Origin of the sequence: Cryobacterium sp. TMT1-19 (genome assembly GCF_004403055.1) — a bacterium.
Classification (GTDB): Bacteria; Actinomycetota; Actinomycetes; order Actinomycetales; family Microbacteriaceae; genus Cryobacterium; species Cryobacterium sandaracinum.
In genome coordinates, this window is sequence record NZ_SOHB01000033.1 from 57,149 (window position 1) to 112,835 (window position 55,687).

At 65.6% G+C, this 55,687-nt stretch carries 55 protein-coding genes, 1 tRNA gene, 1 other RNA gene and 2 pseudogenes (1 of these 59 only partly in view); 36 read left to right on the top strand and 23 right to left on the bottom strand.

Annotated features, from left to right (window positions below; genetic code table 11):
- Window positions 1-35 precede the first annotated feature (35 nt).
- The 10 genes and pseudogenes from E3T40_RS08910 to E3T40_RS08950 all read left to right on the top strand — a co-directional run bounded on the left by E3T40_RS08910 (window position 36) and on the right by E3T40_RS08950 (window position 4,199).
- Window positions 36-503 (top strand): peroxiredoxin, encoded by a 468-nt coding sequence (locus tag E3T40_RS08910; RefSeq protein WP_134543166.1) that lies wholly within the window; start codon window positions 36-38, stop codon window positions 501-503.
- Between the two features lie 71 nt (window positions 504-574).
- A tRNA-Val gene (locus tag E3T40_RS08915) sits at window positions 575-647 on the top strand.
- An 88-nt stretch (window positions 648-735) separates the two neighbouring features.
- On the top strand, window positions 736-1,188 hold the full coding sequence (locus E3T40_RS08920) for an S-ribosylhomocysteine lyase (RefSeq protein ID WP_104171090.1): 453 nt from the start codon (window positions 736-738) through the stop codon (window positions 1,186-1,188).
- Complete coding sequence (mtnN, locus tag E3T40_RS08925; RefSeq protein WP_104194407.1) at window positions 1,185-1,910, top strand: 5'-methylthioadenosine/S-adenosylhomocysteine nucleosidase; 726 nt, start codon at window positions 1,185-1,187, stop codon at window positions 1,908-1,910. The genes E3T40_RS08920 and mtnN overlap by 4 nt, the downstream gene beginning before the upstream one ends.
- 254 nt (window positions 1,911-2,164) lie before the next feature.
- A complete protein-coding gene (locus tag E3T40_RS08930; RefSeq protein WP_134543167.1) occupies window positions 2,165-2,443 on the top strand; it encodes a hypothetical protein in 279 nt (92 codons plus the stop codon).
- A pseudogene (locus tag E3T40_RS17590) lies at window positions 2,437-2,553 on the top strand (hypothetical protein); the annotation flags it as partial. The gene E3T40_RS08930 and the pseudogene E3T40_RS17590, both read left to right, overlap by 7 nt.
- Window positions 2,554-2,656: 103 nt before the next feature.
- Window positions 2,657-2,800, top strand: a complete 144-nt coding sequence (locus tag E3T40_RS08935) for an ANTAR domain-containing protein (protein ID WP_134543168.1) — start codon at window positions 2,657-2,659, stop codon at window positions 2,798-2,800.
- Between the two features lie 79 nt (window positions 2,801-2,879).
- Entirely contained in the window at window positions 2,880-3,218 is a 339-nt protein-coding gene (locus tag E3T40_RS08940; RefSeq protein WP_104171093.1) for a hypothetical protein, read from the top strand.
- Window positions 3,219-3,321: 103 nt separating this feature from the next.
- Window positions 3,322-3,840 carry a universal stress protein gene (locus E3T40_RS08945; protein ID WP_134543169.1) on the top strand — a complete coding sequence of 173 codons (519 nt, stop codon included), beginning with the start codon at window positions 3,322-3,324 and terminating at the stop codon, window positions 3,838-3,840.
- Complete coding sequence (locus tag E3T40_RS08950) at window positions 3,837-4,199, top strand: universal stress protein (protein WP_166786610.1); 363 nt, start codon at window positions 3,837-3,839, stop codon at window positions 4,197-4,199. The genes E3T40_RS08945 and E3T40_RS08950 overlap by 4 nt, the downstream gene beginning before the upstream one ends.
- A gap of 43 nt (window positions 4,200-4,242) precedes the next feature.
- On the opposite strand, the gene E3T40_RS08955 is transcribed toward E3T40_RS08950, so the two are convergent.
- Complete coding sequence (locus E3T40_RS08955; protein ID WP_134543171.1) at window positions 4,243-5,010, bottom strand: universal stress protein; 768 nt, start codon at window positions 5,008-5,010, stop codon at window positions 4,243-4,245.
- On the bottom strand, window positions 5,007-5,921 hold the full coding sequence (locus tag E3T40_RS08960; protein WP_134543172.1) for a universal stress protein: 915 nt from the start codon (window positions 5,919-5,921) through the stop codon (window positions 5,007-5,009). Before E3T40_RS08960 ends, E3T40_RS08955 begins: the two co-directional genes overlap by 4 nt.
- A 141-nt stretch (window positions 5,922-6,062) precedes the next feature.
- Here E3T40_RS08960 and E3T40_RS08965 point away from each other — a divergent pair, with 141 nt between their 5' ends.
- The 8 genes from E3T40_RS08965 to rnpB all read left to right on the top strand — a co-directional run bounded on the left by E3T40_RS08965 (window position 6,063) and on the right by rnpB (window position 11,286).
- Window positions 6,063-7,298, top strand: coding sequence for a sensor histidine kinase (locus E3T40_RS08965; RefSeq protein WP_134543173.1), 1,236 nt, complete (start codon window positions 6,063-6,065; stop codon window positions 7,296-7,298).
- On the top strand, window positions 7,295-7,978 hold the full coding sequence (locus E3T40_RS08970) for a response regulator transcription factor (RefSeq protein WP_104101926.1): 684 nt from the start codon (window positions 7,295-7,297) through the stop codon (window positions 7,976-7,978). The genes E3T40_RS08965 and E3T40_RS08970 overlap by 4 nt, the downstream gene beginning before the upstream one ends.
- A complete protein-coding gene (locus tag E3T40_RS08975; RefSeq protein WP_134543174.1) occupies window positions 7,975-8,478 on the top strand; it encodes a DUF427 domain-containing protein in 504 nt (167 codons plus the stop codon). The genes E3T40_RS08970 and E3T40_RS08975 overlap by 4 nt, the downstream gene beginning before the upstream one ends.
- Window positions 8,479-8,613: 135 nt before the next feature.
- Entirely contained in the window at window positions 8,614-9,009 is a 396-nt protein-coding gene (locus E3T40_RS17055; RefSeq protein WP_241981724.1) for a hypothetical protein, read from the top strand.
- On the top strand, window positions 8,985-9,233 hold the full coding sequence (locus tag E3T40_RS17060) for an EamA family transporter (protein WP_241981725.1): 249 nt from the start codon (window positions 8,985-8,987) through the stop codon (window positions 9,231-9,233). Before E3T40_RS17055 ends, E3T40_RS17060 begins: the two co-directional genes overlap by 25 nt.
- Window positions 9,234-9,237: 4 nt before the next feature.
- Window positions 9,238-10,059 carry a Nif3-like dinuclear metal center hexameric protein gene (locus E3T40_RS08985; RefSeq protein WP_104171098.1) on the top strand — a complete coding sequence of 274 codons (822 nt, stop codon included), beginning with the start codon at window positions 9,238-9,240 and terminating at the stop codon, window positions 10,057-10,059.
- A gap of 68 nt (window positions 10,060-10,127) precedes the next feature.
- Complete coding sequence (locus tag E3T40_RS08990; RefSeq protein WP_104171099.1) at window positions 10,128-10,865, top strand: zinc ribbon domain-containing protein; 738 nt, start codon at window positions 10,128-10,130, stop codon at window positions 10,863-10,865.
- Between the two features lie 44 nt (window positions 10,866-10,909).
- An RNA gene (gene rnpB, locus E3T40_RS08995) (RNase P RNA component class A) lies at window positions 10,910-11,286 on the top strand.
- 51 nt (window positions 11,287-11,337) lie between these two features.
- On the opposite strand, the gene ppgK is transcribed toward rnpB, so the two are convergent.
- Both ppgK and map read right to left on the bottom strand, forming a co-directional pair.
- Window positions 11,338-12,102, bottom strand: coding sequence for a polyphosphate--glucose phosphotransferase (gene ppgK / locus E3T40_RS09000; RefSeq protein WP_104171100.1), 765 nt, complete (start codon window positions 12,100-12,102; stop codon window positions 11,338-11,340).
- Between the two features lie 19 nt (window positions 12,103-12,121).
- Window positions 12,122-12,988: a type I methionyl aminopeptidase gene (gene map, locus E3T40_RS09005; protein ID WP_104171101.1), complete on the bottom strand. Its 867-nt coding sequence runs from the start codon at window positions 12,986-12,988 to the stop codon at window positions 12,122-12,124.
- A gap of 12 nt (window positions 12,989-13,000) precedes the next feature.
- On the opposite strand from map, the gene E3T40_RS09010 reads away from it, so the two are divergent.
- Window positions 13,001-13,189: an SPOR domain-containing protein gene (locus E3T40_RS09010; protein ID WP_104171102.1), complete on the top strand. Its 189-nt coding sequence runs from the start codon at window positions 13,001-13,003 to the stop codon at window positions 13,187-13,189.
- An 18-nt stretch (window positions 13,190-13,207) separates the two neighbouring features.
- Here the strand turns inward: E3T40_RS09010 and panB are convergent, their stop codons facing one another.
- The gene (gene panB, locus E3T40_RS09015; RefSeq protein ID WP_104171103.1) at window positions 13,208-14,080 is read right to left on the bottom strand and encodes a 3-methyl-2-oxobutanoate hydroxymethyltransferase; all 873 of its coding nucleotides are present in this window, start codon (window positions 14,078-14,080) and stop codon (window positions 13,208-13,210) included.
- Window positions 14,081-14,181: 101 nt separating this feature from the next.
- Here panB and E3T40_RS09020 point away from each other — a divergent pair, with 101 nt between their 5' ends.
- Complete coding sequence (locus E3T40_RS09020) at window positions 14,182-15,519, top strand: glutamine synthetase family protein (RefSeq protein ID WP_104101951.1); 1,338 nt, start codon at window positions 14,182-14,184, stop codon at window positions 15,517-15,519.
- A 20-nt stretch (window positions 15,520-15,539) separates the two neighbouring features.
- Window positions 15,540-18,575, top strand: coding sequence for a bifunctional [glutamine synthetase] adenylyltransferase/[glutamine synthetase]-adenylyl-L-tyrosine phosphorylase (locus tag E3T40_RS09025; protein ID WP_134543175.1), 3,036 nt, complete (start codon window positions 15,540-15,542; stop codon window positions 18,573-18,575).
- Between the two features lie 79 nt (window positions 18,576-18,654).
- Here the strand turns inward: E3T40_RS09025 and glnA are convergent, their stop codons facing one another.
- Window positions 18,655-20,079: a type I glutamate--ammonia ligase gene (gene glnA / locus E3T40_RS09030; RefSeq protein WP_104101957.1), complete on the bottom strand. Its 1,425-nt coding sequence runs from the start codon at window positions 20,077-20,079 to the stop codon at window positions 18,655-18,657.
- A gap of 144 nt (window positions 20,080-20,223) precedes the next feature.
- On the opposite strand from glnA, the gene E3T40_RS09035 reads away from it, so the two are divergent.
- A complete protein-coding gene (locus tag E3T40_RS09035) occupies window positions 20,224-20,664 on the top strand; it encodes an RDD family protein (protein WP_104101960.1) in 441 nt (146 codons plus the stop codon).
- 22 nt (window positions 20,665-20,686) lie between these two features.
- On the opposite strand, the gene E3T40_RS09040 is transcribed toward E3T40_RS09035, so the two are convergent.
- From E3T40_RS09040 to lipB, 3 genes are read right to left on the bottom strand one after another with little or no spacing between them, the layout of a single operon-like run.
- Complete coding sequence (locus E3T40_RS09040; protein ID WP_104101963.1) at window positions 20,687-21,397, bottom strand: DUF4191 domain-containing protein; 711 nt, start codon at window positions 21,395-21,397, stop codon at window positions 20,687-20,689.
- Window positions 21,398-21,445: 48 nt separating this feature from the next.
- The gene (gene lipA, locus E3T40_RS09045) at window positions 21,446-22,435 is read right to left on the bottom strand and encodes a lipoyl synthase (RefSeq protein ID WP_104101966.1); all 990 of its coding nucleotides are present in this window, start codon (window positions 22,433-22,435) and stop codon (window positions 21,446-21,448) included.
- Entirely contained in the window at window positions 22,432-23,067 is a 636-nt protein-coding gene (gene lipB / locus E3T40_RS09050; protein ID WP_134543176.1) for a lipoyl(octanoyl) transferase LipB, read from the bottom strand. The genes lipA and lipB overlap by 4 nt, the downstream gene beginning before the upstream one ends.
- A gap of 109 nt (window positions 23,068-23,176) precedes the next feature.
- Here lipB and E3T40_RS09055 point away from each other — a divergent pair, with 109 nt between their 5' ends.
- On the top strand, window positions 23,177-24,751 hold the full coding sequence (locus E3T40_RS09055) for a protein kinase (RefSeq protein WP_166786611.1): 1,575 nt from the start codon (window positions 23,177-23,179) through the stop codon (window positions 24,749-24,751).
- A gap of 29 nt (window positions 24,752-24,780) precedes the next feature.
- Here E3T40_RS09055 and E3T40_RS09060 read toward each other — a convergent pair whose 3' ends face one another.
- From E3T40_RS09060 to E3T40_RS09070, 3 genes are all read right to left on the bottom strand, one after another.
- The gene (locus E3T40_RS09060; RefSeq protein ID WP_134543178.1) at window positions 24,781-26,304 is read right to left on the bottom strand and encodes a 2-oxo acid dehydrogenase subunit E2; all 1,524 of its coding nucleotides are present in this window, start codon (window positions 26,302-26,304) and stop codon (window positions 24,781-24,783) included.
- Between the two features lie 70 nt (window positions 26,305-26,374).
- Window positions 26,375-27,745 (bottom strand): dihydrolipoyl dehydrogenase, encoded by a 1,371-nt coding sequence (lpdA, locus tag E3T40_RS09065; protein ID WP_104171110.1) that lies wholly within the window; start codon window positions 27,743-27,745, stop codon window positions 26,375-26,377.
- A gap of 99 nt (window positions 27,746-27,844) precedes the next feature.
- Entirely contained in the window at window positions 27,845-29,332 is a 1,488-nt protein-coding gene (locus tag E3T40_RS09070) for a leucyl aminopeptidase (protein WP_104193666.1), read from the bottom strand.
- Window positions 29,333-29,428: 96 nt separating this feature from the next.
- On the opposite strand from E3T40_RS09070, the gene E3T40_RS09075 reads away from it, so the two are divergent.
- The 5 genes from E3T40_RS09075 (at window position 29,429) to E3T40_RS09095 (ending at window position 35,282) form a co-directional block, all read left to right on the top strand.
- Window positions 29,429-30,352 (top strand): proteasome assembly chaperone family protein, encoded by a 924-nt coding sequence (locus E3T40_RS09075; protein ID WP_134543179.1) that lies wholly within the window; start codon window positions 29,429-29,431, stop codon window positions 30,350-30,352.
- Window positions 30,353-30,406: 54 nt separating this feature from the next.
- Window positions 30,407-31,741: a nitrate/nitrite transporter gene (locus E3T40_RS09080; protein WP_104193664.1), complete on the top strand. Its 1,335-nt coding sequence runs from the start codon at window positions 30,407-30,409 to the stop codon at window positions 31,739-31,741.
- A gap of 231 nt (window positions 31,742-31,972) precedes the next feature.
- The gene (locus E3T40_RS09085; protein ID WP_104193663.1) at window positions 31,973-33,280 is read left to right on the top strand and encodes an RNA polymerase sigma factor; all 1,308 of its coding nucleotides are present in this window, start codon (window positions 31,973-31,975) and stop codon (window positions 33,278-33,280) included.
- A 53-nt stretch (window positions 33,281-33,333) separates the two neighbouring features.
- Window positions 33,334-34,557 (top strand): MurT ligase domain-containing protein, encoded by a 1,224-nt coding sequence (locus E3T40_RS09090; protein WP_104171115.1) that lies wholly within the window; start codon window positions 33,334-33,336, stop codon window positions 34,555-34,557.
- Window positions 34,554-35,282: a type 1 glutamine amidotransferase gene (locus E3T40_RS09095; protein ID WP_104171116.1), complete on the top strand. Its 729-nt coding sequence runs from the start codon at window positions 34,554-34,556 to the stop codon at window positions 35,280-35,282. The genes E3T40_RS09090 and E3T40_RS09095 overlap by 4 nt, the downstream gene beginning before the upstream one ends.
- A 55-nt stretch (window positions 35,283-35,337) precedes the next feature.
- Here the strand turns inward: E3T40_RS09095 and E3T40_RS09100 are convergent, their stop codons facing one another.
- The gene (locus E3T40_RS09100; protein WP_104171117.1) at window positions 35,338-35,574 is read right to left on the bottom strand and encodes a hypothetical protein; all 237 of its coding nucleotides are present in this window, start codon (window positions 35,572-35,574) and stop codon (window positions 35,338-35,340) included.
- A 172-nt stretch (window positions 35,575-35,746) separates the two neighbouring features.
- Here E3T40_RS09100 and E3T40_RS09105 point away from each other — a divergent pair, with 172 nt between their 5' ends.
- A complete protein-coding gene (locus tag E3T40_RS09105; RefSeq protein WP_104171118.1) occupies window positions 35,747-37,828 on the top strand; it encodes a type IIA DNA topoisomerase subunit B in 2,082 nt (693 codons plus the stop codon).
- Between the two features lie 18 nt (window positions 37,829-37,846).
- Here the strand turns inward: E3T40_RS09105 and E3T40_RS09110 are convergent, their stop codons facing one another.
- Together E3T40_RS09110 and E3T40_RS09115 are read right to left on the bottom strand one after the other, a co-directional pair.
- Window positions 37,847-38,545 carry an SDR family oxidoreductase gene (locus E3T40_RS09110; protein WP_134543180.1) on the bottom strand — a complete coding sequence of 233 codons (699 nt, stop codon included), beginning with the start codon at window positions 38,543-38,545 and terminating at the stop codon, window positions 37,847-37,849.
- 54 nt (window positions 38,546-38,599) lie between these two features.
- On the bottom strand, window positions 38,600-41,083 hold the full coding sequence (locus E3T40_RS09115) for a DNA topoisomerase (ATP-hydrolyzing) subunit A (protein WP_134543181.1): 2,484 nt from the start codon (window positions 41,081-41,083) through the stop codon (window positions 38,600-38,602).
- 91 nt (window positions 41,084-41,174) lie between these two features.
- Between E3T40_RS09115 and E3T40_RS09120 the strand changes: the two genes are divergently transcribed.
- Complete coding sequence (locus E3T40_RS09120) at window positions 41,175-42,320, top strand: alkaline phosphatase family protein (protein ID WP_198411968.1); 1,146 nt, start codon at window positions 41,175-41,177, stop codon at window positions 42,318-42,320.
- Window positions 42,321-42,340: 20 nt separating this feature from the next.
- Here E3T40_RS09120 and E3T40_RS09125 read toward each other — a convergent pair whose 3' ends face one another.
- On the bottom strand, window positions 42,341-42,937 hold the full coding sequence (locus E3T40_RS09125; RefSeq protein WP_241981726.1) for a DUF3043 domain-containing protein: 597 nt from the start codon (window positions 42,935-42,937) through the stop codon (window positions 42,341-42,343).
- Between the two features lie 37 nt (window positions 42,938-42,974).
- Between E3T40_RS09125 and E3T40_RS09130 the strand changes: the two genes are divergently transcribed.
- From E3T40_RS09130 to E3T40_RS09150, 5 genes are all read left to right on the top strand, one after another.
- Window positions 42,975-44,396 carry a dipeptidase gene (locus E3T40_RS09130; protein ID WP_104171122.1) on the top strand — a complete coding sequence of 474 codons (1,422 nt, stop codon included), beginning with the start codon at window positions 42,975-42,977 and terminating at the stop codon, window positions 44,394-44,396.
- Between the two features lie 137 nt (window positions 44,397-44,533).
- Window positions 44,534-44,890: an iron-sulfur cluster assembly accessory protein gene (locus E3T40_RS09135; protein WP_104171123.1), complete on the top strand. Its 357-nt coding sequence runs from the start codon at window positions 44,534-44,536 to the stop codon at window positions 44,888-44,890.
- Between the two features lie 178 nt (window positions 44,891-45,068).
- The gene (gene coxB / locus E3T40_RS09140) at window positions 45,069-45,956 is read left to right on the top strand and encodes a cytochrome c oxidase subunit II (RefSeq protein ID WP_134543182.1); all 888 of its coding nucleotides are present in this window, start codon (window positions 45,069-45,071) and stop codon (window positions 45,954-45,956) included.
- Window positions 45,957-45,959: 3 nt separating this feature from the next.
- Complete coding sequence (gene ctaD / locus E3T40_RS09145) at window positions 45,960-47,702, top strand: cytochrome c oxidase subunit I (RefSeq protein WP_104102025.1); 1,743 nt, start codon at window positions 45,960-45,962, stop codon at window positions 47,700-47,702.
- Window positions 47,703-48,125: a cytochrome c oxidase subunit 4 gene (locus E3T40_RS09150; protein WP_104171126.1), complete on the top strand. Its 423-nt coding sequence runs from the start codon at window positions 47,703-47,705 to the stop codon at window positions 48,123-48,125.
- A gap of 281 nt (window positions 48,126-48,406) precedes the next feature.
- Here E3T40_RS09150 and E3T40_RS09155 read toward each other — a convergent pair whose 3' ends face one another.
- Genes E3T40_RS09155 through E3T40_RS09175 form a run of 5 tightly spaced genes read right to left on the bottom strand, consistent with a single transcriptional unit; the run spans window position 48,407 to window position 53,417 of the window.
- Complete coding sequence (locus E3T40_RS09155) at window positions 48,407-49,237, bottom strand: methyltransferase domain-containing protein (protein WP_134543183.1); 831 nt, start codon at window positions 49,235-49,237, stop codon at window positions 48,407-48,409.
- A gap of 30 nt (window positions 49,238-49,267) precedes the next feature.
- The gene (locus E3T40_RS09160; protein WP_198411969.1) at window positions 49,268-50,887 is read right to left on the bottom strand and encodes a ubiquinol-cytochrome c reductase cytochrome b subunit; all 1,620 of its coding nucleotides are present in this window, start codon (window positions 50,885-50,887) and stop codon (window positions 49,268-49,270) included.
- Complete coding sequence (locus E3T40_RS09165; protein ID WP_104193636.1) at window positions 50,884-51,957, bottom strand: ubiquinol-cytochrome c reductase iron-sulfur subunit; 1,074 nt, start codon at window positions 51,955-51,957, stop codon at window positions 50,884-50,886. The genes E3T40_RS09160 and E3T40_RS09165 overlap by 4 nt, the downstream gene beginning before the upstream one ends.
- 55 nt (window positions 51,958-52,012) lie before the next feature.
- Window positions 52,013-52,825, bottom strand: a complete 813-nt coding sequence (locus E3T40_RS09170; protein WP_104171129.1) for a c-type cytochrome — start codon at window positions 52,823-52,825, stop codon at window positions 52,013-52,015.
- A gap of 22 nt (window positions 52,826-52,847) precedes the next feature.
- Window positions 52,848-53,417, bottom strand: coding sequence for a heme-copper oxidase subunit III (locus E3T40_RS09175; protein WP_241977815.1), 570 nt, complete (start codon window positions 53,415-53,417; stop codon window positions 52,848-52,850).
- A gap of 204 nt (window positions 53,418-53,621) precedes the next feature.
- On the opposite strand from E3T40_RS09175, the gene trpD reads away from it, so the two are divergent.
- Window positions 53,622-54,674, top strand: a complete 1,053-nt coding sequence (trpD, locus tag E3T40_RS09180) for an anthranilate phosphoribosyltransferase (protein ID WP_134543184.1) — start codon at window positions 53,622-53,624, stop codon at window positions 54,672-54,674.
- A gap of 80 nt (window positions 54,675-54,754) precedes the next feature.
- On the opposite strand, the gene E3T40_RS17065 is transcribed toward trpD, so the two are convergent.
- Both E3T40_RS17065 and E3T40_RS17070 read right to left on the bottom strand, forming a co-directional pair.
- Window positions 54,755-55,438, bottom strand: a complete 684-nt coding sequence (locus E3T40_RS17065) for an FGGY-family carbohydrate kinase (protein ID WP_241981727.1) — start codon at window positions 55,436-55,438, stop codon at window positions 54,755-54,757.
- Window positions 55,402-55,687 (bottom strand): annotated as a pseudogene (locus E3T40_RS17070) (FGGY family carbohydrate kinase) (it continues 533 nt past the right edge of the window). The gene E3T40_RS17065 and the pseudogene E3T40_RS17070 overlap by 37 nt, the downstream one beginning before the upstream one ends.

Here is a 55,687-nt window from a genome sequence, read left to right on the forward strand (position 1 = left end):
CATCGTTCCCGTGGGCGCACGAAAGGAAGCGCTCCATGGCGTTGGAAAATGACACCCAGGCTCCTGATTTCGAGCTCTTCAACCAGTTCGGCGAGCGGGTGCAGCTCAGCGAGTTCCGCGGGAAGAAGTCGGTCGCCCTGGTCTTCTTCCCCCTGGCGTTCTCCGGAATCTGCAGTGGCGAGCTGTGCGAGCTGCGGGACAACCTGTCGTTGTTCGTCGCCAATGAAGTGGAACTGCTCGGCATCTCGGTCGATTCCCGTCACGCCCTGCGTGCCTGGGGGGAACAGGAACGGTACACCTTCGACCTCCTGGCCGACTTCTGGCCGCACGGTGCGGTCGCTAAGGAATACGGGGTGTTCCTCGAGCAAAAGGGCTTTGCGAACCGGGCCACGTTCTTGATCGACCTTGAGGGGATCATCCGGGCCAGCTTCATCACCGCGCCGGGCGAGCCCCGGTCGCTGGAGGCCTACCGGGCTGCGATCGGCGAACTCCAGCCGGCTTGAACCCGGCCGCGGTCCACCCGGCGCGCAGAATCTGTATGATGGACCACGGCCTTCACCGGCCGTTGCGTCAGGGGCCTTTAGCTCAGTTGGTAGAGCGCCACGTTTACACCGTGGATGTCATCGGTTCGAGCCCGGTAGGGCCCACACATAACCCCCTGATCACGTCCGTTGCGAACGAGCCCCAGCCGAGTGCCACGACAGTTTCCAGGGAGAACACGTGAATCAGCCACGCATGAACGTCGAATCGTTCAACCTCGATCACCGTACGGTTGTCGCACCCTACGTGCGCCTGGCCGATACCAAGATGCTGCCGCAGGGGGACACCATCGTGAAGTACGACGTGCGCTTCACCCAGCCCAACGTCCTTCACCTGGAGATGCCGGCAGTGCACTCGATCGAGCACCTCTTCGCCGAGCACTCCCGCAACCATTCCACCCGAGTCATCGACTTCTCGCCGATGGGCTGTCAAACCGGTTTCTACCTCATTCTGCAGGGGCAGCCGGAGTACGCCGAGGTCCTCGAGTTGATCGAGGCCACCATGACCGACATCCTCGGCGCCACCGAGGTGCCCGCCGCCAACGAGGTTCAGTGCGGGTGGGGAGCCAACCACTCGTTGGCAGCCGCCCAGGACGCCGTGAAGGTCTTCCTGGCCGCCCGCGGCGCCTGGGCCACCGTCACCGCATGACGACCGTCGACGCGATCATTCTGGTCGCGATGGAGGAGGAGGCCGCTCCGTTCCTGGCGGCGGCCACCGCTTCCGCGCCGCCGGTCGCCATCGGCAGGGCCCGCCGGCACCGCCTCACCCTGGCCGGGCGTGAAGTGCTGCTCGTGCAGAGCGGCATCGGGCTGGTCAACGCGGCCGGTGGGACGACATCCGCACTCCTCTTTGTGCGCGCCGAGGACCCCGAGGCGTCGCCGCTGGTGATCAGCGCGGGTTCGGCCGGCGGGGTGGGTGCCCAGGTGCGGGTGGGCGAGGTGGTCATCGGGAGCGAATACCTCAACAGCGACGCTGACGCACGCGTCTTCGGGTACGCGCTCGGCCAGGTGCCCGGCATGCCGGCTCGCTACGAGGGCGCGACTGAGGCGCTGCGCGGCGCCGAGTCGGCTGCCCGGATGCCCGACGGATCGGCGCTGGTCGTGCGCCGCGGGCTGCTGGTCTCCAACGACGCCTTCGTAAGCATGGAGCGCGCAGAGAGCCTCCGCGTGCTGTTCCCCGGGGTTCTCGCCACCGACATGGAATCCGTGGGCGCTGCTCAAACCTGCTTCGCTTATGGCGTACCGTTCGTGGCGGTCCGCGGCATCTCCGACCTGTGCGGACCGATTGACGATCACCTCACCCACATCGACGACGCGGCCGACCGCTCGGCCGCGGTCGTACTGGAGATGCTGCGCAGGTTCGCCGACTGACTCGGCCTACGCCCCATCCGGCCGTCACCGATCCTCGGTGCGTGCAAAGGTCGGACGCAGGTTCTTTAATCGCTCTGCGGAGCCGGGTTCCGCGCGACACGCTGGAAACGGCGTGACTGAGAAAGTCGCTGCCCGCCGCGGAATAATCGTTGCTTTCCCGCGGAGCCGAGTGGTCGTGAAGGCACCGTTCACACTCACGCGCGAGCGACTTCGATGCGAGTAATTTCGACCCGAGTAACGGATGCCAGGGGGGGGTGAACGTCGTCATGTCCCGGTCTGACCGTCAATCGTTCGGCCTCGCCGTCGAGGAGTTGCCCAACGCGCACCTGAACAGCACGCACCTGTGTTCGTCGTTCCTGCGGGTGCTGCCCGTCACCGGCGTGGCGATCTCCACCCTCGGCGCACCGTTCGGCACCGAAACCGTGTTCGCGTTCCCGATGGTCGTCGGAACGTTGGACGTCGGAGCGGTTGACCTGTACTCCCGCCGCCCCCGCACCCTGACCGGACTTGAGATCGCGACGCCACGATGCTGATCGTGATCGCCGCCCGGCAGGTGCCTCGGCGCGTCCTGCTCGAGCATACGGTGAAGCCGGACCCTGACGCCGACGAGGGCTACTCGCGTCGCTTCGTGCACCAGGCGACGGGGATGGTACTGGCCCAGTTGAACGTGGGAGCCTCGGATGCCCTCCTGATCCTCCAGGGCTACGCGTTCTCCCACGCGCGCACGGTCCGCGAGGTAGCGGACGATGTTGTGGCGCGAAGAATTCGCTCTCACCCACACCGTCGACATGGAAGAGGCCTTCGCGATCCTGCGTCAATATGCCCGCGACAACGGCCAGCGGCTGGTCGAGGTTGCCGAACAGGTTGTGAACCGAACCCTCGACCTATAAACCCCGCACGGTCTAGAATCGGAATATGCCCCAGACCCTGGCTGCACATGTCCATTTCGTGAACAATCAGGGGTCTACCATGAAGCGTCTATTTCACCCCGGCGGATCGGTCATCACGGGCGATGACCTTGCGGATGCCGTCATGCACTATGCCGAGGCGTTGAGTCTCCGTCCCCAGGTCGATGTCGTCGACATCCCGATCGTCAAAGAGACCGGCCTGCTTGGTCGCATCCAGATCCTGATCGGCGGATCCGGCCAATTGGTCTGCGTTACTGCCGGTTCCGCACGGTCAGAGCTGCTGGAGCCGGAGACGGTGGACACTCTCCGCCATAAGGCCCTGGTCGGCACGGCCTCGGGCCGAGCCTCGTGGACGGGCGACGGCCTGGATTCGCCACAGTTCGACGAGTTCGACTACTGACGTCCTGACCGACGCCGGGACTTTCGGCCCTGTTCTGTCGGATCGTCGCGCGACATCGTAGACCCCGTTCTGCCCGCTGTGCCGGGGAGCGGAGGAGGTCGTCATGGACAACCGTGTTGTAGTGGGGGTCAGCGGTCGGCCGGCGGCTCGGGCTGCGCTGCAGTGGGCGATCGACTATGCGCGTCCCCGGCGCCTGGAGATCGAGTTGGTGCACGTCGTCGACGCGACCTTCGGCACGACCACGGTCGGGTTTCTGCACTCGGCCCGCGAGCAGGCCGAACTGTTGCTCGCCCGTGAGGGCGAGGAGACCCGCAGTGTCGCTCCTGACTTGACTTTTCGCACGACGGTCCTCGAGGGCTCGCCCACCGGGGCCCTCACCGACTGGGCAGTCGGCGCGCAACTCCTCGTTGTGGACTCGCACGCCCTGGGCCGGTTTCGGGACTATGTCTTCAGCACCCAAGCCGCGCAGGTCGCGGCTTACGCCGGCGGTTCCGTCGTCGTCGTGCCCGAGCGGGAGGAACAGCGCGGCACCGGCGTCGTCGTCGGGGTGGACGGTTCCGAGGCATCCCTCGCCGCCGTGACATTCGCCTCGGATCAGGCGGACCGCCTGGCGAGCGGTTGACGGCGCTGTACTGCTGGAGCGCACCGGCCCCTTGGACCGAAGAGCGCGCCATGATCGACTGGCCGATGGTGCCCGATGAGGGGGACCGCGTGGTCCTCGCCGAAGCGGTGGCGGGACTGGCCGAACGCTATCCGGACCTGGTGCTTGACCTGCGGCTGGACCTCGGGTTGCCGGCGGACGCACTCGTGTCGGCGGCGACCGGTGCGCGGCTTCTCGTTGTGGGCAGCCACGGTCGTCACGGGTTCGCTCGCTTCTGGCTGGGTTCGGTCAGTCATGTGATCGTTTTGACCATGCCCTGCCCAGTCGCCGTGATCAGGGTCGCCGCCACCGAGACCGGACCGGTCAGCGAACCCGTCTAAATGATTCACAACGCTCGAATCGGAGCGTGCGAATCGGAAAGTGTCAGTCGGACCGTGCGATCAGCACAGGCACGCTGATTTTCATCAGGACGTCGTGGATGACTGAATCGATCACCGACTGGGTCACGGGCCTCGGATGTGAAACTCCGAGCACAGTATGGCAGCTTCGCTGCCGACATCGAGCAGAGCCTCGGCCGGCGGCCGGTGCACCAGCCGGGGATTCACGAACACACCGGGGGTCGCGGCAGTCGCGAGCTCCGGGCTCCGCACGCAAAGTCGACGGCGCATGCACGAGGATGAGTTCGTGGCCAAGGCGGCGCGCCTCCTGGGCGCCGCGAATGACGGCCGAGGTGGATCCCTCGAAACGGTCGACACCCACGACGACTCCACTTCGGCTGTCTGTGGTTGATTCCGGCACCACGGCGACGGTGCAGCCGGCCGCCGCGGCGATCTGAACGCTGCGCGAGCCGAGCACGTGTCCGCTCAGGGAGCCGGTCTTGTGGGTTCCGACGACCAAAACATCGTCGGATGTCGGCACCGCGGCGAGCGTCCAGGCGGGAGACCCGTGCAGGACGAGCGCGCCGATGTCCAGCCCGGGATGCGTCTTCGCCGCGGTGATCTCCTGCGTGAGCAGACTGCTCGCCCGGCGCTCGGCCTCCCGCGCGTAGTCGGGACCCAGCAGCCCCCACTCATCGTCGACGACGTGCACCAGGACCACGGGCGACCCGTCCGCTTCCGCCCGAGCCAGACCCCAGCGGAAGGCGGACCGGCTCGGATCCGATCCGTCGAATCCGATGTAGGAGGTGTTCACCGCTTCTTCACACCTTCCGTGGAGTCCGGTCGGGACTCGGCGCGTTCACCGGCCGGGCGGGGGACCACAGCGACCGGGCACGGCAGGTTCATCAGCACGTCGTGGCTGACCGAACCGAGAAAGAGGCTGCCGACGGCACCCCGGCCGTGTGTGCCGACGACGACGAGGGACGCCGTTTGGGAGGCGTTCACGAGCACGGATGCCGCGGTGCCCTGTTCCAGAACCTCGGCGATATGCAGCGCCGGATGCGCGTCGCGAACCCTCCTCGTTGCCCCCGACAGGATGCGCGCGTGGGCGTCCCGTATCTCCTCGTAGGGCAGGACGGCACCGTATTCGACGGCCACGGTCGCGGGAATGTTCCAGGCATGGACGATATCGAGAGGGAATTTGTAACGCTCGGCTTCGCGGGCCGCGAAGTCAACGGCGACCAGAGCCGTGACGTCGTTCTCCATGCCCACGACGATGTGGCCGCCACGTGCCTGCCAGTTGACGGGGACGACGACGGCGGGGCATCGGGCGTGGGCCGCGAGGCGAAGGGGAAGGGTGCCGAAGACCGTCCCGGCGAGAACACCGGTCTTGTTCGTGCCGATGACCAGAAGGTCGGCGGTCGCCGACGCCCGCGCCAGCTCATCGACCGGGACGCCATGTCGGATGTAGCTCGTCTTCCGGCAGGAGGGTGCCACCTGTTCGACCCGTCGAAGGGCTTCCGCGAGCGCGCGCTCGTAGGCAGGCTGACTGGAATAGTCCGATCCCTCAGCGGGGTACCAGCCCAGCTCCACCACCGTGGTGAGTTCGAGTTGCACGGGCGTGCCCTGCATCCGTTCGAGCGTCACGACCCGGTCGAGTGCCCACTCCAGGGCCGCCTTGCTCGCGGCCCCACCGTCAATGGCGACGATCACTTTTTCAACCATGGGTGTGACTCCTGCTCTGGGGTGGAATCGCACCGGACAGTCCGCTCCACGCTATGATCGCAGTGCCTGCCGGACCGGGACAGGGCCGAAGGTCCCGTGCGGGTAGTATCCCCGCTACCAGACGAGAGGCGGTCCTCGGTCATGCCCCACGAAACTATCCCGGTCACCCTGAACGAACGTCCCGAGGCTTGCCCGGAGACAGTGATCGACCTGCCGGCGCACCTGCCCCTCCCGCGCCGGTCGCGGTGGGTGGCCGCATCCGCCGATTTCATCGAGGGTTTGCGGGGTGAGCGAACGGGTGACCCGCTGATGTTGCTGGCAGACATCTTCGCGTCGGCTGCGGATGCGGACCTAGTCTGCGTCATCGGGCCGCCTGGTGTTGATTCGGGCGTGGGGGACGGTTTTGTCGTCCACGCGGCTCATGGCAGTGCCACTCGACCGTTGGACGGCCTGGCCTTCCCCGTGGCGGGTAGCCTGTGCGGCCGGGCGATGGCCACCGGCCGGCCGGTCCTCGTCGGCCGGGAAGAGCGCGAGGCTGCGGGCCCCGAGTCGCTCCTGATACTCGGGTCGACCCTGGTGGTCCCGCTGGGGAAAGCCGGGGAAACCGGCCCGCCCGCAGTGGTGCTCACGGCCTCCCGGCCCAGCGGGGCGCCCCCGTTCACTGCCGTGGACCTCGATACGGCCGTCGAGTTCGCCCGACTGGCATATGCGGGCCGCCACCTCGAGCGGAGCAGCACGGACCGGGCGCGTCTGGCGGTGCGCACCGATCGCGACCGGATCGCACGTGAGTTGCACGACCGGGTCATTCAGCGGGTCTTCGCTGTCGGGCTCGCCTTGCGCGCCCTCGGCGGGATGACCGCCGACCCGGTGTTCGGACGGCGGCTGGCCGACCAGGTGGGAGCCCTCGACGCGGTCATCGCCGACCTCCGCACCGCGATCTTCGGGTTGTCGACGCAGGCGGACCCCGACCGGCACGGGCTTCGCCGCAGCATCGTCGACCTGCTCGACGAGGTCGGACCTCTCTTTGCGCACCCGCCGCGGGTGGTGTTCTCCGGGGCGATCGATCTGCTCGTTTCCACCTCGCTGGCTGATGATGTCGTGGCGGTCGTGCGCGAGGGGCTGACCAACGTGGTCCGGCACTCCGGAACCCGGGAGGCTGAAGTGCGCGTCTCGGTCGCGGCGCACATCCTCACGGTCGAGATCGGCGACACCGGCGTCGGTCTTACCGGCGCAAGTCGGCGCAGCGGCGTCGCTAATCTGGCGGTCAGAGCCGAACGCTGGCAGGGGATGGTGTCGCTGCGCGACCGGGCGCCGCGCGGTGCCGAGCTGCGTTGGACGGCGCGCGTGAGCGACGCTTCCGCAGGGACTTCCCGATGACGCGCGTGTTCGTGGTCGACGACCACGACGTCGTCCGTATCGGCCTGGCTGCCCTGATCAACGCCGAAGCTGACCTGGAAGTGGTGGGGGAGGCGGCAACGAGGCGGCAGGCCGTGGCCAGGGTCGCCGCCACCCGGCCGGACGTCGTGGTCCTTGACGTGCGGCTGCCCGACGGAAGCGGCATCGACGCCTGCCGGGACATCCGGGGGAGGGATCCCGGCATCCGGTGCCTGATGCTCACGGCGTTCGACGACGACATGGCCAGCCGCGCCGCCGTCCTGGCTGGGGCGTCCGGCTATGTCTTGAAGGACATCCGCGGTGATCGCCTGGTGCAGGGAATCCGGCGTGTGGCAGGGGGGGAGTCGCTGCTCACCCCGCTGCTGGCCGGCCGGGTGGCAACCTCGTTGGGGCTGGACCGAGGCGACCCTGCCGCCCGAGCGCTGACGACGCGGGAACGGCAAGTCCTCGATCTGATCTCCCGGGGCCTCACCAACCGCCAGATCGGCGAGCACCTCGACCTGGCGGAGAAGACGGTGAAGAACTATGTGTCGGGGGTGCTCAGCAAACTTGGCATGGAGCGCCGCACCCAGGCCGCCGTCTTCGGGGTGGAGTTGCAGCGCCAGGAGGGTTCGTCCAATGTTCGAATTCACCCGGCCGCTCCCGGTACGCTGGCCGGATGAAGCCGTTTCGCACTAACCGGGTTGTGCCCGGACCCGGCCAGGAATCGGTCTGGGATTACCCGCGACCGCCTCGCGTGGAGACGAGTGCCGACCGGGTCGTCGTCACCCTCGGTGGCCTGGTCCTGGTCGACACCGACGATGCCGTACGGGTTCTCGAGACCAGCCATCCGCCGGTCTACTACCTGCCGCACTCCGCGTTCCGGGCGGGGAGCCTCGAACCGGTGACCGGCCGATCGTACTGCGAGTACAAGGGCGAGGCGTCGTACCTGAGCGTGGTCACCCCGGGGTGTGTGGAGGAGGCGGCCGGGTGGTACTACCCGTCGCCGACGCGGGGCTTCGAGGATCTGGCGAACCGCGTCGCGCTGTACCCCGGACGGATGGACCTCGTTACCGTGAACGGGGAAGCGGTGCTGCCTCAGCCGGGCGACTTCTACGGCGGCTGGATCACCTCCCGGGTCGTCGGACCGTTCAAGGGGGCTCCCGGCACCCTCGGATGGTGACGCCGCCGCGAACCGTCGCGAGCCGGCTCGGCGTGGCCCCCATCTTTCTGGCCGCGCTGCTCTGGGGCACGACGGGCACGGCCGCGCACTTCCTGCCCGGCAGCGTCAGCCCGCTGGCGACCAAGGGCGGCCACGATGGCCGTGGGCGGCGCGCTGCTCTTCACGCTTTCCGCCCGAAGCGCCCGGGCAACCCTCCGAAACTGCTCCGTGCGCCGCTGGGTGCTGGCCGGGGTCGCCGGCATCGTCGTCTACCCGCTCGCTTTCTACAGTGCGATGAACCTGGTCGGGGTGGCGGTCGGCACGGTCGTGTCGCTGGGGTCTGCGCCCGTCTTTGCCGCGGGGATCGAGTTCCTGGCGGAGCGCCGGGCAGTCACACGGCTCTGGACACTGTGCACACTGGTGGCTCTGCTCGGCACGATTCTGCTGATCACCGGCCGGCAGTCGGACCAGGCCGCCGGGTCCGCTCCTCTGGGCGTTCTGCTCGGGCTGCTCGCGCGATCGGGCCCATGTTCGTCGCCTATCTGCTCTTAGGCCGCGGCCCGCGCACGGTCCGCGGCAGCACGGCGACCAGCCTCACCCTGGTCCAACCTCTCGTGGCTACGCTGCTGGCGGTCCTGATCGTCGGCGAGCGGTTGCCACCGTCCGGCTGGGCCGGGCTCGGGCTGGTTCTGGTGGCGGTGACCGCGCTTGCAGTTCCTCGGAATTCCGGTCAATCGTCGTCAGGAGGGCGCACCGCCTCGTCACCGGTAGGCTGACGAGGTGCCCGTCTCACTCGCCGATGTAAGTCGGATCATCCATGAACTGTGGCCGTTGTCCGGTGCCGAAGTCTGGGACGCCCCGGGTCTGGTCTGCGGCAACCCCGGCCAGCCGGTCGAATCGATCCACCTGGCCGTGGACGCCGTCTCCGCGACCGTGGACGAGGCGGTCGGACATGACGCAGACCTGCTCCTGGTGCACCATCCGCTCCTGCTGCGCGGCGTCACGTCGGTCGCCGAAGACCGTTACAAGGGCGCCCTGATCGGTCGTCTGATCCGAGCGAATTGCGCTCTCCTTGCGGCCCACACCAACGCGGATGTCGTCGTGGACGGCGTCTCGGACATCCTCGCCACCCGACTCGGCCTCGTTGACGCAACCCCCATCACGGCGGGCGCCGCGGCGGGAACGGGAATCGGCCGGGTCGGCCGGCTCGCGCACCCGACCACCCTGGGCCAACTGGCCCACCGCCTCGCCCAGCTCCTGCCGGCGACCGCCACCGGCGTCCGGGTCTCGGGGGAGTACGGCAGTGTCGTCGAAACCGTCTCGCTCTGCGGTGGTGCAGGCGATTCCCTTCTCCCTCATCCCGCCGTGCAGGCGTCCGATGTGTATATCACCTCCGATCTCCGTCACCACCCGGCGTCGGAGGCCCGTGAGCAGTCCGGGCTGTCGGGGGGCACCCCTGCCCTGATCGACGTGTCGCACTGGGCCAGTGAATGGCTCTGGATCGAGCCGGCCGCCGAACAGCTGCGGGCTCTTCTGCCCGGTGTGCGCATCACCAGCAGTTCCCTGCGCACGGATCCCTGGGACTTCGCGATCGTGCAGTAGCCTGCCGATGAAGTTCGGATCCACCCCCAACGCTCGTTCATATTTCTATTCGCAAAGGTCAGGACATCGTGAAGGCATCCCCAGTAGAACAGAAAGAGCTTCTCCGGCTTCAGGCCCTCGACATCCGGCTGCAGCAGGTCGAGCATCAGACGAAGGCCCTGCCCCAGCACGCCGAGATCCGGGAACTCACCACGTTGTTCGACACCACCCGGATGGCCTTCGGCACCCGCGCCGGCGAACGTGATGACGTGCGCACCGAGCTGGCGCGGATCGAATCCGACGTCGAAGTGGTCGAGAAGCGCATCGCGCGGGACACCGACCGGGTTCAGCACACTTCCTCGGTGAAAGACGTGCAGGCTTTGGAGACGGAGCTTGCGGCGCTGCGCAAGCGCCTCCTGGCGCTCGAGGAGATCGAGATCGCGGTGATGGAACGGCTCGAGGAGAGCGATGCGACCGTCTCCGCGGTGGAGGCGGAGCGGGACGCGATCGCGCTCCGGATCCACGACGCCGAGCAGGCGCGCAACGAAAGCCTCGCCGATCTGAACCGGCAGCTCGGCCAACTCCGCCGGGACCGGGCAGCCGTCGCCGGCAGCGTCGCCGAGGACCTCGCCACGCTGTACGAGAAGCGCTTCGTGACGGGGCGGGGCAACGCCGCCGCCCTGTTGCGGGCGCGCACCTGCAGCGGCTGCACGATGACGCTCACCGGCAGCGACCTCGATGCCGTGCGTTCCTCGCCGGCCGACGAGGTCCTGTTCTGCCCGGACTGCGGGGCGATCCTGGTTCGCACGCAGGAGTCCGGGATCTAGGTGGAGCCGGGCCCCGCCGGCGGCCTGTACTCTAGACTGTGGAATGGGTCGGCAAGACGGTCGCGTCATCCGCTACCTTCGGGTCAGCGGATGCCGAGGAACGTCCGGGCTCCGCAGAGCAGGATGGTGGGTAACGCCCACCCGGGGTAACCCGCGAGACAGTGCCACAGAAAGTAGACCGCCTCCGGTTTCGGCCGGTGGTAAGGGTGAAACGGTGGTGTAAGAGACCACCAGAGGCCAGGGTGACCTGGTCGGCTAGGTAAACCTCGTCCGGAGCAAGGTCAGACAGGAAACGCCAAGGCGGCTCGCCGAGTTTCCGGGTAGACCGCTAGAGGGCTGCGGCAACGTAGTCCCGAGATAGATGGCCGTCCAGGGTGCTACGGCATCGGGACAGAACCCGGCGTAATAGCCGGCCCATTCCACCTTCCGGCCTCCAGGTTCTGCGCCGGGGTGCTCTGCCGCTCCGGACAGGTCAGTCCTGATGCTTGACGGCGAGTGCGGCGGCCCCGAGGATCCCCGCGTTGTTGCGATGCACGGCCGGGATGATGGCTGTCTTCAGTCGCAGAAGGGGCAGGAAGTCCTGGTGGTGCTTGGACACGCCGCCGCCGACGATGAAGAGGTCCGGCGAGAACAGTGCTTCCAAGGTCGAGTAGTACTTCTGCAGCCGACCGGCCCATTTTTCCCAGCTCAGGTTCTCCCGCTCCTTGGCGGAGTACGCGGCCTTGGTTTCGTAGTCGACGCCCTCGATCTGCAGATGGCCGAGTTCGGTGTTCTGCACCAGCAAACCGTCGTTGAGCAGTGCGGTTCCGATTCCGGTGCCGAGGGTCGTCATGATGACCACTCCCTTCACCCCCTTCGCCGCGCCGAACTGCGCCTCCGCGTAGCCGGCGGCATCCGCGTCGTTCACGAAGTGAATGGGCTGGCCAAGACCCTTCTGGAAGAGATTCTCGGCGGAGAGGCCGATCCACTTGTCCGAGACGTTGGCGGCCGACATGGTGTGGCCGTTCTTGACGACGGCGGGGAAGCAGATGCCCACCGGCAGCGCGCCGGCACCCTCCTCGGCGGAAACGATTGTCAGGAGGGTCCTGGTCGTTTCGATGATGTCGGCTGGTCGACCGCCTTTAGGCGTGGGAAGCTTCACGCGATCGGACAGGAGCTTGCCGGTGGACAGATCGACCACCGCTCCCTTGATCCCGGTGCCGCCAATGTCAATGCCGATGGCCATGGTTGAACTCATAGTCAAAACCTACCGGTTGTCAGGAGAGGGTGAGGATCTCGGCGCCGCGGTCGGTCACCACGAGGGTGTGCTCGAACTGGGCGGTGATGCTCTTGTCCCGGGTCGTCACGGTCCAGTCATCCGCCCACATGTCCCAGTCGGTCCCGCCCAGGGTGAGCATCGGTTCGATCGTGAAGACCATGCCGACCTCCATCACGGTGTCGTAGACGGGAGCGGAGTCGTAGTGCGGGATGATCAGGCCGGAGTGGAAGGCCTCGCCGACGCCGTGTCCGGTGAAGTCCCGAACGACCCCATAGCCGAACCTCTTGGCGTAGGACTCGATGGTGCGGCCGATCACGTTCACCTGGCGTCCGGGAGCGACGGCCCTGATACCGCGGGCGAGAGCCTCCCGGGTGCGTTCGACGAGGAGCCTGACCTCGTCCCGTGCCTCGCCGACGATGAAGGTGGCGTTCGTGTCGCCGTGCACACCGTTTTTGTAGGCGGTGATGTCTATGTTGACGATGTCGCCGTTCTCAAGAACGGTGTCGTCCGGGATGCCGTGGCAGATGACCTCGTTCACGGAACTACACAGTGATTTGGGAAACCCCCGATAGCCGAGCGTCGACGGGTAGGCGTCACGCTCGATCATGAACTCGTGGCCGATCCGGTCGAGTTCCTCTGTCGTCACGCCGGGGCGGATGGCCTGTGCGACCGCTTCGATGGCCCCGGCCGCAATCCGGCCTGATTCCCGGATCAGCTCGATGCGCTCGGAGGAGTACAGATCCGATCCTGTGAAGGCCGAGGGCATCCCCTTGCCGACGTACTCTGGGCGCACGATGTGGCGGGGAACGGAGCGGAGCGGAGAAACCGCGCCCGGGAGGAGGTGACCAACAGAATCCTTAGGCATAGGATCAAGCTTATGTCCGAAGGCACCGATCATCAGTTCTGGTACAACATGCGCACGGGCGCGGTCGAACAGGGGATGCAGTCCCCCGCCACGGACCGCGTCGGGCCGTTCGCCACCCGGGAGGAGGCCGTCCACGCGCTGGAGAAGCTGCGCGCGAACAGCGCCAAATGGGCCGCGGAAGAGGCCGAGAACGACCGCTAGTCCCGCGAGCGGCGAGTTTTACTCGTAGCTATGTTCCGGCCCGGGGTACGCGCCGGAGTCGACGTCGTCCTTGAACCGGTGCACAGCATCCGTCAGCACGCCGCGCAGGTTGGCGTACTGCCGAACGAATCGGGGCACCCGCCCCTCGGTCATGCCGGCGAAATCCGTCCATACCAACAGCTGGCCGTCTACGTCGGGCCCAGCACCCACCCCGATCGTGGGGATGTCGAGCCGTGCGGTGACCAGTGCCGCGACCGTCGCCGGGACCATCTCGAGCACGACCGCGAAGGCGCCGGCGTCCTGCACCGCGAGGGCGTCTTCGATCAGCTGATCTGCGGCCTCGCCGCGGCCCTGGATCATATGTCCGCCCAGCCCGTGCTCGCTCTGAGGGGTGAAGCCGACATGCCCCATCACGGGGATCCCCGATGACACGATGCGCTTGATCTGCTTGTGGCTGCGAACCCCGCCCTCAAGCTTGACCGCGTGGGCCTGCGCTTCCTTCATGAAACGCACGGCGGTGTGCAGGGCCTCGCTCTGGCCGGTCTCGTACGAACCGAAGGGCATGTCTGCGACGACGAGTGCGCGGGTCACGGCGCGCGCGACGGCCCGGGTGAGCGGGATGAGTTCGTCGACCGTCACCGGAAGGGTGGTCTCGTAGCCGAACACGTTGTTGCCGGCCGAATCGCCCACGAGCAGGAAGTCGATGCCGGCCTGGTCGAAGATCTGGGCCGTGAGCATGTCGTAGCTGGTGAGCCCCGTTATCGGGATGCCCTGCTGCTTGGCGTTGTGAAAATGGCGCGTGCGCACCCGTTTGGGTCCGGACTGCACAGAAACGAAGGGATTCAGCTCGCTGACGGGCTGGGGTTCATCCGGAACGGTCGACTCTGGCATGCCTCAAGTGTAGTCAAGGCGCGTTCGGGCCGATCGGCGGCCGGTTTCGCCCGAGAGCCGACGCCAGACAGTAGCCTAGGGAGCGACAAGAAAGGGCGTGAATGGACAAGCAGCGCGACTTCGTTCTTCGGACCATCGAGGAGCGGGGAATCAAGTTCATCCGACTCTGGTTCACGGATGTCGTCGGCACCCTCAAATCGGTGGCCATCGCACCCGCAGAGGTTGAGGGCGCATTCGCCGAGGGTCTCGGTTTCGACGGTTCGGCGATCGAGGGTCTCACCCGGTCGTTCGAGGCGGATGTGCTCGCGCACCCGGACCCGACCACGTTCCAGATCCTGCCCTGGCGCGGTGAGATCGACCCGACCGCCCGCATGTTCTGCGACATCATGACGCCGGACGGTCAGCCGGCCGTCGCCGATCCGCGAAATGTGCTTAAGCGCACGCTGGCCAAGGCAGCCGACCGCGGTTTCACGTTCTATACCCACCCCGAAATTGAGTTTTACCTGCTCAAGTCGTCCAAGTATGGCAAGAACGGCCCCGTGCCGGTGGACCACGCCGGCTACTTCGACAACGTTCCCGGCGGCACAGCCCACGACTTCCGCCGCCGGTCGGTGCGGATGCTCGAAGACCTTGGCATTTCGGTGGAATTCAGCCACCACGAGGCAGGTCCCGGTCAGAACGAGATCGACCTGCGCTATGCGGATGCGCTGACCACGGCGGATAACATCATGACCTTCCGCACGGTCATCAAGGAGGTGGCCATCGAGCAGGGCGTCTACGCGACGTTCATGCCGAAGCCGATGTCGGAGCACCCCGGGTCAGGAATGCACACGCACCTGTCCCTGTTCGAGGGCGACACCAACGCGTTCTTCGAGGCGGGCGCGCAATACCAGCTCTCTAAGACCGGTCGCCAGTTCATCGCCGGGTTGCTCAAGCATGCCCCGGAGATCACCGCGGTCACGAACCAGTTCGTGAACTCCTACAAGCGCCTGTGGGGCGGGGACGAAGCCCCCAGCTTCGTGTGCTGGGGTCACAACAACCGGTCCGCCCTGATCCGGGTGCCACTGTACAAGCCCAATAAGGGGCAGAGCGCCCGCGTCGAGTACCGGGCTATCGACTCGGCAGCGAATCCGTACCTCGCGTACTCCCTCATGCTGGCCGCCGGGCTCAAGGGAATCGAAGAGGGCTACGAGCTTCCCCCCGAGGCCGAGGACAATGTGTGGGGCCTGAGCGACACCGAGCGGCGCGCTCTGGGCTACCGGCAGCTTCCAGCGAGCCTGGACCACGCGATCCAGTACATGGAGGAGTCCGAGTTGGTCGCCGAGACGCTGGGCGAGCACGTGTTCAACTATGTGCTGCTCAACAAGCGCCAGGAGTGGAAGGAGTACCGCTCGCAGGTCACTCCCTTCGAGCTCGACAAGAACCTCGAGATGCTATAACGGTCGGGAGACGAGACCCGATGGCACGGGAACAGCTGACTCTGACCGAGCTCGCCCGGGTAGGCTTCGTCGAGCTGCGAGAGGTGCGTTTTCGGCTGGACGAGGTCGGTGACCTGGGCGGACCCGAATCGGACGCCCTGCTGCCGCTGCTCGGCAAGACGGCCAACCCGGATGCCGCCCTCGCGGCCCTCGTGTCGCTGCTGCGCCGGGCGCCGCACGAGGTGCGGGCGTTGTTGCTGCACCCGGAGCCGACCCAGCGGCTGCTGCGGGTCGTCGGCGCGTCGAGCGGACTGACCGAGTTCTTCCTGCGTCATCCGGAGGAATTGACGGTTCTCGCCCAGCCGCTCACGGCCCTTCCCGACCTGCCGGAACTGATCGAGGACCTGCTGGATGCGGTCGGTACGCGGGACGGGTTCGCCAGCCTCGTCGACGATGAGGGCTGGGTCGCCCTGCGGGTGCGCTACCGGCGCCGCCTGGCGCAGCTGGCCGCCTACGACCTCGAGCAGGCCGACCCGGTCGCGGGCCTGGACGCCGTCGCCCGCACGCTCGCCGACCTGGCGGCCGCCGCGCTGGAGGCCTCCTTGGCCGTCGCGCGGAGCATGTCCACCGGCCTGGTCGCGGGGCGAGGCGTATTCCCGGAGGAAGAGGTGCGCGCCACCCGGCTCGCGGTGATCGGCATGGGCAAGGCCGGCGCCGGCGAACTGAACTACGTCAGCGATGTCGACGTGATCTTCGTCGCCGAGGGTGACCCGGTCGCCGGCCTGGAAGCGCCGCGCGCGGTCGATATCGCCACCCGGCTCGCGATCCTGCTGATGCGGGGCCTGAATCAGCCCGCCGTCGAACCCGAGCTCTGGGAAGTGGACCCGAACCTCCGTCCCGAGGGCAAGTCCGGCGCCCTGGTGCGATCCCTTGAGTCTCACCTGGCCTACTACGACCGTTGGGCGAAGAGCTGGGAGTTCCAGGCGCTGCTGAAGGCCAGACCGCTGGCGGGCGACCTCGAGCTCGGGGGCCGGTATGTGGCGGCGGTGTCCCCGAAGGTGTGGACCAGTGCCAGCCGGGAGAATTTCGTCGAGTCCGTGCAGCGGATGCGCAAGCGCGTCACCAAGAACATTCCGGAGGACGAAGTCGCCGTGCAGCTGAAGCTCGGCCCCGGCGGCCTCCGCGACATCGAGTTCACCGTGCAGCTTCTGCAGCTCGTGCACGGTCAGGCGGATCCGGCGGTTCGGCAGGCCGGCACCCTGCCAGCGCTGACCGCGCTGGCCGAGAGCGGATACGTCGGGCGCGCTGAAGCGGCCGAGTTCGCTCAGGAGTACCGCATCCTGAGGCTGATGGAGCACCGCCTGCAGCTGGAGAAGCTCCGGCGCACCCACCTTGTCCCGCGCGACGAGTCGAGCCTGCGCGTCCTCGCCCGGGCGACCGGGCTCGCCCCGAACGCCGCCCAGCTGAGCGTCCGGTGGCTGAACACCAAGCACCGGGTGCGTGGCCTGCATGAGCGCCTGTTCTACCGCCCTCTCCTGTCGGCGGTGGCCGCGCTTCCCGCGGACGGGCTGGGCCTCACCAGCGCCCAGGCCGAGGCCCGGCTGGCCGCCATCGGATTCCGCAACACCAAGGGCGCCCTCGGTCACATCGCGGCCCTCACCGGCGGGGTGTCCCGACGGGCGACGATTCAGCGCAATCTACTGCCTGTGCTGCTGCAATGGTTCTCCGAGGGAGCCGACCCCGACTACGGGCTGCTCGCGTTCCGGCGCCTGAGCGACAGTCTCGGTACGACCTACTGGTTCCTGCGCATGCTCCGCGACTCATCCGGGGCCGCCGAGCGACTCACCCGGGTGCTGTCCTCATCCCGTTTCGTCGGCGAGCTCCTGGAGACGATTCCCGAATCCGTGGCCTGGCTGGAAGACGAGGACGACCTGCGGCCCCGCAGCGCGGCCACCCTCCGTGCGGAGGCCCGCGCCGTGCTGGCACGGCACGAGAGTCCGGATGCGGCCGCCTCGATCCTGCGCACGGCCCGGCGCCGCGAAATGCTGCGGCTGGCGTTCTCGGCGATTTTGGGCCAGGTCAGCATCGACGAGCTGGCGACGGGGCTCACCGACGTCACCGCCACCATCATCGAGGGGGTGCTCGCCGCCATCCGTGGCACCACGCTCGACGGTGCCGAAGACGGTCAGGACGCCGACGGGATCGAATTCGCCGTGATCGGCATGGGCCGGTTCGGCGGCTCGGAACTGGGGTTCGGCTCGGATGCCGACGTGATGTACGTCTTTCGCCCGGGCACCCTCACCGGCGAGGCAGCCCACGACCGGGCGAAGTTCATCGTCAAGGAGTTGTCGCGGCTCACTGATGACAACCGCCTGCCTCTGGACCTGGACATCGGGCTGCGCCCTGAGGGGAAGAACGGTTCCGTTGCCAGGTCCCTCGAGTCCTACGAGGCCTACTACCGGCGTTGGTCGCTCACCTGGGAGGCACAGGCGCTGTTGCGGGGGAGAGGAGTCGCCGGCGACGCCCGGCTCCTGGCCGACTTCGAGGCCGTCGCCGACGAGGTGCGGTATCCGTCATCGATCAGCGAACAGGCGATCCGTGAGGTCAAGCGGATCAAGGCCAGAGTCGAAAACGAACGGCTGCCGCAGGGCGCCGATCCCAACCGGCACCTCAAGCTCGGCCGAGGGTCGTTGAGCGACGTGGAGTGGTTCGTGCAGCTGCTTCAGCTGCAGCATGCGGCCGACATCGCCGAGCTGCGCACCTCGTCGACGCTCGGCGCCCTCCGCGCGGCCGTCGCCGCGGGCCTGGTCAACGAGACGGATGCCGAAACTCTCACCACCGCGTGGGTCTTCGCGTCCCGCTGCCGGTCCGCGATCACCCTCTGGACCAACAAGACCGCGGATGTCCTCCCGACCGACCGCGTGCAGCTCGAGGGCGTCGCCCGGGTGATGGAATACCCGCCGGGCTCTGCCAACCAGCTCGAGGAGGAATACCTCTCGGTGACCCGCCGCGCCCGCGCGGTGTTCGAGCGCCTGTTCTACGGGCCGGTGGAGCGCGCCGGCCCCTTCGGCGGGTAGGTCCGGTACAGAGGAGGACCGCATCCCCGAGGGGATGAGGTCCTCCTGCCTATACCAGGCCGGTTGCCGGGGCTACGGTCTAGACGCCGTAGTAGAGCTCGAACTCGAACGGGTGCGGACGCTGCGCGAGCGGCTTGATTTCCATCTCACGCTTGTAGTCGATCCAGGTTTCGATCAGTTCGGGCGTGAAGACGTTGCCGGCAAGCAGGAAGTCGTGGTCGTTCTCGAGGGCTACGAGGGCCTCGCCGAGCGACGCGGGAACCTGCGGGATGTTCTTGGCCTCTTCGGGCGGCAGCTCGTAGAGGTCCTTGTCGACCGGCTCGTGCGGTTCGATCCGGTTCTTGATGCCGTCCAGGCCGGCCATCAGCTGGGCGGCGAAGGCGAGGTACGGGTTGCCCGAGGCATCGGGAGCGCGGAACTCGATGCGCTTCGCCTTCGGGTTGGTGCCCGTGATCGGGATCCGGATGGACGCAGAACGGTTGCCCGCCGAGTAGACGAGGTTGACGGGAGCTTCGAACCCCGGCACCAGACGGTGGTAGGAGTTGACGCTCGGGTTTGTGAAGGCGAGTACGGCCGGTGCGTGCTTGAGCAGACCACCGATGTACCAGCGGGCGACGTCGGACAGTCCGCCGTAGCCGGACTCGTCGTAGAAAAGGGGCTTGCCGTCGGCCCACAGTGACTGGTGCGTGTGCATGCCGGAGCCGTTGTCGCCGAACAGAGGCTTCGGCATGAAGGTGGCGGTCTTTCCCCACTCGGCCGAGGTGTTCTTGACGATGTACTTGAACTTGAGCAGATCGTCGGCTGCGTGCACCATGGTGTCGAAGCGGTAGTTGATCTCGCCCTGGCCGCCGGTGCCGACCTCGTGGTGGCTGCGTTCCAGGATGAGTCCGGCGTCAATCAGCTTGAGGCAGATGTCGTCGCGCAGGTCGGCGTGCTGGTCGACCGGGCTGACGGGGAAGTAGCCGCCCTTAAAAGGCGTCTTGTTGGCGAGGTTCCCGCCGACCTCTTCCTTGCCCGAGTTCCAGGCACCCTCGCTGGAGTCCACGGAGTAGAAGCTGGAGTGCTGGTTCACTTCGTAGCGAACATCGTCGAAGATGTAGAACTCGGCCTCCGGAGCGAAAAATGCGGTGTCCGCGATCCCGGTCGAAGCCAGGTACTTCTCGGCCTTCTTGGCAACCTGACGCGGGTCCTTCGAATAGATCTCGCCGTTGCGCGGGTTGTAGATGTCGAAAAGCATGATGAGGGTGCGCTCGGTGCGGAACGCGTCGATGTAGGCCGTGGTCACGTCCGGGATCAGCTGCATGTCGGATTCGTGGATCGACGCGAAACCGCGGATCGACGAACCGTCGAACATCTGCCCGACCGTGAAGAACTCCTCATCGACGGTCGACGCGGGGATGTTGAAGTGCTGCTGAACACCCGGCAAATCGGTGAAACGGATGTCAAGGAACTTGACGTCCGTGTCTTTGATGAACTTGAGCACTTCTGACGAATCGCGGAACATGCGGTTTTTTCTCCAAACGACGTGGGCATAGAACGTGTAAGTCGCGCGCTGCGGCTCCTTTGAGGCTACTGGGATGCCATTACCCGGCAGTGACGCTTATGTTTCACACATGTTACAGCGGGGCCCGCTCGGTAGACTCAGCCCGTGTCTGCCGCAGCCTCGAATTCGACCACTTTTGGACAACTTCCACCGAGCCGTTGGCCGGGGGAGCGCCTCGGCCTGCCGAACGAGGGAACCCGATCCGTGGGGCGCGTCGGCCGCAGGATCGGCGCCCTCGCGCTGGACTGGGCCCTGGCCTACGGGGCGGCGGCACTGTTCTTCAGCACGAGCGGCGTGGTCAACGGCTTCGCTGTGACCGCCATTTTCGTGGGGCTCCAGATCGTGTTCATCCCGACCATCGGCGGCAGCATCGGCCACCGTCTGGTCGGGCTCCGGGTCGTCCCGCTCCAGCCGGGTTGGGTCGGGTTGTGGCGCCCCGTCGTGCGGTCCCTGCTGCTCGGGCTGGCGGTCCCCGCTCTAGTCTGGGACTCGGACCAGCGCGGTTTCCACGACAAGGTCGCGGGAACGGTGCTCATCCGCTCCTAGCCTGAGCCGCGAGGGGAAGTGCCTAGTTTCCGCGCTGCGGACGCGCCTTCATCGGGTCGACGCCCTTGGGGATCGGCAGTTTCTTGGTCATGGAATTCAACCGGTTGTTCACGGCGAGCACCTCGGCCTTGGTCAGGGTGGGCTTGATCCGGGTGAGGCGCCGGGCCAGTTTGTGCAGCGGCACGGCATCGGCGTCGGGGCCGACGCTGATGATGGTGACGGCGATGCTGCCGCCGAGCCTGGTCACCATCCGGCGCTCTTCCTCGAGCATGCGGGCCGTTCGGGTGCGCGGCCCTTCACTGATCAGCACCACGCCGCCGCGGCCGACAGCCCGGTACACGGCATCCTGGGTCTTGCCGTTGACGGCGACGGGCATCTCACTTCCCACCCAGCCGCGCTTCAGTGAACCGCGCAGCACCGCGCCGACGGCGCCGGGCTGGCCCTCGATCTGCGTGTATGCGGCTTTTTCGGCCCGCTGGCCCAGGATGATGAGCATGGCGAGGATTCCGGTGAGCACACCCGAAATTGTCCACAAGACGATGTTGAGGATGCTCCCGGGGGACAGAATAAGGGCAAGTCCCAGCGCGACCGCGACGGGCACCACGAAGCCGAGAACCATGAACAACACGATCTTCTTGTCGTAGCGGCGTGTCATCTGGAACACCTGCCACATTTGCTTCATGCGGCCGGGCTTCTTGGGGGGGCGGGGAGTCTTGTCCTTGCTGCGTGCCATGGTTCCAAGACTACCCAGTCACCCGAATGTCTCGTGACCGATTTTTGATCAGGAGACCGCCTGCGCGAACCCGAGGGATGCGTCCGCCAGGTGGCGCAGTTGCGGCGGAACCTCGCGACCGGTCGCCAGCATGGACTGGGCCCAGAGCCGGCCCGCCCGATAGGACGAGCGCACAAGCGGGCCGGAGAGCACACCAAGGAAACCGATGGCCTCGGCTTCCTCCTTGAGTTCGACGAACTCCTCCGGCTTCACCCAGCGGGCCACGGGCAGATGACGCGCGCTCGGCCGCAGATACTGGGTGATCGTGATGATGTCGGTCCCGGCGTCGTGCAGGTCCTGGAGGGCCTGGCTGACCTCCGCGCGCTCCTCACCCATGCCCAGGATCAGATTCGATTTCGTGATAAGTCCCGCATCGCGGCCCTGGGTGAGGACGTCCAGGGACCGTTCGTAGCGGAATGCCGGCCGGATTCGCTTGAAGATTCTCGGGACGGTCTCCACATTGTGGCCGAAGACCTCGGGCTGGGCGGAGAAGACCTCGCCGAGGTGGTCCGGGTTGCCGGAGAAGTCCGGGACCAGAATCTCAACGCCGGTTCCGGGACTCTGCTGGTGGATCTGCCGGATGGTCTCCGCGTAGAGCCAGGAGCCCTCGTCGGGCAGGTCGTCGCGGGCGACGCCCGTCACCGTGGCGTAGCGCAGATTCATCTTGACGACGGATTCCGCGACGCGGCGCGGCTCATCCGTGTCGTACTCGGCAGGTTTGCCGGTATCGATCTGGCAGAAGTCGCACCGCCTCGTGCACTGTGACCCGCCGATCAGGAAGGTCGCCTCGCGGTCTTCCCAGCATTCGAAGATGTTAGGGCAGCCGGCCTCCTGGCACACGGTGTGCAGGTTTTCGCCCTTCACCAGGTTTTGGAGCTTGCGGTACTCCGGTCCCATCTTCGCCACCGTCTTGATCCAGGCGGGCTTACGTTCGATCGGCGTTTCCATATTGCGGATCTCAAGGCGGAGCATCTTGCGTCCCTCGGGCGCCGCGCTCATGCGGACACCGCCCAGACGGTCTCGAACTGGGCCGTGATGGGGGTGATGAGGTCGGCCGGGTTCACGTCGTGGCCGACCATTCTCGAGATGGTGGTGACGCCGGCGTCCTTGATCCCGCAGGCGATGATGTGGTCGTAGGGTTCGAGCGAGTTGTTGCAGTTGAGGGCGAAGCCGTGCATGGTCACTCCTTCCGCGACGCGGATTCCGATGGCGGCGATTTTGTCTTCCCGGCCCTCCGGGCCGACCCAGACTCCTGAACGGCCCGAGATTCGGCAGCCGACGATGTCGAAGCCCAGGAGGGCGTCGATGAGGATCCCCTCGAGGAGGCGCACGTAGCCGACGACGTCGACGGGCTCCCGGAGGCGAGTGACCGGATACCCGACCAGCTGCCCGGGGCCGTGCCAGGTGATCTTCCCACCGCGGTCCGCGTCGATGACGGGGGTTCCGTTTCGGGGACGCTCCTCGGGAGCTGTGCGCTTCCCGGCGGTATACACGCTCGGATGTTCGAGAAAGATGACGGTGTCCGGCCTCTCCCCGGAGACGACGGAACGGTGGACTGCGCGTTGGAGCTCAAGGCCCTCAACATACGGCACGGAGTTGGCGCTTAGCCCCGCGACGACAAAGTCGAGCATGCACTCATCCTAAACCCCGGCGTTCCTCCCCACGAGGTTGGCGGCCCGGTTGTCCCCGAACCGAGTCCGGGTCGGCCGGGAGGGGAGCGGCGAGGCCAGCATGTCCGGTATGAGAACTCGCGGTCGACGCGTCCGCAATCCGGGGCCCGCGTCCCTGCCCCACTCGACCGGCTCGGTACCCGGCGGCGGCCCCGCATTGGTCGCAGGCTACCGCGTTCTGCGGCGCTTGGCGTCAACCGACCGGTCCGACCTGTATGTGGGCGTGGCGCCGTCCCCGTCGACCTCGACCGGGGACGAGGCGCGGGGGTGGGAGCAGGGTGGCTCCACGACGTCCGTCGTGCTCAAGGTCTTCCATCCGGGAACGGAGGACCTCTCGATCGAACGGGAGGTCCAAGCCCTGACCACCCTGACGGTCGGACGGCTGACCACGCTCGTCGATGTCGGCACCCTGGCCGATGGCCGCACCTGCCTCGTACTGGAACAGCTCACGGGCGGGTCGCTGAGCGGCTTTCTGGAGGGCCGCAGTCACTTGCTTCCCGGGGAGGCGGTCACGATCCTGGCCCCGATCGCGGCCGCATTGGCGGAGCTGCAGGCCATCGGCCTGATCCATCCGGCCGTCAGCCTCGCGAGCATTCTCTTCGACTCCAGCGGGCGCCCGGTCCTGACCGGGCTGGGAGAGCTCCGGGCGCTGCCCGAGGCCGGTCGCGGGCGGTCCGAGGCGCTCGCCCTGGTGCACGGCCGGCTCGCGCAGGTCATCCGGACGGTGCTCGACCACGTCGATCCCGTCGTGCCGGTCCCGACGGTCCTCCGCGACCTGGAACGGTGGTGCGCGGTGCCGGCCGCTGGCTCGGCGGCCTGCACCTGGGGCGAGGTCGAGCATCTCCTGTTCGCCTGGGCCGAGGCCGTGCCGGTGAGGCTGGGTCGGAGCCCCGAGGCCGTCAGCGGGCCGCAACCGGCCGTCGACTGGCTCCGGAGACCTCTGATTGGCGATTTCGTCGGACGTGCTCCCACGGAGAAGGTCCGCCTTGCCGCAGAGGATCCCCGAGCCAAACGGATGCTCGGCAGCCGGGTCTCGCGTGCTCGCACGGCGGTTCGCCGGCTGTGGGAAGGTCACCCGACCGGTGGGCTGAAGTCGCTGCTGGGCCGGCGGTTCCGCCTCCGCCGTGGGCCGCTGCTCCTCGTGGCCCTCGTGGCCCTGTTGAGTACGGGACTGGCGGTGACGGCGCTGGCCGCGGGTGGATCCGCGCACACCGACGGAGCGCGGCCGGAGGGCTCCTCAAAGCCGGCCGAGTCGACCACCGCTGACGGCGACGAAGTAGGCGGTGACGGGTCCCCCCGAGAGGAAGCCGTGGTGACCGGCGACGACCCGGTGGTCGCGCTTCCTGCCCTGCTGCGGGTCCGCAGCCGGTGCCTTGCGGAGGTTTCGGTGGTCTGCCTCGATGCCGTGCACCAGGCGCAATCGGCGGCTCTGGCGGCCGACAGCTTCACCCTGCTCATGATGCAACAGGGCGACGAGGTCGCCGAATTCGAGGATTGGTCGTCGTGGGCGGCGGTTCTGGTGGAGCGAATGGGGGATGTCGCGCTCGTGTCGCTTCAGGCCCCGGATGCAGAACGACAGCCGGCCTCGGTCCTTGTGATCAAGGGCGAGGCCGGCTGGCGAATCAGGGATATTTTCGACTACTAGTCAAGGTCCGGTCTCACGGACGACATCGACTAGATGCCGAGGTTTGCTTCGAAGGCACCTGCCTCGAGACGCTGCTTCATGGTGACGAGGAAGCGTGAAGCATCCGCGCCGTCAATGATGCGGTGATCATAGGACAGAGCCAGGAACACGGTCGAGCGGATCGCGATCGCGTCGAGGCCACCCTGGCTGACGACGATGGGCTTCTTGTAGACAACCCCGGTGCCGAGGATGGCGCTCTGCGGCAGGAAGACGACCGGGGTGTCGAAGAGCGCACCGCGCGAACCGGTGTTGGTCAGTGTGAACGTTCCACCAGACAGTTCGTCGGGCTTGAGTTTGTTGTCGCGGGTGCGCTGGGCGAGGTCGGCGATCTGAGCGGCGAATCCGGCCAGATCGAGCTCGCCCGCGTTGCGCACGACCGGGGTCAGCAGGCCGCGTTCGGTATCGACCGCAATGCTGATGTTCTCCTGGCTCGGGAACACGATCGTGTCGCCGTCGATGGTGGCGTTGATGATTGGGTTGGCCTGAAGTGCCTCGGCTGCAGCGAGAGCGAAGAACGGCAGAAAGGACAGCTTGTTGCCCGTCTTGGCGTGAAAATCGGCCTTCACCTGGTCGCGAAGAACCGCGACCCGGGTGACGTCGACCTCGACCACCGTGGTCAGCTGAGCCGATGACTGCATCGAGATGACGGCGCGCTCGGCGACGACCTTGCGCAGACGCGACATGGGCTGGGTGGTCCCGCGCAGGGCGGAAACCTCCACGGCCGGAGCTGTTGCTGCAGCCGTCCCGACGGGAGCGCTGGCCTGGGCGAGCGCGATGTCCTCCTTGCGGATGCGTCCACCGACACCGGTTCCGACCACGCGGGACAGATCGACACCGGCCTCGTTCGCGAGTTTGCGGACGATGGGGGTGACGTAGCCGGATGTTCCCGCGTGCGATCCGCGGGAGACGGCCGGCTCCGGCGCGACCACGGGGTAAGCGGCAGGTGCCGGGGCGGCGACGGGTGCAGCGGCAGGAGCCGCAGCAGCAACGGGTGCCGCGACCGGTGTGGGCGCGAACACCGGTGCGGGTGCAGCGACGGGTTCGGGTGCGGCGACCGGTGCGGGTGCCGCGACCGGTGCGGGTGCCGCGACCGGTGCGGGTGCCGCCACGGGTGCGGGTGCCGCCACGGGTGCGGGTGTCGCCACGGGTGCGGGTGTCGCCACGGGTGCGGGTGCCGCCACGGGTGCGGGGGCCGCCACCGGTGCCGGAGCTTCCGCGACGGGCTCGGGAGCGTCCACCGGCGCAGGCGCTTCCGCGACGGGAGTGGAGGCGCCGGAACCGTCACCGATCATGACCAGCGGAGTTCCGACCTCGACGGTCTCATCTTCCTGAACCAGGATGGCCTCGATCACGCCGGCAATGGGGGACGGGATTTCCGTGTCCACCTTGTCGGTCGATACTTCCAGCAGCGGCTCGTCGACTTCGACGCGGTCTCCCACGTTCTTCAGCCAGCGGGTGACCGTACCCTCTGTGACACTCTCACCGAGTGCCGGGAGGTTAACGGATTCGCTCATGCGATTGTCTCCTTCAAAACGTATTGTCTGTAATTAGAGTACTGAGTGTCTGAATGCAGAGGTTCGGCGGCTACGCGTGAAGCGGCTTGCCGGCCAGCGCCAGGAAGGCCTCGCCGAGTGCCTCGTTCTGGGTGGGGTGCGCGTGAAGGAACGGGGCGATGTCTTCCGGGTAGGCCTCCCAGTTCACCACCAACTGTCCCTCACCGATCAGCTCGCCGACGCGGGCGCCGATCATGTGGACACCGAGGATGGGGCCGTCTTTGACCCGGACGAGCTTGATGGAGCCACTCGTGCCGAGGATGGAGCTCTTGCCGTTTCCACCCAGGTTGTACTCGACGGTGGAGATCTGGTCGGCGCCGAACTTTTCGGCAGCCTTGGCCTCCGAGTAGCCGACGGAGGCGATCTCCGGGTCGCAATAGGTGACCTTGGGGATGTTGAGGTCGTCGACGACGATCGGGTTGAGACCGGCGATCTCCTCGGCGACGAAGATGCCTTGCTGGAATCCGCGGTGCGCGAGCTGCAGGCCGGGGACGATGTCGCCCACGGCGAAGACGCCGGGGATGTTGGTCGCGAGGCGCTCGTCGGTCAGGACGAAGCCGCGGTCCATGGTGACGCCGACCTCCTCGAAGCCGAGTCCGGCGGTCGACGGGCCACGCCCGACGGCGACGAGCAGAATCTCCGCCTCGATGATGGTGCCGTCCTCCAGGGTGATGACGACGCCGTTCTCGTGCTGAGTGACGCTCTGGAACCGGATGCCGAGCGAGTATTCGATGCCACGCTTTCGGAAGGCGCGCTCCAGCTGCTTGGAGATGGACTCTTCCTCGTTGGGAACCAGGTGGGGAAGTGCCTCGATGATGGTGACGTCGGCACCGAAGGACTTCCAGACGCTCGCGAATTCGGCGCCGATGACGCCGCCGCCGAGCACGGCGACCTTCTTCGGGACGAACTCGAGCTCCAGGGCGTGCTCGCTGGTCATGACTCGACCGCCGATGGCGAGCCCCGGCAGGGAGCGGGAGTAGGAGCCTGTCGCGAGGACGATGTTCTTACCCACGATGGTGTTGGCACCGACCTGCACGGTGTTCGGCGAAATCAATCGACCTTCACCTTCGATCACTGTGATGCCGCGCGACTTGATCAGACCCTGCAGCCCCTTGAACTTCGACGCCACAATACTCTTGCGGAACGCGTTCACGGCTGGCATGTCGATGCCCTCGAACTGCGTTTTGACACCGTACTTCGCGGCGTCGCGGCTGACATCGGCCACCTCGGCCGAGTGCAGGAGTGCCTTGGTCGGGATGCAACCGAGGTGCAGACAGGTTCCGCCGAGTTTGCCCTTTTCGATCAGGCCAACGGTGAGCCCCAGCTGAACGGCACGCAATGCGGCCGCGTAGCCACCGCTTCCGCCGCCGAGAACGACAAGGTCAAAATTCTGTTCCGACACCCAGATACTCCCTCATACATCACAACCCGGTCTGCCCGCAGCGAGGATACGCATCCGGGCAGGCGAGAGTGGGCGAGATTTCTCGCCCATTTGACTGTACTACGGGCGCGAAAAGTCCTCGGCCAGTCGGAGCAGAGTCCGAACCGAGATTCCGGTCGGCCCGGCATTCGTGAATCCCCACCCGCTGCCGGTGTTGTGGGCCGGCCCGGCGATGTCCAGGTGGGCCCACGGGATCGTCTCGGTGCCGTCCCCGTTGCCGCGGGTCCCGATGAACTCCTGCAGGAATACTCCGGCGAGCAGCATGCCGCCGTGGGTGCTGCCGATCTTCGCGTTGGCGATGTCGGCGACATCCGAGTTGAGTAGAGGGCGCAGTTCCTCGGGAAGCGGCATCGGCCACACCAGCTCACCCACCGATTTGCCGGCGGTGAGCACCCGGGCGACCAGGGCATCCTCACCCATGGCGGCGTAGTAGCGGGTGCCGAGTGCGACGAGGGCGGCGCCGGTCAGCGTCGCCACGTCCACGATCGCATCCGGGCACTCCTCGCCGGCCGCGACGAGACCGTCCGCAAGAACCAGGCGACCCTCCGCATCCGTGTTCAGCACCTCGACCGTGCGGCCTCCGCGGATCCGCAACACGTCGTTGGGTCGGATGGCCGAGCCGGACGGCATGTTCTCCGCGATGCAGAGCCAGGCGGTGATGCGCACGTTGAGCCCCAGGCGGGCGGCCGCCAGGGTCACGGCCAGCACGGTCGCCGCGCCGGTCATGTCGTATTTCATGCCGACCATGGATGCCGGCGGCTTCAGTGAGAGTCCGCCGGTGTCGAAGGTGATGCCCTTGCCGACCAGGGCAAGGTGCTGCGTCGCGCCCTCCGGCGTGTAGCTGACCTTGACCAGGCGCGGCGGCCGGCTGGAACCCTGGCCGACGCCCGCGATCCCGCCGAAACCATCCGCGGCCAGCTCCGCCTCGTCCCAGACGCGCACGGCGACGGGAAGGCCCGCGGCGGCGTCCATGGACAGGCGCGCGAGTGCCTCCGGGTAGAGGTCGGAGGGCGGCATGTTGACCAGGTCCTTGACCAGGTTGACGGCCTCGGCGATGACTCCGACGCGGGCGGAGGCTCCGGCCGCCTCCGCGGCGGTGTGCACCGTGATCTCCTGCGCCGGGATCCTGGTCGCGGCGAGCGAGTTCTGCCGGTACGCGGTGTAATAATACGCACCGAGCGCGGCACCCTCCAGGACGGCCTCCGCTTGGGCATCCGTGGTCATGGGGAAGGCGAAGGCAACCGAGGTCACGCCGGTCAGCTGGCGAACGGCCGACCCGGCAGCATGGCGCAGCGCATCGACCGTGGCCTCCTTGCCGATTCCGACAACGGCGATGCTGCGGGCGTTGCCGATCGACGCAGGCAGTCGCACCACCTGATCGCGACCGCCCGTGATACCCAGGGGGGCGAGTTGGTCCGCGAGGCCGGCGAAGGCGGCGTCAGCGAACAGGGCGGCGGAGTCGCCGGACTGGAGCGCCCCGACAATGAGAACGTCCACCTCCGATTCGAGGGCGGGTGCTGCGGATATGGTCAGGCGGGGTGCGTTCATCCCCCGATCGTACGCTCCGGGTGTGTTCGCTCTCGGCATCACGGCGGGGTCGTCGATTCCCGCACCACCCGGAATTTGGCGCTTACAGTTAATGTCATGCGGGATCCTGGTGACATTTACGAGCTGACTGCGGACGCGCAAAACGTCCCGGAGGGGCTCCACCTTGTGGCGGGTCTGACGGGCTTCGCGGATGCCGGTGGTGCCGTCTCGCAATTCGCGGAATACCTTCTGGAAACCCTTGACCACACCGTCGTCGCGACCTTCGACGCCGACGTGCTGCTCGACTACCGGGCGCGGCGGCCGATCATCCAGTTCGACCAGGACCACCTCACCGACTATCAGCCTCCCGCCCTGAGGGTGTACCAGGCCCGGGACGAGATCGGCCAGCCGTTCCTGCTTCTGACCGGCTTCGAGCCGGATTTCCGCTGGGAACAGTTCACCGCCGCGGTGCTGCAGCTCGAGCGCCGCTTCAAGGTGGCCTCCACAACCTGGGTGCACGCGATTCCGATGCCGGTCCCGCACACCCGTCCGATCGGCGTGACCGTCAGCGGAAACCGGTCCGATCTGGTCGAGAGCATGTCGGTCTGGCGTCCGAACACCCAGGTTCCGGCGAACGCGCTGCACCTGGTGGAATACCGGCTGCAGGAGGCTGGCGCCTCCGTCGTCGGGTTCGTACTGCTGATCCCGCACTATCTGGCCGACACGGAATTCCCCCTCGCCGCCCTCGCGGCGCTGGACAGCACAAGTGCCTCCACCGGGCTGATCTTCCCCACCGATCGGGTGCGAGAGAAGAATCGCGAATTCGTCGCCCGCATCGACAAGCAAGTGCGGGACAACCCCGAGCTGGGCAAGCTCGTCGGCACGCTCGAAGAGCGCTACGACGCCTATATGGAGGGCAGCACGCTGCGCTCCCCACTGACCGACGAGGCCGGCGAATTGCCCAGCGCCGACGAGATCGCCGCCGAACTGGAGAACTTCCTCGCCACCCGGCGCAGCAGAGACGACGGTTCGCCGGCCTGATCTGTCGAGCGTCGCCGTGAATCCGGATGCTCCGGCCCGGGTAAGTTTGGGCCAATGAACACGCGCCGCTCCTGGTTGATCTTTTACGTCGGATCGTTCGCATACCTCTCCGCCGTCCTGCAGCGCTCTTCCCTCGGGATCGCCGGTGTCGCCGCCACCGAGCGGTTCGGCGGGTCTGCCGCGCTGCTGTCCAGTCTCGCCGTCGTGCAACTCGCCGTCTATGCGGCGGCACAGATTCCGGTGGGCGTCCTGATCGATCGGTACGGGCCTCGCGTGCTGGTGGCCTCCGGGACAGGGCTGATGGTGGTCGGTCAGACCACGCTCGCCTTCGCCCCCGACATCTCGATTGCCGTGCTCGGACGCATCCTCGTCGGTGCCGGCGACGCCGGCATCTTCATCTCTATGATTCGTCTCATCGCCTCGTGGTTTTCCGGACGCATCGTTCCTCAGCTCTCGCAGTGGCTGGGGAACATCGGCCAGCTCGGCCAGGTGCTCTCCGCCCTACCGCTGGCTTGGGTGCTGCACACCTGGGGCTGGACGCCGACGTTCCTCTCCGCCGCCTCGGTTGCCGTGGTGGCCCTCATCATGGTCATCGTCGTGGTGAAGGACCAGCCGGACCTCGCATCCATGCAGAACCGGACCACCAGCTGGCGTGGCGCGCTCCTGCAGCTCACACACAGTTTTAAACGGCCCGGAACCCAGCTCGGCTTCTGGTCGCACTACGTCACACAGTCCTCCGGAACCGTCTTCACCCTGCTCTGGGGGTTCCCCTTCATGGTGTACGGACTTGGCTACGACCCGTCCCTCGCCGCGGCGATGCTGATGGTCCTGGTGGGTGCCGGCATGGTGTGCGGGCCGATCCTCGGGATCCTGACGGCGCGCTTTCCGCTGCGCCGCAGCACCATCGTGCTGGGCGTCGTCGCGCTGATGGGCGCGGCCTGGGCCGCTGTGTTGCTGTGGCCGTTGCAGCCGCCGTTCTGGTTGATGCTGGTGCTGCTCGTCGCACTTGGCATCGGGGGACCCGGCTCACTGATCGGCTTCGATTTCGCGCGCACCTTCAACCCCCAGCGCAGCCACGGCTCAGCGAACGGCGTCGTGAACGTGGGCGGCTTCACCGCTAGTTTCGTGATGGTCTACCTGATCGGGCTACTGCTTGACCTTCAGGACGGCTGGCGCACCGCCAGGGGGGAGGCGAGCGATCTGTATTCGCTCGACTCCTTTCGGGTTGCGTTCTCCGTGCAGTTCCTGGTTGTGGGACTCGGCGTGATTTTTCTGCTGCACGCCCGGGCCCGCACCCGCAGCCAGCTGTCCCGCGACGAGGGAGTGGAAGTCGCGCCGCTCTGGGTCGCCGTGGCGCGGGCCTGGCGCCGGCGGCAGCAGCCGGAGTAGCTGCGCGCCTGGCTTGTCTCCTACACAAAGCATGCAATAATTGTCAATAGGGCCCGTTCTGGTCCTGGGAGCAACGACAGCAGTGTCGGTGTGAATGGCCCGGGACTTGACATGGGTCCTAGTACTGCCCAAAATCCACACTGCCCAGGCTCATCTCCCTCCATACCCACCCGGTCGGGACCCGCCTGGCAGCGCCGCAGGTTCACGAGCCACGGCATGAGAGGTGTTCGAATGGCAACCCGCACAAAAATCGAGCAGACCGAAGAGTCCACCGTGAGCACCACTGCGGTTCCAGACGCAGTTGCGCCGGCAGCCAAGGCCGCCGCGAAGAAGCCGACCAAGGCCGCCCTGGCCAAGGCCGCTGCTGCGGCCGCTGCCGCAGCAAACGGTGAAGAGAAGCCCGCGCCGCGCAAGCGCGCCGCCAGCACGAAGGCGAAGGCCAAGCCGGCATCTGACGAACACGATGAGGCCGCACGCGGCGATGACGCGGATGCCGACGACGACTCCGACGAGGCCAAAAAGAAGCGCGCAGCATCCGCCGAGGCACTCCCGAGCGGCGCCCTGGTACTGTCACTGGTCGACGACGACGACGAGGTGCCGGTTTACTCCAGCGCAATCACCGGTGCGACGGCCGACCCTGTCAAGGACTACCTGAAGCAGATCGGCAAGGTCGCCCTGCTGAACGCCGCCGAAGAGGTCGAGCTCGCGATGCGAATCGAAGCCGGGCTTTTCGCCGAAGACAAGATGTCCCAGATGAGCGACGCCGAGAAGAAGAGCGCCCTTGGACGCGAGCTCATGTGGGTCGCCAAAGACGGCGCCCGCGCCAAAAGCCACCTCCTGGGGGCGAACCTTCGCCTGGTCGTCTCGCTCGCCAAGCGCTACACGGGCCGCGGCATGCAATTCCTCGACCTGATCCAGGAGGGCAACCTGGGCCTCATCCGTGCCGTCGAAAAATTCGACTACACCAAGGGCTTTAAGTTCTCCACCTACGCAACCTGGTGGATCCGTCAGGCGATCACGCGCGCGATGGCCGACCAGGCCCGCACGATCCGAATTCCGGTGCACATGGTCGAGGTCATCAACAAGCTCGCCCGCGTGCAGCGCCAGATGCTTCAGGACCTCGGCCGGGAGCCCACACCGGAAGAGCTGAGCCGCGAACTGGATATGACCCCGGAGAAGGTCGTCGAAGTCCAGAAATACGGCCGCGAACCCATCTCCCTGCACACTCCGCTCGGTGAGGACGGCGACAGCGAGTTCGGCGACCTGATCGAGGACACGGAAGCCGTCGTGCCTGCGGACGCCGTCGGGTTCACGATGTTGCAGAAGCAGCTGGAGAGCCTGCTCGACTCGCTCTCCGAACGAGAAGCGGGCGTCATCCGCATGCGCTTCGGCCTCGGGGACGGCATGCCGAAGACCCTCGACCAGATCGGCGACACGTTCGGCGTGACGCGTGAGCGCATCCGTCAGATCGAGTCCAAGACCATGGCCAAACTGCGTCACCCCTCACGGTCGCAGTCCCTACGCGACTACCTCGAGTAGAGCGCGTTTTGCGCTACGTACCGGCGATTCTTCTGGGACGAGTCGTACGGAAAATGGCCCGTTGGCGGAAGCCGGGCGGCGGATCCGCGATCCCTGGCCTCGTCGTCAACAGGATCGCACCCGGATTCCTTCCTCTCAGCCTGAACAGCTTTCCCGGCGGCCTGGTCATCGTCACCGGGTCGAGCGGCAAATCAACGACGACCAAGATGCTGGTCGCGGCGCTCCGAGCTCACGGCAGCGTTGTCTTCACCAATCAGTCCACGGCCAACATCAGCCAGGGTCTGACCTCCGCGCTACTCGAGCAGGCCAGCCTGAGCGGTCATATCGCGGGCGACATCGCCGTGTTGGAGATGGATGAGGGCCACGGAGCCCTGATCTCCGGTACGTTGACGCCGCGCGTCGTTGCGCTGACGAACGTCATGGTCGACCAGATCGACCGATTTCATGACTCGAACATGGTCGCGGCCATGCTCGCCAAGATCGCCGCCAGCGCCACCGGAACCGTCGTGGTCAACGCGGACGACCAGTATTTGACCGACCTCGCCGGACGCCTACCCGGCTCCTCGGCAGTCGCGCGCTACGGCGTCTCCGCCGACGTTCTCGCCGACAATCCGCGGGGCCTGGGCTACAGTGCGACCACCGCCACCAGGCTGGACGCGGGGGAGGGGATGCTCCTCACCTCAGTGCAGGGCCGCCGCGCCACCGTGAGCATTGCGGGTGTGGTTTACCCGCTCGGGCTGCCTGCCCGCGGAACGCATTATGCCGTCGACGCCTTGACAGCGCTGTGCACGGCGCAGGCCGCACTCGGCGACCGCTTCGACCCGGTGCTGGCCATCAACGCCATCTCGGCCATCCCACCGGTCTTCGGCCGTGGTGAGATCGTCACGGTTCGCGGCCAGCAGGTTGAATTCGTGCTGGTGCAGAACCCGGCCAGTTTCCAACTGAACGTCGACAGCCTCGAGCCAAAGACCGAGCAGATTCTCATCGCAATCGGGTCAGACGTGCGCGACCCGTCCTACTTCTGGCCCGTCAACACCTCGGGTCTGGGCCGGGTCCGCATTGCATCCGGTTCGAAGGCGCACGACATCGCCCTCCAGCTGGTGTACGACGACGTCGTCGTCGACCGCATCGAGCCGAACCTGGGCCTGGCCCTGGATGATTTCCTGGCTCTGCCCGAACCACTGACTGGTTTGAAGACGATCATCTTCTCCGCAGACTCCATGCGACGCACCAGGACATACTTGGGGCTCGTCACCAACAAGGAGGAGCAGGAATGACCCGTCCGCTCTCGATCGTGTCGCTGCTTCCCGAGCTCCTGGGCACCAATGGCGATGCCGCCAACGCCCGCGTTCTCGCCCAGCGGGCCCGATGGGCCGGTGCCGACGCCACGGTCGTGGAGGTGCGCTCCGCGGCCGATCTGCCGGACCAGGTCGATGCCGTCGTCATCGGATCGGGCTCCGACTCCGACATGGTGCGCGCCAGGGACATCCTCGCGACGATGACCACGGAGCTGCGCACCTGGGCCACCGCGGGTGTCCCCATCCTCCTGGTCGGAACCGGCTGGGAACTTCTGAGCTGGGGCATCGAACTCGCCGACGGATCCGTTGTCGAGGGGCTGGGCATCGTGGCCGGTCGCGCTGTTCCGATGCCGGCACGGGCCACGGAAGACATCGTGGTCGCCTCCCGGTTCGGACGTCTGATCGGTTTCGAGAATCATCAGCGCAGCTATGTCGGTGGCGAGGCGGCGCCGCTCGGCCAGGTGATCTCCGGAACGGGCAATGGCGCGGGTACGGAGGGACTGGTCATGGGTAGCGTCGTCGGGACCCATCTTCACGGTCCCGTTCTCGCCAAAAACCCCGGGCTGGCCGATCACCTGCTGCGTACGGCCCTAGCTCGTATCGTTCATGAGTATTTGCCCGGTGACCATTCGCTGGCTGCCGACGACATGGCACAAGCCGCACGCAATCAGATCGCGGTGCGGCTCGGACTCCCCATGGAGTAGATGCCCATCGGCCGGTCGCGGGACAGTTCGAGCTGCCTGAGGCCGACCGATACCGCTAGGAGCGCTGGTCCTCAAGGAGGCGGCTCGACTCGTCGTGCCAGCTGTCCGCGATGGCGGCGAGCTTCTCCTGGTGCTTACGGCCGTGGTGCGCGCAGAACAGCAGTTCGCTGTTGTTCACGACCACACGAATGTAGGCCTGCGCTCCACATGCATCACAGCGGTCTGCCGCGGTGAGCTGGTGGGGAGCCTTCTCGTGATTGATGGCACCATTTTCGGCTGCGATCTGGGACATGGTTTCCTCCTCCAGACTGATACCAACTGATACCAATTTAACCTGTACCTAATGGAAACACGGTCTGGCAAGGTTATCGAGTCGGTTGCCCGTTATTTCGCTCACCGCGTAGCGCACTTCAATCGGGTGTTGATGACCGGGGAAGGGCGTTGGTTCGGTATTCTTGACCGTTGTGAGTTCTTCTGATTATTCTGCCCGCCACCTGTCAGTCCTCGAAGGGCTGGAAGCGGTTCGCAAACGCCCGGGCATGTACATCGGGTCCACCGACTCGCGCGGCCTCATGCACTGTCTCTGGGAGATCATCGACAACTCGGTCGACGAGGCACTGGGCGGCTTCGGCACCAGCATCGACATCGTGCTCCATGCTGACGAGAGCGTGGAGGTGCGCGACACGGCTCGGGGCGTTCCGGTTGACATCGAGCCGAAGACGGGACTGACCGGTGTCGAGGTCGTCTTCACCAAACTGCACGCCGGCGGCAAATTCGGCAGCGGATCGTATGCCGCGTCCGGTGGCCTCCACGGCGTGGGCGCATCCGTCGTCAATGCCCTGTCCGAGCGCCTCGATGTCGAGGTCGACCGTGACGGCAAGACCTGGGCCATGTCGTTCCACCGCGGCGAACCCGGGATTTTCGCGGACTCGGGGAAGAAGAGCCCCGACGCGCCGTTCACGCCTTTTGAGAAGCAGAGCGAACTACGCGTCATCGGCAAGGTCAAGCGCGGTGTGACCGGGACGCGGGTGCGCTACTGGGCCGACCGTCAGATCTTCACGAAGGGTGCGTCGTTTCAGACCGAGGAATTGCTCGAGCGAGCGCGTCAGACGGCCTTTCTCGTCCCGGGCCTGGGGATCGAGATCGTAGACGAGCGCACAGACGTGCACGTGCTCGAGTCCTTCATGTTCGAGGGCGGGATCTCGGAGTTCGTCGATCACCTCGCCACCGACAGCCCGATCACCGACACTTGGCGACTGACCGGAAACGGGACCTTCCGGGAGACTGTCCCGGTGCTGACCCCGACGGGCGCCATGGTGCCCACCGAGCTGGTCCGGGACTGTGCCGTGGACATCGCCCTCCGTTGGGGGACAGGTTACGATACGACTGTCCGCAGCTTCGTGAACATCATCGCCACCCCGAAGGGCGGAACGCACCAGGCCGGGTTCGACGCGGGCCTGCTCAAGTTCTTGCGAGCGCAGGTCGAGCTGAACGCTCGACGGCTCAAAATGGGGTCGGACAAGCTGGAGAAGGACGACGTGATGGCCGGCCTCACAGCCGTGCTCACCGTGCGGCTGCCCGAGCCTCAATTCGAGGGGCAGACCAAGGAGGTGCTTGGCACCCCCGCGGTTCGCGCCATCGTGGCCAACGTCGTCGCCCAAGCCATGAACGAGCGTTTCGTGTCCACGAAGCGCGACGACAAAACGCAGGCCGCGGTGGTGCTGGACAAGATCGTGGCCGAGATGAAATCGCGAATCTCGGCTCGCGCCCACAAGGAAACCCAGCGCCGGAAGAACGCGTTGGAGAGCTCGTCCCTGCCCGCGAAACTGGTCGACTGCCGCAGCAATGATGTCTCGACGAGCGAGCTCTTCATCGTCGAAGGAGATTCCGCCCTGGGCACGGCCAAGCTCGCCCGGGACAGCGAGCACCAGGCACTCCTCCCCATTCGCGGCAAGATCCTGAACGTGCAAAAGGCATCCGTTGCCGACATGCTGTCGAACGTCGAGTGCGCGTCGATCATCCAGGTGATCGGCGCCGGGTCCGGACGAAGTTTCGACCTGTCAGCCGCGCGCTACGGCAAGGTCATCATCATGAGCGACGCGGATGTCGACGGCGCGCACATCCGCACGCTGCTGCTCACCCTGTTCTTCCGCTACATGCGCCCGATGATCACGGAGGGACGCGTTTTCGCGGCCGTACCGCCGCTCCACCGGGTCGTGGTGATGAACCCGGGCACGAAGCCGAACGAGACCATCTACACGTATTCGGAGGTGGAGCTTCAGGCCGTGCTCGCCGGACTCAAGAAAAGCGGCAAGCGCTACCAGGATCCGATCCAGCGCTACAAGGGCCTCGGCGAAATGGATGCCGACCAGCTCGCGACGACGACGATGGAGCGGGCGCATCGCACGCTGCGCCGCGTGCGGGTCGCCGACGCGGAGATGGCCGGCAACGTCTTCGAGCTCCTGATGGGCAACGACGTCGCGCCGCGCAAGGAATTCATCATCGAGAGCTCGGACAAACTGAGTCGCGACCGTATCGACGTGTGACGCCCGTGACCGGGGGGCCTACGAGTGGAACGATGTGCTTGCCAGGTCGCGTTCGCCGTTGATGATGGCGTCGACGACGCGCTGGGCGACGACGACCGGAGGGTAGCCGGCCGGCAGGCGCGGGGCGATTCCGGAGATCGGGTGAGTGGAGAGGTCGGTCTCGGTGTGACCGGGCCGCGCGTCCAGAATGCGGATGCCGCTACGCCGCAGTTCCCGGCCGGCGGCCTGTCCGAAGGCAGCGAGGGCGGCCTTGGACGCCGAGTATGCGGCAAGATTGGCAGTGGGGCTCTCGCTGACGACGCCGCTGAGGGTGACGATAAAGGGCTCTCGCCCCTGCTCGGCGGATTCGCTCAGCGCGGCCCGAGCCGCGCGGAGCAGGCGGATCGGTGCCAGCGTGTTCACGGCGAACAGCTCGGCGAGCGTCTCATCGCTCACCTCGATCGCCGGTCCGAAGGCAACGACCCCCGACGCGTTGACGATGCCGTCGAGCCGTCCGTTCACGCTGATCGCGTCGGCGACGAGGGTCGTGATTGCGTCCGGATCGGTGAGGTCGGCGGCGAGCGGGGTTCCGGGAATCGAGAGCGCCTCAAGTTTCGCCTGGTTGCGTCCGCTCAGGACGAGTCGGGCGCCGCCGGCAGCCAGAAGTCGGGCAATTTCACTTCCCAGACCCCCCGAGGCGCCGAGGACGAGAATGACGGAATCGTCGAGGTGTGTCATTTGGCCACCATAACGCACCACCCTCCGCACATGGCTGGAGATCGCGCTCGGGCGTCAGCCGATCCGGGCGCCGATGGCGCCGATCACGGAGTCGAGCATGGCCCCGGACGCATCACGCCGCGACCCTGATTCAGGAAGCATGCGGGGTGTGCCGTCCGACGCGACCGCCCGGGCCGGCAGAGGCCCCACCCACGCGACGGAGACGGTGTCCTCGCCTTTCAGGAACCGCTGGGAGCGCACCCCACCCGTTCCCCGGCCTTTCGCCGGGTACTCGGAGAAGTCGGACACTTTGGCGCTGCCCGGGTCTGTTCCGGGCAGGGTGTGGCTGCCGGTCGCGACGGTCGCAACCACGAGCGCCGCCGCGCCGTGCGTTTCCACGCTGGTGAAATACACCACGTGCGCGTCCGCGGCCAGTTTGATGCCCGCCATACCGCCGGCGGTGCGCCCCTGCGGGCGCACCGACCCGGCAGGAAAGCGCAATAGCTGTGAGTCGGAGGCGATGAAGACGAGTTCGTCGTCTTCCGCACCCTGCGCCGCGCCGACCACCATGTCCTTGGGCTTCAGCGCGATGATCTCGAAATCGGGTTTGTTTGCCCAGTCGCCGGGGGTGACGCGCTTCACGATGCCCTGTCTGGTCCCGAGAACGATCGAATGCTTGGAATCGAGCGCGACGAGCGCGACGATCTTCTCCGCTGTGTTGGGCAGGGCTAGGTAGTCGCGCACGCGTACGCCGGCCCCGAGCTGGACCGAGGTCGGCGGCAGCAAGGGGAGGTCGACGGGGGAGAAGCGGATGAGCCGTCCCAGGCTGGTGACCGCTCCGATCTCGGTGCGACTGGTCGTGTCCAGAACGGACAGGACGGCGTCATGCTTGCTGCGCCTCTGAGCCGGGGTGATCCGCTCCGGCTGGACAGTGGTGCCGGCCGGAATCTCCACCCGGGCGATCTTGCCCGTCACGCTGAGGTAGACCCGGGTCGGGGTGTCCGTCACCTCGAGGATGGCGGCCTTCCGCTTGGCGGCGGCGCTGTTGGCGCCGGCGACACTCGCCTTGGCCTCGGTCAACAGGGTTCGCCGCGGCGTGCCGAAACGCTCGGCCACCGAGGCCAGTTCGTCGGACACCAGGGTGCGGATGGAGGCCCTGCTGCCGAGAAGCTTCTTCAGCGCCGCGATCTCCGCCAGCAGCTGATCCCGCTCGGTTTCGAGTTCGATGCGCGAGAAGCGGGTCAGGCGCCGCAGGCGGAGCTCGAGAATGTACTCGGCTTGAATCTGGCTCAGGTCGAAAACGTCGATCAGCTTGGCGCGCGCCTGCTCGCTGTCGTCGCTGGCGCGGATGACCTGGATCACCTCGTCGATGTCCAGGATTGCCACCATTAGGCCTTCGACGAGATGCAGACGCTCCGTTCGTCGGGCCAGTCGGTAGGCCGAGCGCCGGGTCACGACCTCGATTCGGTGTCCGATGTAGACGAGCAGGAGTTCCCGCAGACCCAGTGTCTGCGGGCCGCCGTCGACGAGGGCCACCGCATTGATGTTGAAGGAGTCCTCGAGCGGGGTCACCCGGTACAACTGCTCGAGCACGGCCTCCGGGCTGAAACCGGTCTTGATCCCGATGACGAGACGGAGTCCCTTGGTGCGGTCCGTCAGATCGGTGACATCGGAGATGCCACTGAGCTTCTTGGAATTGACCCCGTCCTTGATCTTCTCGATGACCCGCTCGGGCCCGACCAGATAGGGAAGTTCGGTGACTACGAGACCGGCCTTGCGGGCGGTGATGGCTTCGACGGATACCCGCGCCCGGGTCTTGAAACTGCCGCGCCCGGTGGCGTAGGCATCCATGATTCCCGTCAGCCCGACGATCGTGCCGCCGGTGGGCAGGTCAGGCCCCGGGACGAACTCCATCAGGTCTTCGAGGGTCGCGTTTGGGTGGGCGAGCAGATGACGTGCCGCGCCGACGACCTCGATCAGGTTGTGCGGAGCCATGTTGGTGGCCATGCCGACGGCGATACCGCTCGCGCCGTTGACGAGCAGGTTGGGGTAGGCGGCCGGGAGAACGTCCGGCTGGGTGAGCTGGTTGTCGTAGTTGGGTACGAAGTCGACGACGTCCTCGTCGAGGTTTTCCGTCATGGCCAGGGCCGGCGCGGCCAGCCTGGCCTCGGTGTACCGCGGGGCGGCCGGCCCGTCATCGAGCGAGCCAAAGTTGCCGTGGCCGTCGATCAAAGGGACCCGGAGCGTGAACGCCTGCGCCATGCGCACGAGAGCGTCATAGATCGCGGTGTCGCCATGCGGGTGCAGCTTTCCCATGACCTCGCCAACGACCCGCGCCGACTTGACGTGGCCGCGATCGGGGCGGAGCCCCATCTCGCTCATCTGATACAGGATGCGCCGTTGCACTGGCTTGAGCCCGTCCCGGGCGTCCGGGAGCGCCCGGGAGTAGATGACCGAGTAGGCGTATTCGAGGAACGAGCCCTGCATCTCGGTGGAGACATCGACGTCTTCGATGCGCTCGGTGAACGTGGCGGGCGTGGTGCTGTCTGAACGGCTCATTCGTGAATTCTGCTGAGGCGTGCGTTGAGGGACGCGCGCTGTCGGGTAGGCGCTGGATCGATCCGGCCCTGTCTATGTCAGACTTGGCACGATGCCCCCCATGCTACCGGCCCGCCAATTCGGCACCCTGCGCCTTGCCGACGTTCTCACAAGTTCCCTGTCATCGATCGAGGGCCTTTCCAACATTCTGGACCTCGGCCAGACGAACAAGGCGGTCGTCCTTCTGGCGGACGGCCTCGGCGTCAGTTCCCTCCGAGCCCGTCCCGGGCACGCCCGATTCCTGAACTCGCTGCTGACCAAGTCCAGCGTGGTCGACGGCGTCTTCCCATCCACCACGGCTGCAGGCATCACGACCCTTACCACGGGTGTCGCACCCGGGCAGCACGGACTCGTCGGCTACCGGGTCCGAGACGCCGACCGGGACCGTGTGGTGAACCAGCTGACCGGCTGGGACGACGACATGCGACCGGAGACCTGGCAGCGTGCGCGCACCGTCTTCGAACGGGCCGCGGATGCCGGCATCCCCGGTTTCGCCATCGGACCCCGCCGGTACACCACATCCGGCTTCACCCAGGCGGCGCTTCGCGGCGCGCACTACGTGCCCGCGGAGAGCGTGTCCGACAGGTTTGCCGCCGCGCGACACCTTCTGGACACCGAGCCGCGCGCCCTCGTCTACGTCTACGTCCCCGAGCTGGATGTGGCCGCACACGCGCACGGCTGGGAGTCCGAACGGTGGTTGGCCGCGCTGGAGAACCTCGACGGCGCGGCCGCCCGCTTCGCAGCCGCACTGAAAGCCGATGAGGGTCTCCTGGTCACGGCCGACCACGGAATCATCGACGTCCCGATGACCAGACACGTGCTCTTCGACACGGTCCCCGAACTCATCGGCGGCGTCCGCCACATCGGCGGGGATCCCCGGTGCCTGCACCTCTACCTCGAACCCGAACTCGGTTCCGACTCAGGCGCGGCCCTCGCCGATACGTGGCGCGGTATTGAAGGCCACCGCGCCTGGGTCTTCAGCCGCGCGGAAGCAGTCGAGTCCGGGCTGTTCGGCGATGTAGCACCCGAGGTCCTGCCTCGTATCGGCGACGTGATCGTGGCCGCACGCAAGCTCATCGCCTACTACGACTCCCGCGAGCCGAATCAGTCCGCACGTTCGATGGTCGGTCAGCACGGATCGCTGACGGACGAGGAACTCCGCGTGCCCCTGATCAGGTCGGGGACCTTCTCCGCCTGAGCGCGTGAGAAGTTCCGGCGTCAGGCGGGGTAGCGGCCGCGCTTGGCCTGTGGTTTCGGCAGGCGAAGCACACGCAGTTGCAGTGCACGCATCGCTGCGTACCAGCGCACACGCTCGGCTTTCTCAGCGCCGAACTTGGCATTGAGCTTGCGCGTGACGATAAAGCCCAGGATGACGGAGTCGACAACGGCGACGATGACGAAGGCCCACAGGCCCAGGATTCCGTACGTCTGCACGGCCGCGTCGGGAAATACGCTGAGCAGGATGACCAGAAACATCACCGGAATCATGAATTCGCCCACGTTGAAGCGGGCGTCGACAAAGTCGCGCACGAAGCGCTTCTGCACACCGCGGTCGCGCACGGGGAGGAACTTCTCATCTCCGGCAGCCATACCCACCCGGGCACGCTCGCGAGCCTCGGCGGCCTTGCCTCTGGCCTGCTTGGCCGCGAGCTTGCGGTCATCTGGAACAAGCGGGCGCCGATTCAGAGCCTCTTGCTGCTTGCGGCTGGGCGTCGCCTGCCCTTTGCCGACAGGGTGGGTGGCCGCGAGGCGAGACCTGGTCTCGTCCGGGGTCTCCATGGATGGTTGTGCGTCTGGGTTCACAGGCTTAGCCACATCAGTTCCTTGCAATTGGTTGCCTTAAGATTACCTGATGACCGATATTCGAGAAACAGCGCCCCCGGCAATCTCACCGGCCGCCCCGGCTCTTCGTGCGGCAGTCGAACGCGGCCTTCCCACGACCATTGCCGACCTGTGCTCCCTGGTGCGGATTCCCTCCGTCTCCTGGGATGCCTTCGACGCACTTCAGGTGACCACCAGCGCGGATGCCGTAGCGGTCCTGGTCCGCGACCTCGGGGTGTTCGAATCGGTCGAGATCAAGCGGGCCGGGATCCCGGGCGGTGCCGAACTCGGCCATCCGGCCGTTTTGGCCACGCGCGCGGCACGCAACGGGCGCCCGACGGTTCTGCTCTATGCGCACCACGATGTGCAACCTCCCGGCCAGGATGCGGACTGGGACTCCAACCCGTTCGAACCGACCGTGCGTGGCGACCGCCTCTACGGACGCGGTGCGGCGGACGACAAGGCGGGAGTCATGGCCCACATCGCGTCGATCCGAGCTCTCGTGGAAGCAGAAGGACCCGATTTCGACCTCGGCCTGGCGCTCTTCATCGAAGGCGAGGAAGAGTTCGGCAGCCGGTCCTTCGCCACCTTCCTGGAGGAGAACCGGGAGTCCCTGCGCGCGGACGCCATCGTCGTCGCAGATTCGAACAACTGGGACATCAACACCCCCGCACTGACCACGGCGCTGCGCGGCAATGTCACGTTCCGACTGACGGTACGCACCCTTGACCACGCGTCGCACTCGGGCATGTTCGGGGGAGCGGTTCCCGACGCGATGATGGCCGTCGTTCGTCTGCTCGACAGCCTGTACGCCGACGACGGCGCCGTCGCCGTCCGCGGGCTGACGAGCATCGATGTTCCGACTCCGGACTACTCGGTGGAGCAGCTCCGCCTGGAAACCGGGCTCACCGACGGCGTCGGCCCGATCGGTCACGGCTCGGTGCTCAGCCGGATCTGGTCCCAGCCGGCCATCACAATCACCGGGATCGACGCGCCGTCCGTGGCCAACGCGTCGAACACGCTCACCCCGGCCGTCACCGTTCGCCTAAGCACCCGGATCGCTCCCGGTCAGTCGGCGGACGAGGCGTTCCGTGCGCTCGAGGCGCATCTGCACGCCAAGGCTCCATTCGGCGCCCGGATCGACATCGATGACGTCGACACGGGGGAGGCCTTCCTGGTCGACACGGGCGGCTGGGCCGTCGCTGAGACGCGGAGCGCCATGGCCGAAGCCTGGGGCGAAAGCCCGGTGGACATCGGCGTCGGCGGGTCCATCCCCTTCATCGCCGACCTGGTGCGGGTGTTTCCGGATGCTCAGATCTTGGTCACCGGGGTCGAGGACCCGGATTCCAGGGCGCACAGCCCCAACGAATCTCTGCATCTCGGAGTGTTCAAGCGGGCCATCCTCAGTGAGGCCTTCCTACTCGGCCGTCTGAATCAGCGCACCGGGAGCTGACCCGACCGAGAGCGCAGAAATCCGGGAATGCAGATGGTGTATTCCCGGTTGTGGTCGGTACAATCTTCGTGGCCACCAGCGGACATTCAGCCGCCGCGAAAGACCGTGTGAAAACGACTCGAACACTGAGGAGCACCATGACCGACACAGTCGCCGCCAGCACAGCCGCCCATGGCGTGGGCCTGAGCGCCACCGCCGCTGACAAGGTACGCAGCCTGCTCGCCCAGGAAGGCCGCGAGGACCTCCGCCTGCGCGTTGCCGTTCAACCCGGCGGCTGCTCCGGCCTCATCTACCAGCTCTATTTCGACGAGAGGCTACTCGACGGTGACGCTCTCGTCGACTTCGATGGGGTCGAGATCGTCGTTGACAAAATGAGTGTCCCCTACCTGGACGGGGCATCCATCGACTTCGAGGACACCATCCAAAAGCAGGGGTTCACGATCGACAATCCGAACGCCGGCGGAAGTTGCGCATGTGGAGATTCCTTCAGCTGACCCACCGGCGCCAGACAAAGCGCGACGGGCTCGTATCGTCGCAAATACTATGACTGGCGGCGAATTCGTTATCTCGGAGGCCGGTTCTTGCACAACGGAACGTGCCACCCGCAGTAGGCTGGGAGTCTATAGAAGCACTTCCAGTTAAGTGTCGTCGAGTCTCACCGAAAGGTTACTGGTGCGCAAAAACCATCGTCTCCGATGGGCTGCAATTCCGATCGCAGCGTCGTTGGCCCTCGTTCTCGCAGGTTGCTCGCAAGCCCAGCTTCATGGTTACCTCCCCGGCTTCATCGAGGGTGAGCCGGCGGTAACCAACCAGACGGAGCGCATTTCCGGGCTGTGGACCACATCATGGATCGTTCTGATGATTGTGGGGCTCATCACCTGGGGGCTCATCATCTGGGCCGTCGTTGTCTACCGCCGCCGCAAGGGTCAGACCGGCCTTCCGGTGCAGCTTCGTTACAACATGCCGATCGAGATTTTCTACACGGTCGTTCCCCTTATTCTCGTGGTCGGCTTCTTCGCCTTCACCGCGCGGGACCAGGCAGAGATCGAGGCTCGTTTCGATGAGCCGGAGGTCAAAATCCAGGTCATCGGCAAGCAGTGGGCTTGGGACTTCAACTACGTCAACGAAGACGTCTACAGTGCCGGCATCCAGGGCCAGCCCGACGTCGACGGCCCCGCCGGTTCGCTGGTTCAGTCTGAGATTCCCACGCTCGTCCTGCCGGTCGGCCAGAAGGTTGAACTGGCGCTCGACGCCCGCGACGTCATCCACTCATTCTGGGTCGTTGACTTCCTGTACAAAAAAGACATGATCCCCGGCAAGACCAACTACATGTCGATCATCCCGGAGCGCATCGGCACCTATGACGGAAAGTGTGCCGAACTGTGCGGCGAGAATCACTCGCTGATGCTCTTCAAGGTCGAGGTCGTGTCCGAGGCAGACTACGAGTCGTACATCGACTCCCTGCGTGCTGCAGGCAACGACGGCCAGCTCGGCCTCGATTATGCACGCAACCAAAATCTGCCGGGAACGACAGCACCAACCGAGCAGGAGGGCAACTAGTCCATGACTACTACTACCACTACGGCACCTTCCGCGCCGGCAGCCCCCACTGCCCCGCGTCGGCCCACCGGTGTCGAGCGCAAGGGCAACGTCATCGTCCGGTGGATCACCTCCACTGACCACAAAGTCATCGGGTACATGTACCTGATCACGTCGTTCGTCTACTTCTGTCTTGCCGGTGTCATGGCACTGGTTATCCGCGCACAGCTTTTCGCCCCCGGCCTCGAGGTCGTCCAGACGAAGGAGCAGTACAACCAGCTATTCACCATGCACGGCACGATCATGCTGCTGATGTTCGCTACGCCGTTGTTCTTCGGGTTCGCCAACTCCCTCATGCCGCTGCAGATCGGCGCCCCCGACGTGGCCTTCCCCCGGTTGAACGCCTTTTCCTTCTGGGCCTTCTTCTTCGGCAGTCTCGTCGCCGTCGGTGGATTCCTCACTCCGCAGGGTGCCGCATCCTTCGGCTGGTTCGCCTATCAGCCTCTGGCCAGTACGACGTTCTCCCCAGGCGTCGGTGGCAACCTGTGGATGGTCGGGCTTGGACTGAGCGGCTTCGGCACCATTCTCGGCGCCGTGAACTTCATCACCACGGTAATCACGATGCGCGCCCCCGGAATGACCATGTTCCGGATGCCGATCTTCACGTGGAACACCATGGTCACGTCGATCCTCATCCTGATGGCCTTCCCCGTTCTCGCCGCAGCCCTTCTGGCCGCCGCGTCCGACCGCATTTTCCTCTCGCACATCTACGATCCGGCCAACGGTGGAGCCATCCTGTGGCAGCACCTGTTCTGGTTCTTCGGTCACCCTGAGGTGTACATCATCGCGCTGCCGTTCTTCGGCATCGTTTCGGAAGTCTTCCCGGTCTTCAGCCGCAAGCCGATCTTTGGATACAAGACCCTCATCTACGCGACCATCTCCATTGCGGCACTGTCCGTGGCGGTCTGGGCGCACCACATGTACGTCACCGGCTCTGTCCTGCTGCCGTTCTTCTCCCTGATGACCATGCTGATCGCCGTTCCGACCGGGGTGAAGATCTTCAACTGGATCGGCACCATGTGGCGTGGCTCGCTGACCTTCGAAACGCCCATGCTGTGGGCCCTTGGCTTCCTGGTCACCTTCACCTTCGGTGGCCTCACCGGCGTCATCCTGGCCTCGCCGCCGCTCGACTTCCACGTCTCGGACACCTACTTCGTCGTCGCGCACTTCCACTACGTCATCTTTGGAACCGTGGTTTTCGCGATGTTCAGTGGGTTCTACTTCTGGTGGCCGAAGTGGACTGGCAAGATGCTCAATGAGAGCCTCGGCAAGTGGCACTTCTGGTTCCTCTTCATCGGTTTCCACACAACCTTCCTGGTGCAGCACTGGCTGGGCGTCGTCGGCATGCCGCGTCGGTACGCGTCGTACCTGCCCGAAGACGGCTTCACCTGGATGAACCAGTTGTCTACGGTCGGCTCGGTCATTCTCGCGATCTCGATGATCCCGTTCTTCCTGAACGTCTATATCACCGCCCGTAAGGCACCGCAGGTCACCGTGAACGACCCGTGGGGCCACGGCGGCTCGCTCGAGTGGGCTACCTCCTGCCCGCCGCCGCGCCACAACTTCACCTCCATCCCGCGCATCCGGTCCGAGCGCCCCGCGTTTGACCTGAACCACCCGGAGGCGCCCATGACAGTCGGAATCGGGCCGGCGAAGGACGCCCCGGATGCCCCCACGTACGACGTAGCGTCGAAAAGGACGAAGTAAATGAGAGCCAACGTCAATCTCCTTCTGGTTCTGAGCGGGTTCTTCGTGGTGGTCACGACGGCCTATGTGGTCTGGGGTCTTCTTGACCCTAACCAGAACAAGATCGAGTGGGCGGGGACGTTCACACTCGGCCTGTGCGCGATCTTCTTCAGCTTCGTCGCGTTCTACCTGAGCCGTGTGCACAGTGCTCAGGGTGGCGAGCTTCCCGAAGATCGTCTTGACGCGAATATCGACGACGGCGACCCTGAGGTTGGTTTCTACAGCCCGTGGAGCTGGTGGCCCATCCTCTTGGCTGCCAGTGCTGCTCTGCTCTTCATGGGGCTGGCTGTCGGCGTGTGGATCTCGATCATCGCGTTGGGCATCGGGGTCATCTGCCTCGTCGGCTGGGTATACGAGTACTATCGGGGCAACTTCGCTCGCTGATCTGAATTGAGACACGTGCTTCTGGCACGTACGGCGGCGTCCAGGACACAGGTTCTGGACGCCGCCTATGTTTATGCACCGCGCATCGCCTCGGAATGACACGGCCGGGCAAGTTCACAGTTCCACACAGCCTGATCCGCAGTTCCCGCTTGCATGGCCTCGAACGAATTCGACGGGGATTCTCGGGTATTCGCGTCTTCCCGGCCCGTCGGGGTACGATTCTGCCAGAATCTCCGTCGAATTCGTTCAGGTCGTAAGGTGCTTCGCGTGGTTGCCGGGCTTCAGATCGTGATGCGACGGTAGAAGAGTAACTCGAAGGACGCCGTGACGGTCTGCACGCCACTCAGATGGTCCGTCAGCGCGTCGACATCCGTGTGGTGGGCGGACGGACCCATCCCGATTAGAGCGGATGCCTGGGCGAGGTTGAGGCGCAGCGAATACGACAACTCGTTCCGTGTTTCCAGTTCGAAGGCGGGGGACAGCGCCTCGGACAGGTGCTCGCCTTTGTTCGCGGGCACGTCCAACGCCAGACCGGACGCCCAGAGCTCCTGCAGGTGGGACGCCTGCGGCACGACGACGACGAGCAGGCCGTCTTCGCGCAGGACCCGGTGGAATTCGGACGGGTTCCGGGGAGCGAAGACGTTCAGCATTACATCTGCTGACGCATCCCGCACCGGCAGCGGGGACCAGACATCCGCCACGAGCCCGTCGACGTTGTCTCGGCCGCTCACTGTGCGCCTGATCGCCACGGGGGAAAGGTCCATGCCCAGGGCGCGCGCATCTGGACAGAGCGCGAAAACTCCCTGCAAGTAGTATCCGGTTCCACAGCCGATGTCCATGACCCGGGAGGGGTTCTCAGCCGCCACCCGCTCAGCAAGGCGGCTGCGCAGCGGCTCGTACCAGCCGGTCTCGAGGAAAAGTGCTCTCGCGTCTACCATCGCGACGCTGTCGCCGATCAGCCGGCGCGCACCGCCTGCAAGTGACACGTATCCGCGCTTGTTCACGTCGAAGGAGTGACCGGCCCCGCAGCGTAGCGTCAGCGGCCCGGCGGGGGAAAGCGGAAGAAAACAGTTTGGGCACCGAAGCCACTCCGACAGGGTCTGGAGGGACATCGATGCCCGTTCTGTGTTCGCGGCCGGAGCCTAGTGGTGGTGGTCGTGCGCCCGTTCGAGTTCAGTGGTCGATACCGGTTCGATCCGGTCCTCGAAGAACCAGCGGGACAGTCCGGCACGAGCCTTTTGGCCCACCGTGATTTTGCCCTTGGCGTTCGGGCGGATCATGAGCGGCTTGTAGTCGTTGTAGCTGACCAGCTTCCAGCGCTCGTATTCATCAACGGGCTGGTGAACCTCGATGTACTCGCCACCGGGTAGACGCACGATACGCCCGGACTCGTAACCGTGCAGAACGATCTCACGGTCCTTTTTCTGCAAAGCCAGGCAGATACGTTTCGTCACGAAGAAGGCGATGAAGGGCCCCACAATCACCAGGAACTGCATGGTGTGGATCACGCCTTCCATCGTCACCTTGAAGTGCGTTGCGATGATGTCCGAGGAGGCCGTGGCCCACAGCGCCGCGTAGAACGTGACTCCGGCGGCACCGATGGCGGTGCGTGTCGGGGCGTTCCGGGGACGGTCGAGGATGTGGTGCTCACGCTTGTCTCCGGTGACCCACCCCTCGATGAACGGGTAGATAAGCACGACCAGGATGAACAGGCCCAGCGACACCAACGGGATCAGGATGTTGAAGGACCAGGTGCGATCCAGCCAGACCATCTCGAGTCCCGGCGGGATCAGGCGCAGGGCGCCGTCAGCGAAACCGATGTACCAGTCCGGCTGTGTTCCGGCCGAAACGGGGGAGGGATCGTAGGGACCGTAGTTCCAGATGGGGTTGATCGTAAACAGCGACGCCATCAGCATCACGATGCCGAAGACGATGAAGAAGAAGCCACCGGCCTTGGCCGCATACACGGGAAAAACCGGGTAGCCGACTACATTCTGGTTGGTGCGTCCGGCACCGGGGTACTGCGTGTGCTTGTGTACGACGACGAAGAGCAGGTGCATCGCGATCAAAGCCACGATAATGGCCGGCAGCAGCAGAATGTGGAGGGAGTACAGGCGTCCGACGATCGCCTCGCCCGGGAACTCTCCGCCGAAGAGGAGGAACGAAATCCAGGTTCCGACCAGCGGGATGCCCTTGACCATTCCGTCGATGATGCGCAAGCCGTTTCCGGAGAGCAGATCGTCGGGGAGGGAGTAGCCGGTGAATCCTTCGGCCATGGCCAGGATGAACAGAACGAACCCGATGACCCAGTTGAGCTCGCGCGGCTTGCGGAACGCACCGGTGAAGTAGATGCGGAGCATGTGCAAGCCGATTGCAGCCACGAAGAGCAGTGCTGCCCAGTGGTGGACCTGGCGCATGAGGAGCCCGCCACGAATATCAAAGGAGATGTCCAGGGAGGATGCCATCGCGGCAGACATCTCCACACCCTTGAGTGGCATGTACGAACCGTCGTACTCCACCGGCGTCATCGAAGCGCTGAAGAAGAACGTGAGGAACGAACCGGACAACAGGATGATGACGAAGCTGTAGAGGGCAACCTCACCGAGCAGGAAAGACCAGTGGTCGGGGAAGATCTTGCGACCCAGTTCCTTAACCGCGGTCGAAATGCTGGTGCGTTCGTCGATGTAGTTCGCGGCGGCCCCGGTGAGGCCACCGGACTTCTTTGTTTCGACCAGGTCAGTAGTCGTAGTTGCAGTGCTCAATTCCGCTCCCAGAAGCTCGGTCCGACGGGTTCAGTGAAATCACTTTGTGCAATGAGATACCCCTCGGAGTCTACCGTGATGGGCAGCTGCGGCAACGGGCGCTTGGCCGGTCCGAAGATGACTTCGCACTGGTTCGTCACATCGAACTGCGACTGGTGACAGGGACACAGGAGCGTGTGGGTCTGCTGTTCATAAAGCGCGACCGGGCATCCGACGTGCGTGCAGATTTTTGAGTAGGCAACAATGCCGTCGTACGACCAGTCCTTCTTGTCGGCGGGCTCATTGATATCTTCCGGCTTCAGCCTCATCAGGAGAACTGCGGCCTTGGCCTTCTCTTCGAGTTTGCCGTGGCCGAGGTCCTGCAGTCCTTCGGGAATCACGTGGAAGGCCGAGCCGAGGGTGACGTCGGAGGCCTTGATCGGTGTGCCCGTGGGGTCGATCGCGAGCCTGGTGCCCTTCTTCCACATGGTGTGTTCGAGAGCTGCAGCCGGATTGGTGTCCTGCGGGCCCAAGCCGCGGAATAACACGACGGCCGGCAGCGGAAAGGCGATCAAGGCACCGATGAGGCTGTTTCGGATGAGCGTACGGCGACCGATGCCCGATTCAACATTGGCCTCGTGAAAGATCTCGACCGCGCGTTCGCGGGTCTCGTCGGACCCCCGCACCGGGTGGCGCTCGTCGACGCCTTCGTGGTCGAACATGAGGGCCTTGCCCCAGTGCACGGCGCCGATGCCGATTGCCAGCAGGGCGAGAGTGAGGCCGAGACCAATGAAGAGATTGTTCAGACGAACCGAATCCGGTTCCTCAGGGATGATCGGGAAGACCATATACGCCACGATTGCGAACACACTGCCCACGATCGACAGGTAGAAGAGCGTGTAGACGGTTCGCTCGGCGCGACGCTCCGCGCTGGGGTTGAGGTCGGTGACGCGCAGTCGGTGCGGGGGGAGACCCGGATTGGCCACGGCATCCCGTACGACGACGGCGGTGCCTGCGGGAGCCCCCTCATGCCCGACGCTCGACGAGTCAGCAGCGGTCAAGTCCTTCCCGCTGTTATCGTCCTTGGCCATTGTTCTCCTTCATCGGAATTCTCATAAAACAGTTTGTGTCAGACCTGGTCGGTGATCAGTTCGACTTGGCGGTGATCCACACCGTCAGGGCAACGATGGACCCAAGACCGAAGATCCAGAGGAAAAGACCTTCCGAGACCGGTCCGAGGGCGCCCAGAGCGAATCCACCGGGGGACGGGTTGTTGTCCAGATACTTGAGGTACGTGATGATGTCCCGCTTGCTCTCCGGGGAAATGTTCATGTCGTTGAACACGGGCATGTTCTGCGGGCCGGTGACCATGGCCTCGTAGATGTGCTTCTCCGTAACCCCGGCCAGGGCAGGCGCATACTTGCCCTGAGTGAGGGCACCACCGGCGCCGGCGACGTTGTGGCACATCGCGCAGTTGATGCGGAACAACTCGGCGCCCTTGGCGGCATCGCCGTCGGCGTCGAGGAGAGACGGATCCGGAAGTGCCGGACCCGGCGCGAGGGACGCCACGTAAGCGGCGAGGGACACGATCTGCTCGTCTGTGAACTGGACGGCCTTCTTCTCAGCCTGCGGTCCGTTCAACTGCATCGGCATGCGTCCGGTGCCCACCTGGAAGTCGACCGATGCAGCGCCGACGCCGATCAGGCTGGGGCCAGCATTGGTGCCCGCTGCTTTCAATCCGTGACAGGTGGCGCAGTTGGCCGCGAAGAGTTTCTGCCCTTCGCCGACGGTCTGCTGCGACGCAGCGTTCGTCTCCGCACTGGCACTGCTCGTGCTGAAAGCCGCGTATGCGCCTCCGGTGAAGAGGAGTCCGATCGCGATGAGGGCGACGCTGGCAAGTGGGCTGCGACGGCCCGCTTTGCGACCGTCGGACTGCTTCGGTGTGCTAATCGTGGTCATACGTGGTGTCCACTCCGACTTTCTATTTAAGAACGTAAATGACGAGGAACAGCCCGATCCAGACAACGTCGACGAAGTGCCAGTAGTACGACACGACGATGGCGCTCGTTGCTTCCTTGTGACCGAAGTTCTTGACCGCGAAGGCGCGCCCGATGACGAGCAGGAACGCGATCAGGCCGGCAGTCACGTGAATACCGTGGAAACCGGTGGTGAGGTAAAATGCGGATCCGTACGCGTTGCTGGTAAGCGAGACGCCCTCGGAAACGAGAGTCGCGTACTCGAAGACCTGACCGGACACGAATATGGCCCCGAGGGCGTAGGTGAGGAAGAACCACTCGACCATGCCCCACTGGCTCGGTTTCCATCCGGTCGAACGTGATTGCAGGCGTTCTGCCGCAAACACTCCGAACTGGCAGGTCACCGAAGAGGACACGAGGATCAGCGTGTTCACAAGGGCGAATCCGAAGCCGTGCTTCTCCGTCTCGAATAACCACAATTCAGGCGACGTCGACCGCAGCGTGAAGTAGATGGCGAAGAGCCCGGCGAAGAACATGACTTCGCTGCCCAACCAGACGATAGTGCCAACAGCCACGCTGTTGGGCCGGTTAACAACGGGCGCATTGACCGTGTAAGTAATTGATGGACTCGTCACTCTTCCATTATGGCCGATTTGCGTATCGGTTATTGTCATCGGGGCGGACCTGTCGCTCAATTACCGGAATGACTACCTGATTGGAACAAACGCGCCCCGGGAAGCGAATTCGGGACAGATCGTCGATCTCGCTAAAATCTATCCATGCTTGAAATTCAGTCCTGGCCAAACGTCCTCAGTGCTCTGCTTTCGGGGGAGGACCTCAGCGTCTCCGATGCCGCGTGGAGCATGGAGCAGGTCATGCTGGGGGAGGCAACTCCGGCGCAGCTGGCCGGCTTCCTCGTAGCTCTGCGCGCCAAGGGCGAAACCGTGGACGAAATCGTCGGGTTTCGGGATGCGATCCTCGACCATGCCGTACCGCTGGCGGTGAACCCGATGGCCCTGGACATCGTCGGCACTGGTGGGGATCGGTTCGGCACCGTCAACATCTCGACGATGGCCTCCATCGTCTGCGCCGGGGTCGGCGTTCCCGTGATCAAACACGGGAATCGAGCCTCAAGCTCGGCATCCGGTTCGTCGGACGTGCTTGCTGCCCTCGGCATTGACCTGACGCTGTCTGCCGACAAGGTTGCTGCCATTCTGGATACGGCCGGGATCACCTTCGCCTTCGCTGCCGCTTTTCACCCGGGGTTCCGTCATGCAGCGCTTGCGCGCAAGGAGCTCGGCATCCCAACAGTGTTCAACTACCTCGGCCCGTTGTGCAATCCGGCCCGTCCCGAGGCGTCAGCAGTGGGAGTCGCAAACCTGGACCGAGTTCCGCTCATCGTGGGTGTATTCCAGACACGCGGGGCGACGGCCCTGGTCTTCCGCGGTGACGATGGTCTCGATGAGCTGACCACGACGGGCCACAGCCATGTCTGGGAGGTGTCGCGGGGCCTCGTGACGGAGCACGACATCGATCCGCGTGACCTGGGAATCCGACGGGCCTCGATCAATGAGCTCGTTGGCGGGGACGCTGAGCACAATGCGGCCGTCGTTCATGCAGTGCTGGCCGGTGAGGTCGGTGCGGTGCGTGACATCGTCCTGCTGAACGCGGCCGCCGGCCTGGTCGCGTTTGACCTTGCAAACGATCCCGCGCAGTCTCAAGTCAATATTATCGAGCGCTTTCGCACTAAAATGATTGTGGCCGCGGAGGCAGTCGACTCCGGTGCGGCCACGGCCAAGCTCGCTGAGTGGGTCGCGGCCAGTCGGGTGTGACACGGCTGGCCCAGACAAAACGAGACGAGCTAGACGACGTCTTCGTCAACCCAGCCGAACGTCTTGGTAACGGCCGTCTTTCAGTTGCGCATCTGTCGGTTCGGCTCTTCTTCGCCCATTTGCGGGGTCCACCGGCTGTCCTCCTGCCAGTTGGCCCGCAGTTCGTCAAGGTCACCCCAGAACCCGACCGCCAGTCCGGCGGCGTACGCGGCGCCGAGAGCCGTGGTTTCGGCCACGACCGGTCGCACCACTAGCACGCCGATGATGTCGGCCTGGAACTGTATCAGCGTGTTGTTGCCGATCATGCGCCCGTCAACCTTCAGCTCGGTCAATGGAACACCCGAGTCGGCGTTGACCGCGTCCAGGACCTTCCGGGTCTGAAACGCGGTCGCCTCGAGGGCGGCGCGGGAGATGTGGCCCTTGTCCACGAATCGGGTCAGGCCGACGAGGGCATCACGGGCGTCCGAGCGCCAGTACGGCGCGAAGAGTCCGGAGAAGGCGGGCACGAAGTAGGCGCCGCCATTGTCATCGACCGTTTTGGCAAGCGTCTCGATTTCCTCGGGGGTACTGATCATTCCCAGATTGTCTCGCAGCCTCTGCACGAGGGAGCCGGTGACCGCGATGGAGCCCTCCAGCGCATAGTGGGGTTCGGCGTCGCCGAGCTTGTAGCCGAGCGTGGTGAGCAAACCGTTCTTGGAGTGGATGATATCGGTGCCCGTGTTGAAGATCAGGAAGTTACCGGTGCCGTTGGTATTCTTCGCCACACCTTGGTCGAAGGCCGGCAATGGCCGCTCGCGATGCCGTAGACCTCGGACGAGGAACGAATCTCGGGCAGCATCGACTTGGGTACCCCGAAGGCGGCGAGGATGTCGTCGTCCCATTGCAGAGTCTCGAGATCCATGAACATGGTGCGGCTGGCGTTGGTCACGTCCGTCGCCTGCACGCCGCCTTCGAGACCGCCGGTCAGGTTCCACAGCACCCAGGAGTCCGTCGTGCCGAACATCAGATCGCCG

Bases quoted from the DNA above. Each gene is read 5' to 3' on its own strand.
- E3T40_RS09095 (WP_104171116.1), top strand. From the start codon at position 34,554: ATGACCCGTCCGCTCTCGATCGTGTCGCTGCTTCCCGAGCTCCTGGGC.
- E3T40_RS09110 (WP_134543180.1), bottom strand. From the start codon at position 38,545: ATGACACACCTCGACGATTCCGTCATTCTCGTCCTCGGCGCCTCGGGG.
- E3T40_RS09020 (WP_104101951.1), top strand. From the start codon at position 14,182: ATGGACAAGCAGCGCGACTTCGTTCTTCGGACCATCGAGGAGCGGGGA.
- E3T40_RS09080 (WP_104193664.1), top strand. From the start codon at position 30,407: ATGAACACGCGCCGCTCCTGGTTGATCTTTTACGTCGGATCGTTCGCA.
- E3T40_RS08920 (WP_104171090.1), top strand. From the start codon at position 736: ATGAACGTCGAATCGTTCAACCTCGATCACCGTACGGTTGTCGCACCC.
- mtnN (WP_104194407.1), top strand. From the start codon at position 1,185: ATGACGACCGTCGACGCGATCATTCTGGTCGCGATGGAGGAGGAGGCC.
- ppgK (WP_104171100.1), bottom strand. From the start codon at position 12,102: ATGAGTTCAACCATGGCCATCGGCATTGACATTGGCGGCACCGGGATC.
- E3T40_RS17060 (WP_241981725.1), top strand. From the start codon at position 8,985: ATGTTCGTCGCCTATCTGCTCTTAGGCCGCGGCCCGCGCACGGTCCGC.
- trpD (WP_134543184.1), top strand. From the start codon at position 53,622: ATGCTTGAAATTCAGTCCTGGCCAAACGTCCTCAGTGCTCTGCTTTCG.
- E3T40_RS09170 (WP_104171129.1), bottom strand. From the start codon at position 52,825: ATGACCACGATTAGCACACCGAAGCAGTCCGACGGTCGCAAAGCGGGC.
- E3T40_RS09090 (WP_104171115.1), top strand. From the start codon at position 33,334: ATGGCCCGTTGGCGGAAGCCGGGCGGCGGATCCGCGATCCCTGGCCTC.
- E3T40_RS09135 (WP_104171123.1), top strand. From the start codon at position 44,534: ATGACCGACACAGTCGCCGCCAGCACAGCCGCCCATGGCGTGGGCCTG.
- E3T40_RS09075 (WP_134543179.1), top strand. From the start codon at position 29,429: ATGCGGGATCCTGGTGACATTTACGAGCTGACTGCGGACGCGCAAAAC.
- glnA (WP_104101957.1), bottom strand. From the start codon at position 20,079: ATGTTCCGCGATTCGTCAGAAGTGCTCAAGTTCATCAAAGACACGGAC.
- E3T40_RS09155 (WP_134543183.1), bottom strand. From the start codon at position 49,237: ATGTCCCTCCAGACCCTGTCGGAGTGGCTTCGGTGCCCAAACTGTTTT.
- E3T40_RS09060 (WP_134543178.1), bottom strand. From the start codon at position 26,304: ATGAGCGAATCCGTTAACCTCCCGGCACTCGGTGAGAGTGTCACAGAG.
- E3T40_RS09120 (WP_198411968.1), top strand. From the start codon at position 41,175: ATGCCCCCCATGCTACCGGCCCGCCAATTCGGCACCCTGCGCCTTGCC.
- E3T40_RS09100 (WP_104171117.1), bottom strand. From the start codon at position 35,574: ATGTCCCAGATCGCAGCCGAAAATGGTGCCATCAATCACGAGAAGGCT.
- E3T40_RS08960 (WP_134543172.1), bottom strand. From the start codon at position 5,921: ATGGTTGAAAAAGTGATCGTCGCCATTGACGGTGGGGCCGCGAGCAAG.
- E3T40_RS09055 (WP_166786611.1), top strand. From the start codon at position 23,177: ATGAGAACTCGCGGTCGACGCGTCCGCAATCCGGGGCCCGCGTCCCTG.
- E3T40_RS09130 (WP_104171122.1), top strand. From the start codon at position 42,975: ATGACCGATATTCGAGAAACAGCGCCCCCGGCAATCTCACCGGCCGCC.
- ctaD (WP_104102025.1), top strand. From the start codon at position 45,960: ATGACTACTACTACCACTACGGCACCTTCCGCGCCGGCAGCCCCCACT.
- E3T40_RS09115 (WP_134543181.1), bottom strand. From the start codon at position 41,083: ATGAGCCGTTCAGACAGCACCACGCCCGCCACGTTCACCGAGCGCATC.
- E3T40_RS09010 (WP_104171102.1), top strand. From the start codon at position 13,001: ATGTCCGAAGGCACCGATCATCAGTTCTGGTACAACATGCGCACGGGC.
- E3T40_RS08970 (WP_104101926.1), top strand. From the start codon at position 7,295: ATGACGCGCGTGTTCGTGGTCGACGACCACGACGTCGTCCGTATCGGC.
- lipA (WP_104101966.1), bottom strand. From the start codon at position 22,435: ATGAGCGCGGCGCCCGAGGGACGCAAGATGCTCCGCCTTGAGATCCGC.
- lipB (WP_134543176.1), bottom strand. From the start codon at position 23,067: ATGCTCGACTTTGTCGTCGCGGGGCTAAGCGCCAACTCCGTGCCGTAT.
- E3T40_RS08975 (WP_134543174.1), top strand. From the start codon at position 7,975: ATGAAGCCGTTTCGCACTAACCGGGTTGTGCCCGGACCCGGCCAGGAA.
- map (WP_104171101.1), bottom strand. From the start codon at position 12,988: ATGCCTAAGGATTCTGTTGGTCACCTCCTCCCGGGCGCGGTTTCTCCG.
- E3T40_RS09040 (WP_104101963.1), bottom strand. From the start codon at position 21,397: ATGGCACGCAGCAAGGACAAGACTCCCCGCCCCCCCAAGAAGCCCGGC.
- E3T40_RS08965 (WP_134543173.1), top strand. From the start codon at position 6,063: ATGCCCCACGAAACTATCCCGGTCACCCTGAACGAACGTCCCGAGGCT.
- panB (WP_104171103.1), bottom strand. From the start codon at position 14,080: ATGCCAGAGTCGACCGTTCCGGATGAACCCCAGCCCGTCAGCGAGCTG.
- E3T40_RS08935 (WP_134543168.1), top strand. From the start codon at position 2,657: ATGTTGTGGCGCGAAGAATTCGCTCTCACCCACACCGTCGACATGGAA.
- E3T40_RS08945 (WP_134543169.1), top strand. From the start codon at position 3,322: ATGGACAACCGTGTTGTAGTGGGGGTCAGCGGTCGGCCGGCGGCTCGG.
- E3T40_RS09165 (WP_104193636.1), bottom strand. From the start codon at position 51,957: ATGGCCAAGGACGATAACAGCGGGAAGGACTTGACCGCTGCTGACTCG.
- E3T40_RS09025 (WP_134543175.1), top strand. From the start codon at position 15,540: ATGGCACGGGAACAGCTGACTCTGACCGAGCTCGCCCGGGTAGGCTTC.
- E3T40_RS17055 (WP_241981724.1), top strand. From the start codon at position 8,614: ATGGCCGTGGGCGGCGCGCTGCTCTTCACGCTTTCCGCCCGAAGCGCC.
- E3T40_RS09150 (WP_104171126.1), top strand. From the start codon at position 47,703: ATGAGAGCCAACGTCAATCTCCTTCTGGTTCTGAGCGGGTTCTTCGTG.
- E3T40_RS08910 (WP_134543166.1), top strand. From the start codon at position 36: ATGGCGTTGGAAAATGACACCCAGGCTCCTGATTTCGAGCTCTTCAAC.
- E3T40_RS09085 (WP_104193663.1), top strand. From the start codon at position 31,973: ATGGCAACCCGCACAAAAATCGAGCAGACCGAAGAGTCCACCGTGAGC.
- E3T40_RS08940 (WP_104171093.1), top strand. From the start codon at position 2,880: ATGAAGCGTCTATTTCACCCCGGCGGATCGGTCATCACGGGCGATGAC.
- E3T40_RS09070 (WP_104193666.1), bottom strand. From the start codon at position 29,332: ATGAACGCACCCCGCCTGACCATATCCGCAGCACCCGCCCTCGAATCG.